General features: G+C 64.7%; 44 protein-coding genes and 2 tRNA genes (2 of these 46 running past the window's edge). 7 read left to right on the top strand and 39 right to left on the bottom strand.

The annotated features are described in order from the left end of the window. Nucleotides 1-43, top strand: partial view of a calcium-binding protein gene (locus AC27L4_RS03965; RefSeq protein WP_487140646.1) — the final stretch only. It extends 2,039 nt beyond the left edge of the window; only the last 43 of its 2,082 coding nucleotides appear in the window; its start codon lies beyond the left edge, outside the window; it ends in the stop codon at nt 41-43. Between the two features lie 48 nt (nt 44-91). On the opposite strand, the gene xylB is transcribed toward AC27L4_RS03965, so the two are convergent. The 5 genes from xylB to AC27L4_RS03990 form a co-directional block, all read right to left on the bottom strand. Further along, a complete protein-coding gene (xylB, locus tag AC27L4_RS03970) occupies nt 92-1,546 on the bottom strand; it encodes a xylulokinase (protein ID WP_487140647.1) in 1,455 nt (484 codons plus the stop codon). A 137-nt stretch (nt 1,547-1,683) separates the two neighbouring features. Continuing rightward, nucleotides 1,684-2,472, bottom strand: a complete 789-nt coding sequence (locus AC27L4_RS03975; protein WP_487140648.1) for an ATP-binding cassette domain-containing protein — start codon at nt 2,470-2,472, stop codon at nt 1,684-1,686. Further along, the gene (locus AC27L4_RS03980; RefSeq protein WP_487140649.1) at nt 2,469-3,575 is read right to left on the bottom strand and encodes an ABC transporter permease; all 1,107 of its coding nucleotides are present in this window, start codon (nt 3,573-3,575) and stop codon (nt 2,469-2,471) included. Before AC27L4_RS03980 ends, AC27L4_RS03975 begins: the two co-directional genes overlap by 4 nt. 176 nt (nt 3,576-3,751) lie before the next feature. Continuing rightward, nucleotides 3,752-4,720 carry a substrate-binding domain-containing protein gene (locus AC27L4_RS03985; RefSeq protein ID WP_487140972.1) on the bottom strand — a complete coding sequence of 323 codons (969 nt, stop codon included), beginning with the start codon at nt 4,718-4,720 and terminating at the stop codon, nt 3,752-3,754. Nucleotides 4,721-4,869: 149 nt separating this feature from the next. Further along, nucleotides 4,870-6,120, bottom strand: a complete 1,251-nt coding sequence (locus tag AC27L4_RS03990) for an ROK family transcriptional regulator (protein ID WP_487140650.1) — start codon at nt 6,118-6,120, stop codon at nt 4,870-4,872. A gap of 226 nt (nt 6,121-6,346) precedes the next feature. On the opposite strand from AC27L4_RS03990, the gene AC27L4_RS03995 reads away from it, so the two are divergent. Further along, on the top strand, nt 6,347-7,051 hold the full coding sequence (locus AC27L4_RS03995) for an SDR family NAD(P)-dependent oxidoreductase (protein ID WP_487140651.1): 705 nt from the start codon (nt 6,347-6,349) through the stop codon (nt 7,049-7,051). A gap of 52 nt (nt 7,052-7,103) precedes the next feature. Next, the gene (locus AC27L4_RS04000; protein ID WP_487140652.1) at nt 7,104-7,652 is read left to right on the top strand and encodes a 2,4'-dihydroxyacetophenone dioxygenase family protein; all 549 of its coding nucleotides are present in this window, start codon (nt 7,104-7,106) and stop codon (nt 7,650-7,652) included. Nucleotides 7,653-8,084: 432 nt separating this feature from the next. On the opposite strand, the gene AC27L4_RS04005 is transcribed toward AC27L4_RS04000, so the two are convergent. Further along, nucleotides 8,085-8,161 (bottom strand) — tRNA-Pro (locus AC27L4_RS04005). Nucleotides 8,162-8,285: 124 nt separating this feature from the next. Here AC27L4_RS04005 and AC27L4_RS04010 point away from each other — a divergent pair. Next, nucleotides 8,286-8,360: transfer RNA gene (locus tag AC27L4_RS04010), tRNA-Gln, on the top strand. 352 nt (nt 8,361-8,712) lie between these two features. Further along, on the top strand, nt 8,713-10,239 hold the full coding sequence (locus tag AC27L4_RS04015; RefSeq protein WP_487140653.1) for a calcium-binding protein: 1,527 nt from the start codon (nt 8,713-8,715) through the stop codon (nt 10,237-10,239). A gap of 49 nt (nt 10,240-10,288) precedes the next feature. On the opposite strand, the gene AC27L4_RS04020 is transcribed toward AC27L4_RS04015, so the two are convergent. The 25 genes from AC27L4_RS04020 to AC27L4_RS04140 form a co-directional block, all read right to left on the bottom strand. Then, nucleotides 10,289-10,648 carry a hypothetical protein gene (locus tag AC27L4_RS04020; RefSeq protein WP_487140654.1) on the bottom strand — a complete coding sequence of 120 codons (360 nt, stop codon included), beginning with the start codon at nt 10,646-10,648 and terminating at the stop codon, nt 10,289-10,291. Nucleotides 10,649-10,669: 21 nt separating this feature from the next. Next, complete coding sequence (locus AC27L4_RS04025; RefSeq protein ID WP_487140655.1) at nt 10,670-10,921, bottom strand: hypothetical protein; 252 nt, start codon at nt 10,919-10,921, stop codon at nt 10,670-10,672. Nucleotides 10,922-10,968: 47 nt separating this feature from the next. Beyond that, nucleotides 10,969-11,613 (bottom strand): glycoside hydrolase family protein, encoded by a 645-nt coding sequence (locus tag AC27L4_RS04030; RefSeq protein ID WP_487140656.1) that lies wholly within the window; start codon nt 11,611-11,613, stop codon nt 10,969-10,971. 70 nt (nt 11,614-11,683) lie between these two features. Continuing rightward, entirely contained in the window at nt 11,684-12,007 is a 324-nt protein-coding gene (locus AC27L4_RS04035) for a hypothetical protein (RefSeq protein WP_487140657.1), read from the bottom strand. 9 nt (nt 12,008-12,016) lie between these two features. After that, the gene (locus AC27L4_RS04040; protein WP_487140658.1) at nt 12,017-13,729 is read right to left on the bottom strand and encodes an FAD-dependent oxidoreductase; all 1,713 of its coding nucleotides are present in this window, start codon (nt 13,727-13,729) and stop codon (nt 12,017-12,019) included. Continuing rightward, on the bottom strand, nt 13,729-16,044 hold the full coding sequence (locus AC27L4_RS04045) for a hypothetical protein (RefSeq protein ID WP_487140659.1): 2,316 nt from the start codon (nt 16,042-16,044) through the stop codon (nt 13,729-13,731). The genes AC27L4_RS04040 and AC27L4_RS04045 overlap by 1 nt, the downstream gene beginning before the upstream one ends. Nucleotides 16,045-16,046: 2 nt before the next feature. After that, nucleotides 16,047-16,397: a hypothetical protein gene (locus AC27L4_RS04050; protein WP_487140660.1), complete on the bottom strand. Its 351-nt coding sequence runs from the start codon at nt 16,395-16,397 to the stop codon at nt 16,047-16,049. Nucleotides 16,398-16,502: 105 nt separating this feature from the next. After that, complete coding sequence (locus AC27L4_RS04055) at nt 16,503-16,871, bottom strand: type II toxin-antitoxin system death-on-curing family toxin (RefSeq protein WP_487140661.1); 369 nt, start codon at nt 16,869-16,871, stop codon at nt 16,503-16,505. A 778-nt stretch (nt 16,872-17,649) separates the two neighbouring features. Further along, complete coding sequence (locus AC27L4_RS04060) at nt 17,650-20,043, bottom strand: DUF4951 domain-containing protein (protein WP_487140662.1); 2,394 nt, start codon at nt 20,041-20,043, stop codon at nt 17,650-17,652. 858 nt (nt 20,044-20,901) lie between these two features. Beyond that, nucleotides 20,902-21,411, bottom strand: a complete 510-nt coding sequence (locus AC27L4_RS04065; RefSeq protein WP_487140663.1) for a hypothetical protein — start codon at nt 21,409-21,411, stop codon at nt 20,902-20,904. A gap of 210 nt (nt 21,412-21,621) precedes the next feature. Then, complete coding sequence (locus AC27L4_RS04070; RefSeq protein ID WP_487140664.1) at nt 21,622-22,077, bottom strand: hypothetical protein; 456 nt, start codon at nt 22,075-22,077, stop codon at nt 21,622-21,624. Nucleotides 22,078-22,113: 36 nt separating this feature from the next. Then, entirely contained in the window at nt 22,114-23,340 is a 1,227-nt protein-coding gene (locus tag AC27L4_RS04075) for an ISL3 family transposase (protein WP_487140974.1), read from the bottom strand. A gap of 691 nt (nt 23,341-24,031) precedes the next feature. Further along, entirely contained in the window at nt 24,032-24,250 is a 219-nt protein-coding gene (locus tag AC27L4_RS04080; protein ID WP_487140665.1) for a hypothetical protein, read from the bottom strand. 285 nt (nt 24,251-24,535) lie between these two features. Further along, nucleotides 24,536-25,762: an ISAzo13 family transposase gene (locus AC27L4_RS04085; RefSeq protein ID WP_487140666.1), complete on the bottom strand. Its 1,227-nt coding sequence runs from the start codon at nt 25,760-25,762 to the stop codon at nt 24,536-24,538. Between the two features lie 87 nt (nt 25,763-25,849). Beyond that, nucleotides 25,850-26,152 (bottom strand): contact-dependent growth inhibition system immunity protein, encoded by a 303-nt coding sequence (locus AC27L4_RS04090; RefSeq protein ID WP_487140667.1) that lies wholly within the window; start codon nt 26,150-26,152, stop codon nt 25,850-25,852. Continuing rightward, nucleotides 26,149-26,355, bottom strand: a complete 207-nt coding sequence (locus tag AC27L4_RS04095; protein ID WP_487140668.1) for an RNase A-like domain-containing protein — start codon at nt 26,353-26,355, stop codon at nt 26,149-26,151. Before AC27L4_RS04095 ends, AC27L4_RS04090 begins: the two co-directional genes overlap by 4 nt. A gap of 237 nt (nt 26,356-26,592) precedes the next feature. Next, nucleotides 26,593-27,042 carry a hypothetical protein gene (locus AC27L4_RS04100; protein WP_487140669.1) on the bottom strand — a complete coding sequence of 150 codons (450 nt, stop codon included), beginning with the start codon at nt 27,040-27,042 and terminating at the stop codon, nt 26,593-26,595. 257 nt (nt 27,043-27,299) lie between these two features. Then, nucleotides 27,300-27,755 (bottom strand): hypothetical protein, encoded by a 456-nt coding sequence (locus tag AC27L4_RS04105; protein ID WP_487140670.1) that lies wholly within the window; start codon nt 27,753-27,755, stop codon nt 27,300-27,302. 86 nt (nt 27,756-27,841) lie between these two features. Further along, nucleotides 27,842-29,431, bottom strand: a complete 1,590-nt coding sequence (locus AC27L4_RS04110) for a restriction endonuclease fold toxin (protein WP_487140671.1) — start codon at nt 29,429-29,431, stop codon at nt 27,842-27,844. Then, the gene (locus tag AC27L4_RS04115) at nt 29,355-30,272 is read right to left on the bottom strand and encodes a hypothetical protein (RefSeq protein WP_487140672.1); all 918 of its coding nucleotides are present in this window, start codon (nt 30,270-30,272) and stop codon (nt 29,355-29,357) included. The genes AC27L4_RS04110 and AC27L4_RS04115 overlap by 77 nt, the downstream gene beginning before the upstream one ends. 780 nt (nt 30,273-31,052) lie before the next feature. After that, nucleotides 31,053-31,505: a hypothetical protein gene (locus AC27L4_RS04120; RefSeq protein WP_487140673.1), complete on the bottom strand. Its 453-nt coding sequence runs from the start codon at nt 31,503-31,505 to the stop codon at nt 31,053-31,055. A 160-nt stretch (nt 31,506-31,665) separates the two neighbouring features. Continuing rightward, entirely contained in the window at nt 31,666-35,115 is a 3,450-nt protein-coding gene (locus AC27L4_RS04125; RefSeq protein WP_487140674.1) for a restriction endonuclease fold toxin, read from the bottom strand. Nucleotides 35,116-35,372: 257 nt separating this feature from the next. Next, nucleotides 35,373-35,825, bottom strand: coding sequence for a hypothetical protein (locus AC27L4_RS04130; RefSeq protein WP_487140675.1), 453 nt, complete (start codon nt 35,823-35,825; stop codon nt 35,373-35,375). A gap of 80 nt (nt 35,826-35,905) precedes the next feature. Continuing rightward, nucleotides 35,906-40,801 (bottom strand): transglycosylase SLT domain-containing protein, encoded by a 4,896-nt coding sequence (locus tag AC27L4_RS04135; protein ID WP_487140676.1) that lies wholly within the window; start codon nt 40,799-40,801, stop codon nt 35,906-35,908. 299 nt (nt 40,802-41,100) lie between these two features. Further along, on the bottom strand, nt 41,101-43,488 hold the full coding sequence (locus tag AC27L4_RS04140; RefSeq protein WP_487140677.1) for a hypothetical protein: 2,388 nt from the start codon (nt 43,486-43,488) through the stop codon (nt 41,101-41,103). A 1,307-nt stretch (nt 43,489-44,795) separates the two neighbouring features. Between AC27L4_RS04140 and AC27L4_RS04145 the strand changes: the two genes are divergently transcribed. Beyond that, nucleotides 44,796-45,485, top strand: a complete 690-nt coding sequence (locus AC27L4_RS04145) for a hypothetical protein (protein WP_487140678.1) — start codon at nt 44,796-44,798, stop codon at nt 45,483-45,485. 239 nt (nt 45,486-45,724) lie between these two features. Here AC27L4_RS04145 and AC27L4_RS04150 read toward each other — a convergent pair whose 3' ends face one another. Both AC27L4_RS04150 and AC27L4_RS04155 read right to left on the bottom strand, forming a co-directional pair. Then, complete coding sequence (locus tag AC27L4_RS04150; RefSeq protein ID WP_487140679.1) at nt 45,725-46,153, bottom strand: hypothetical protein; 429 nt, start codon at nt 46,151-46,153, stop codon at nt 45,725-45,727. Nucleotides 46,154-46,278: 125 nt separating this feature from the next. Continuing rightward, nucleotides 46,279-46,611: a hypothetical protein gene (locus tag AC27L4_RS04155; protein WP_487140680.1), complete on the bottom strand. Its 333-nt coding sequence runs from the start codon at nt 46,609-46,611 to the stop codon at nt 46,279-46,281. Between the two features lie 1,087 nt (nt 46,612-47,698). On the opposite strand from AC27L4_RS04155, the gene AC27L4_RS04160 reads away from it, so the two are divergent. Beyond that, nucleotides 47,699-48,859, top strand: a complete 1,161-nt coding sequence (locus AC27L4_RS04160; RefSeq protein WP_487140976.1) for an ISAs1 family transposase — start codon at nt 47,699-47,701, stop codon at nt 48,857-48,859. A 90-nt stretch (nt 48,860-48,949) separates the two neighbouring features. Here the strand turns inward: AC27L4_RS04160 and AC27L4_RS04165 are convergent, their stop codons facing one another. The 6 genes from AC27L4_RS04165 to AC27L4_RS04190 all read right to left on the bottom strand — a co-directional run. Then, complete coding sequence (locus AC27L4_RS04165; protein WP_487140681.1) at nt 48,950-49,474, bottom strand: hypothetical protein; 525 nt, start codon at nt 49,472-49,474, stop codon at nt 48,950-48,952. Nucleotides 49,475-49,623: 149 nt separating this feature from the next. Beyond that, nucleotides 49,624-51,753, bottom strand: a complete 2,130-nt coding sequence (locus AC27L4_RS04170; protein WP_487140682.1) for a hypothetical protein — start codon at nt 51,751-51,753, stop codon at nt 49,624-49,626. Continuing rightward, the gene (locus AC27L4_RS04175; protein WP_487140683.1) at nt 51,750-54,755 is read right to left on the bottom strand and encodes a hypothetical protein; all 3,006 of its coding nucleotides are present in this window, start codon (nt 54,753-54,755) and stop codon (nt 51,750-51,752) included. Before AC27L4_RS04175 ends, AC27L4_RS04170 begins: the two co-directional genes overlap by 4 nt. Nucleotides 54,756-55,566: 811 nt before the next feature. Then, the gene (locus AC27L4_RS04180) at nt 55,567-56,160 is read right to left on the bottom strand and encodes a hypothetical protein (protein ID WP_487140684.1); all 594 of its coding nucleotides are present in this window, start codon (nt 56,158-56,160) and stop codon (nt 55,567-55,569) included. Beyond that, nucleotides 56,160-56,546: a hypothetical protein gene (locus AC27L4_RS04185; RefSeq protein WP_487140685.1), complete on the bottom strand. Its 387-nt coding sequence runs from the start codon at nt 56,544-56,546 to the stop codon at nt 56,160-56,162. Before AC27L4_RS04185 ends, AC27L4_RS04180 begins: the two co-directional genes overlap by 1 nt. Further along, nucleotides 56,533-57,671, bottom strand: partial view of a phage tail protein gene (locus AC27L4_RS04190; protein ID WP_487140686.1) — the 3' end only. 1,564 nt of this gene lie beyond the right edge of the window; the window shows 1,139 of its 2,703 coding nt (coding positions 1,565-2,703); its start codon lies beyond the right edge, outside the window; it ends in the stop codon at nt 56,533-56,535. The genes AC27L4_RS04185 and AC27L4_RS04190 overlap by 14 nt, the downstream gene beginning before the upstream one ends.

Raw genomic sequence — 57,671 nt, forward strand, 5'->3', positions numbered from 1 at the left:
TCGCCCCACCCTGTCAGCCTCGGATTTCATCATCTCGGGCTGATCCGACATAATGGGAGGTCGTCCGTCCGGAGCGGCCTCCCGGCACTGCCTATTCGACGGCCGCCATGGCCGGATAGAGCTTGCGCCAGGCGTCCAGCGCCTGCGCATAGGCCTGGTGAAGTTCTGCATCCGGCTCGATGGTTTCCACCCGTTGCGGCGGCGTGCAGACGGTCTCCGGAGCCTCGCCCGTAGCCGCGAGGCGTCCGAGCCGGGCCGCGCCGAAAGCGCCTCCGGTCTCGCCTTCGGCAAGGCGATGGAGCGGGATGCCCAGCACATTCGCAAGCACTGCGATCCAGAAGCGCGAGCGCGAACCGCCGCCGATGACGTCCGCCTCGCGGATGGCGGTGCCTGCGGCGGCCAAGGCATCCCGGCAGTCGGCAAAGGCGAAGGCGACACCCTCCAGCACCGCCTGCACCAAAGCGTCGCGTCCGGTCTCATGTCCGAGGCCGGCGAACACGCCCCGAATGGCCGCGTCGTCGTGCGGTGTTCGCTCCCCGGAAAGATAGGGCAGGAAGCGGACGGGGGACGGCGCCCGCGGCCTGTCTCCCAACGGAGCCAGGAGTTCTCCCTCCCTGGCGCCGAGCACGCCTGCCGCCCAGGCCAGGCACGAGGCGGCCGACAGGATCACGCCCATCTGGTGCCAGGTTGCCGGCACGGCGTGGCAGAAGGCGTGCACGGCCCGCTCGGGATTGTGGGCGAAGCGGTCCGTGGTTGCCCAGAGCACGCCCGAAGTGCCGAGCGATACGAAGGCCGATCCAGGACGGATCGCGCCCAGGCCGACCGCGCCGGCGGCGTTGTCGCCGGCGCTGCCGGCCACCACCGGCCTCGTCGCCATGCCCCAGCGCTCTGCCAGATCGGCGCGCAACCGCCCGCCCGGGGCCGATCCTTCGACCAGGCGCGGCATTTGCGTCCGCGTCAGGCCGGTGGCCGCGAGAGCATCCTCCGACCAGTCGCGTCGGGCGACGTCGAGCCAGAGCGTGCCGGCGGCATCCGACATGTCCTCGATCGCCTCGCCCGTCAGCACGAGGCGCACATAGGCCTTGGGCAGCAACACCAGAGAGGTCCGCGCGAAGACCGCCGGTTCATGCCGGGCTACCCAGACCAGCTTCGGCGCGGTGAAGCCCGGCATCGCCTTGTTGCCGGTGACTGCGCGCAACGCCGGCCAACGCTCCTCGAGCAGACGGCATTCGGCGGCTGAGCGACCGTCGTTCCAAAGGATGCAGGGGCGCAGCGGCCTGTGGTCAGCGCCCAGCAGCGTCGCCCCATGCATATGGCCGGAGAGGCCGACGCCGGTCACCGCAGCCAGCTCGCGCGGATGGCTCGCCTTCAGGGCATCGATGGTGGCGAAGGTCGCCGCGACCCAGGCGTCCGGGTCCTGTTCCGAGAAGCCCGGCTGCGGTCGCGACACTTCCAGCGGCGCGCTGTGCGAGGCGACCACCTGCTGCACGTCGTCGACGAGCACCGTCTTGACAGCGGAGGTGCCGATATCGATGCCGAGATACATGGAAGCCTCGAAGAATTGCGTGCTTTGGGTGAAGGCCGCTTGCGGCGGCGCCGGCTTGAAGCGCCGCTGCTGCGAGTCCGCCCGGCGCGAAGGCAGGCATCGCGCCGGAAAGACCGCGGGTCAAGGCCCCGAAGCCCTCAGGCTGCGACGGCCTCCTCGGGCGGCTTCATCGCGCCCGTCATGATCGCCACCGCATCCGACATCGAATAGTCCTTCGGCCGGATGACGCAGGCTCGCCGGCCGAGCCGATGGATGTGGATGCGATCCGCCACTTCGAACACGTGCGGCATGTTGTGGCTGATCAGGACGATCGGCAGGCCCCTGCGCCGGACGTCGAGGATCAGCTCCAGCACCTTGCGCGACTCCTTCACGCCCAGCGCCGCCGTCGGCTCGTCCATGATCACCAGGCTTTTGCCGAAGGCGGCGGCCCGCGCCACGGCGACGCCCTGGCGCTGGCCGCCCGACAGCGTCTCCACCGGCTGGTTGATGTTCTGGATCGTCATCAGCCCGAGCTGGGACAGGGCCTTGCGCGCATCCGCCTGCATGCCGGTGAGATCCAGCCGCCGGAACCAGCGGCCCAGGATGCCGGGCGACCGCCTCTCCCGGCCTAGGAACAGGTTCTCCGCGATGGAGAGGGCCGGGGAGAGCGCCAGATTCTGGAACACCGTTTCGATGCCGGCCGCGCGGGCTTCCATCGGCGAGCGGAATTGGACGACCTTGCCGTCGAGCCGGATCTCGCCTTCGTCCGGCACGACGGCACCGGCGATCGCCTTGATCAGGGTGGACTTACCGGCGCCGTTGTCGCCGATCACCGCCAGGATCTCGCCCGGCATCAGGTCGAAATCGGCGTGGTCCATGGCCGTGACCCGGCCATAGCGCTTCACCAGGCCGCGGCATTGCAGAATGGGTTGCACATTGTTGGTCATGCCGAGGCCCTCCGGATCCACTGGTCGATCGCGACCGCGATGATGATGAGGCAGCCGACGGCGAATTCCTGCCACAGCACGTCGACGCCGTAGAGCGCCAGGCCGTTGCGGAACACGCCGACGATGAGGGCGCCGACCAGCGTGCCGACGATCGATCCGCGACCGCCGAACAGGCTGGTGCCGCCGATCACGACGGCGGTGATGCTGTCGAGATTGGCGGTCTGGCCCGCCTGCGGGCTGATCGAGCCGATGCGGCCGATCAGGGCCCACCCGCCGATGGCGCAGATCAGCCCGGCGAGAGCATAGACGGCAAGGAGCGTGTGGTTCGTGCGGATACCGGCCAGGCGTGCCGCCTCCTCGTCATCGCCGGTGGCATAGATATGCCGGCCGAAGGCGGTGCGGTTGAGCATGTACCAGATGAGGGCTGCGAGCAGCACCATCAGGACCGCACCGTTGGTGATGCGGGCGCCGCCGATGATCGGCCAGCTTCGGTCGAAATCGAAGGCGAGCCAGCCCGTCAGTTGCAGGAACGGCGCCACCGACGCGATGTCCTGCTGTCGGATCGTCTCGCTTTGCGAGTAGGCGAGGTTCAGGGCGCCGAAGATCAGCCAGGTGCCGAGCGTGACGATGAAGGGCGGCAGCTTCACGTAGGAGACGAGCCAGCCGTTGAGGGCGCCGCAAGCGACGCCGCACAGGAGGCCGAGAAGGAAGGTGATTTCATAGGGGACGCCGGAGACGACGGCCATGCGGCCCATCACCACCGATGACAGGACCATGATGGCTCCGACCGAGAGGTCGATGCCGGCCGTGAGCACGATCAGCGTCTGGGCGATGCCGATGATGCCGATGATGGTCACCTGCTGGAGGATCAGCGAGAAGTTGAAGGGCGTGAAGAACCGCCCGCCGACCAGGACGCTGAACAGCAGGACGCCGAGCAGCAGCACGATGAAGGGAATCGTGGTCGGATAGGAATGCAGGAAGTGCTGGAGGCGCTTCAGAGGCGTCTTGCCATGATCCTCGAAGGAGGCGACGGCGGTGGCCGCATCGGCAAGGGGCTTTTCGAAATCTGATGATCCTCGGCTGGTGGCCTCGGTGTTGCTCATGGTGGTCCCCGATCGAAACTGTGAGGGAGTGGTCGGCCGCCGTCACCTTCCGCCCACGCGACCTTGGATAGCCCTGTCGGTCGCGTGGATGACTGGTGTCCGGCCCGGGCCGGGCGATCGAGGACCGCCGCAGCCCGTCGATGATTACCGGTGCGTTGACCTTGCGTCGCTCGATCTCAGCCCCAGCACTTCTTGAGGCCTTCCTCGGTCGAGATCGAGAGAACGCCTTCGACCGGCTTGTCCGTCACCAGCACGGCGCCGGTGTCGAAGAAGTCGAGGCCCGGCGTGTTGGTCGGCTTGGTCTTCTCCTTGGCGAATTTCATGATCGCCTCCAGCCCCATCGAGGCCATCAGCAGGGGATATTGCTGGGAGGTGGCGCCGATGACGCCTTCCTTGACGTTCTTGACGCCGGGGCAGCCGCCATCGATCGAGACGATCAGCACGTCCTTCTCCCGGCCCGCGGCCTTGAGGGCCTCGTAGGCGCCGGCGGCGGCCGGCTCGTTGATGGTGTAGACGACGTTGATTGCGGGATCCTTCTGCAGAAGGTTCTCCATGGCAGTGCGGCCGCCTTCCTCGGCGCCCTTGGTCACGTCATGGCCGGCGATGCGCGGATCATCCTCGTCGCCGATCTTTTTCGGGTTCTTGATGTCGATGCCGAACCCTTTCATGAACCCCTGGTCGCGCAGATAGTCGACGGTCGGCTGGTTCGGCGCGAGGTCGAGGAAAGCGATCCTGGCGTCCTTGGCCTTGTCGCCGAGCGTGCCCTTGGCCCAGGCGCCGATCAGCTCGCCGGCCTTGAAGTTGTCGGTGGCGAAGGTGGCGTCGGCGGCGTCGATCGGGTCGAGCGGCGTATCGAGCACGATCACCAGCAGGCCGGCGTCGCGGGCCTTCTTCACAGTCGGCACGATGGCCGTGGAGTCGCTCGGCACCAGCATGAAGCCCTTGGCGCCGGCCGAGATCAGGCTCTCGATTGCCGCGACCTGCGCGTCGTTGTCGCCGTCATATTTGCCGGCAAAGCTCTGCAGTTCGACGCCGAGTTCCTTGGCCTTGGCCTCGGCGCCTTCCTTCATCTTGACGAAGAAGGGATTGGTGTTGGTCTTGGTGATCAGGCCGACGATATCGGCGGCCTGGGCCGCACCGCCCATCAGCGCAGCAAGCGCCACGCCGGCCAACACTGTCTTCAACGAGAACTTCGACATCTGGTCCTCCCTTGTCGGCGTCGTCGGCGCGACGCGCTTAGTCAACCACCGCCCGGGTTCGGCCCGGGCACCGTGGAGCATCTGGGAACGGTGGATCAGGCCATGCGGGCATGGTCGCGTCCTCCGTTCAGGCCGGATCGGCCTGCATTCGCGGCGCCGCCGGCACGAGGGGCGAAGTGGATGAACAGCGGCAGGCTGGCAGCGCCGAGGGTATGGGCGCTGGATCCGAAAGTGCCGAGGCGCAACCGGGGTGGAGTGAGGGCTTCGGGAACGGCGCGCTCGATCGCCCGCCGTAGCCGTCGCGCGACCTCGTCGAGGATGGCATCGCCGAGATCCCCGTCCAGGATAATGTTGGGCACGTCGAGCAGCGCCTGTGCCGACAGAATGGGACCGACCAGTGCGTCGACGCAGTCCTCCAGCCATTCCTCGAACCCATGGGGGCACGCGTCGATCGCGGCCGGCAGGTCGTCGAGACCGGCGGTCGACTGGCCGCAATGGCGCAGATGCCGCACCAGGGCGACAGCCGAGGCCCGGGTCAGCAGGATCTCGAGCGGCGCGTGCGGCTTCGGTGCCGAGGCCAGGCGCGATGGCGGCACAGGCATGAGAGCGATGTCGCCGGCATTGCCGGTGATGCCGCGCCGATAGTCGCCGGCGAGGATCACGCCGCCGCCGACGGCAGGGCCGATGAAGAAATAGACGAAATCGTCGCTCTCTCGCCCGAAGCCGTGAAAGAGCTCGGCGATGGCCGCGGCCGTACCGTCGTTCTCTTCGTGGACGTCGAGACCGGTCTCGTTCGCCAGAGCCGCGGCGAAGTCGAAATCGTCCCACAGGCCAAGGGAGGCGTCTTTCAGGTCGAGCTTGTCGAGCCAGGCCCCGAGGTTGAACGGACGCGCCAGGCCGATGCCGAGCACGCGGCCATCCGCTGCCTTGACCAGGGCGCCGACGTCGTGGATCACGATCGGCAACGCCTGGGCCGGCGAGGGGAGCGGCGCACGCCGGGAGCGTTTGGCGAGGAGGCGGCCGTCGAGGTCGACCAGCGCCGTCTCGATACGGTTGCGGTCGAGCCTGACGCCGATGCCGTAGGCGCCGCTTGGCTCGAGGCGGAGGATCGTCGCGGGTTGGCCCCGCCCGCCGGTGTGGCTCTTGCCGATCACCGAGACCAGGCCGAGCGCCCGGAGGTCGTTGACGATCTGGCCGACGGCCGTGTTCGTGAGGTCCGCGGCCCGGGCCAGGTCCGCCTTCGAGGCCTCGCCGAGCCGGCGCAGGCGCTGCAGCACGATGCGCTGGTGGTAATGGCGGATCTGGGCAGACGTCAGCCCGCGCCCTGCAAGCGTTGCAGATGCCATGCCGCTCCCACGTTCCCCGGACGGCGTGGAATTCATGTTCCACGCTTATTAATTCAACACCGTTCAATAAAAACGCGATCCCGACAACGTGTCAAGCCGCCCCCGCGCCGCGGTAATCCGGCCTTTCAAGCTCGCGGCGGGGCCGTTATCGTCGTCACCGGCGATGCGCGGCCCCGCCCGGGGCGCGGCGGCGACGCCGCGCAAGGCTGTCGGCGGGAGTTCGGTCATGGCGTTCGAGTTTGCCGGGAAATGCGTCCTGGTTTCCGGCGGGACCAGCGGCATCGGCGCGGCCATCGCGCGGGCGTTCGATGCGGCCGGCGCGCGCGTCGTGGCGGCGGGCCTTCCGGGCGAGGATCTGCCCGCCTCGATCGCCGTGCGCCCCCTCGACGTTCGCGACGCCACGTCCGTCGCGACGCTCGTCGGCGGTCTCGACCGTCTCGACGTTCTGGTCAATGCCGCTGGTGTCATCCGGCGTGGGGCCGAGCATGATCCGTCGGTGTTCGCCGAGGTCGTCGACATCAACCTCAACGGTGCGATGCGCGTCGCCTCGGCTTGCCGGCCGCTGCTCGCCGCCTCGCGCGGGGCGGTGGTCGGCATCGCCTCGATGCTTTCCTTCTTCGGCGGGGGCACCGTGCCTGCCTATAGCGCCAGCAAGGGCGGCATGGCGCAACTGACCAAGTCGCTGGCGATCGCCTGGGCTGCCGAGGGCGTGCGCGTCAATGCCGTGGCGCCAGGCTGGATCGACACGCCGCTGACCCGTCCCCTGATCGAGGACGCCGCGCGCAACGCTGCTATCCTTGCGCGCACGCCGCTCGGTCGCTGGGGCAGGCCGGAAGACGTTGCCGGGCCTGTGCTGTTCCTGTGTTCTCCGGCCGCGGCCTTCGTCACCGGCGTGGTGCTGCCGGTCGACGGCGGCTATCTCGTGACCTGAGAGAGCGGGCCGCCGCGCGATGCGGGCCGGACCGATGCGAGAGGAGACCGTCATGAGCACAGCCCCGGTTGCCGCACCGGATCGCGGCCTGGACCAGAGTCGCATGCCCTATCAGCTGCCGATGCCCAAGGACGCGGCGGTCGAGATCGTCGTGCCGCGCGTCCTGCCGGAGGATGAGCGCGTCTGGGTGCCGCAGATGGAGAATGTCTGGTTCCGGCCTCTTTGCCTGCATGTCGGGCAGGGCTATTGGGTCAACCTCCTGCGGGTGCGGAAGTCGGGCGTGCTGTCGCGCCACCGCCATCCCGCGCCGGTGCACGGTCATGTGCTGAAGGGGCGCTGGCACTATCTCGAACATGGCTGGGTGGCCGATACCGGCTCCTATGTGTTCGAGCCGCCGGGCGAGACCCACACGCTGGTCGTGCCGGACGACTGTCCGGAGATGATCACCCTGTTCCACATCACCGGCGCCATGATCTATGTCGACCCCTGGGGCAAGGTGACCGGTTTCGAGGACGTCTTCTCCAAGATCGACATGTGCCGGGCCCATTACGAGAGCGCCGGCCTCGGCGCCGGCTATGTCGACCAGTTCATACGCGGCTGAGGCGGAGCGCCCGCCTGCCTGTGCTTTCGCGCTGGAAGCTTGACTGTCCCATGATGGGAAGGCGGGGCCGGTCGTCGCTTCGTATCGACGAGGCGATCGGCACCAACGGCGACGCGCGCCGGCGTCGCGGCCACGCGGGACACGGAGCCGGCGTGACGGTTCGCCAGCCTCGACGACGAAGTGACGCCGCATATCCTGCGCCACACCTGCGTGACATGGATCATGCAGCACACCGGCGATGCCTGGGAGGCCGCAGGCTTCGCAGGGATGACCGTAGACATGGTACAGCGTGCCTATGGGCATCACAGCCCCGATCATCTGCGGCGCGCCACGGCGGCCCTTTCCGGCCGTTACAGCACCGGCAGCGACACCGGAAGGAGGTAATGATGATCTCGGGAAATTCACAACCCGTTGTCCGGGCTGTTGAAAGACTGGTCGGAGTGGCAGGATTCGAACCTGCGACCCCCACGTCCCGAACGTGGTGCTCTACCAGGCTGAGCCACACTCCGCCGCCAGTCGTGGCGGGTCTATAGCGGCATCCCGTCCCGGCCGCAAGCGCCGCGGCGGGGAAAATGCAAAAAGGCCCTCCCGTCTTGCAGCCGGTGGCCGAACGGTCTATTCACCCGCCCGCATTGGGGCGTCGCCAAGCGGTAAGGCAGCGGATTTTGATTCCGCCATTCGGAGGTTCGAGTCCTCCCGCCCCAGCCAAAAAGTGTTGATCCGTCAACACTTGACCAATTGGACATCTCCGACAGGCCGGAACGGGCAGTGGACTGCCGACGCACAAGTGCCGGCGCAACTCGGTCCGCGTGCCCCATCGATTCGCGCATCGTGTCAATCGGGCACCCACCGATATCCGGCTTGCTGGCGTGTTCAAGCCCCGATAGCGGCTCGGCCGCCGGATCCGTGAGGCGAAAACAGCAATGCCCCGCCCGCCGGTGAGGGCGGGCGGGGGCATTGTTCGGAGAAGGGAGCCTTCCCTACCGTTTCCCGATTGATTCGGTCAGACAAAACCTCTCTTGTGCGGGAGCGGAGCGGACGAGTCGAAGAGGAAACAACAATGACGACAATACCGGCCAATGTCATGGAGCTGGAATGGGACGCCGCCAGGACGACCGGCTCGGTCGGCGGCGAGATCGAGGATTTCGAGGGGATAGGATGGGTCCGCCTCGATGTGACCGCGGGAACGACCTACCATCTCTATGCCGGCACGAAGGGATTCCTCGGCTCCGAGCCTGTCTTCGCCATTTTTGATTCGGCCGGTGCATTGCTGATGGACGGCACGTCCGACTACACCGCCACGGGCACCTACACGCCGACGGAGACCGGCTCCGTCTATGTCGCCATCGCCAATTTCAGCGGCCTGGCCGGCCCCTACGACCTCTACGTCTCGACCCTTGCCGGGACGGACGTGCTTCTGGATGATTCGGACGACAATTATCTGTCGGTCGGCGACGAGCGGGTGTTCGGATCCGGCGGCAACGATGTCATCACGCTCGGCGATTCGGGTATCGAGGCGATCGGCGGGACGGGCAATGACACCTTGACCGGCAATGATCTGGGCAACCGGCTCGTCGGCGGCCAGGGGGACGATTTCATTCTGGCCGGGGCCGGCAACGACGTCATCTGGGGCAATGCCGGCGTCGACACCATCGTCGATCCGGACGGTGGTGACGATGTGATCTTCGGCGGCGACGGCGCCGACCGCATCCTCGACATGGCGGGCAGCAACATCATCCATGGCGGCAACGGCGCCGATTTCATCACGGTGTACGGCCCTGGCAGCACGCTGTTCGGTGATGCCGGCAATGATGCCCTCTTCGGCGGCGAGGGGAGGGACAAGCTGGTCGGCGGCACCGGCATCGACAAGCTCTATGGCGGGGACGGCAACGACCTCTATTATGTCGATAACGTCGACGACCAGGTGTTCGAGTATGACGGCGAGGGCACGGACACGGTCTATGCCGTGGTCAGCTACGCGCTGCCGGACCGGATCGACGATTGCGGCTGTCCCTCGGGCATGGTCGAGCGCCTGACCCTGATCGGCACCGGAAATATTTCGGGAACCGGCAACGGACTGGACAACATCCTGACCGGCAATGGCGGCGACAACATCCTCGATGGCGCCGACGGCCTGGACGTGCTGAACGGCGGGCTCGGCAATGACCGGCTGATCGGCGGCGCCGGCAATGACAGGCTCAACGGCGGTGACGGCGACGACGCGCTCATCGGCGGCATGGGCGGCGAGAGGCTGAGCGGTGGCGCGGGAGCCGACACGTTCCTCTACACTGCCGTGGCCGAGAGCATCGTTTCCAGCACGAACCGCGACCTGATCCTCGATTTCAACGCGGCGGAGGGCGACAGAATCGACCTGTCGGCGATCGATGCCGATACGCTGACGGCCGGCGACCAGGCCTTCACCTTCATCGGTGCCGCCAGCTTCACGCGCCATGCCGGCGAACTGCGCTATGCGGTCGTCGACGGCTATCTCTATCTCTATGGCGATGTCGACGGTGACGTGCGGGCCGATTTCTCGGTGCGGGTCGATCATGTGACGTCGATGCAGGCGAGCGACTTCATCCTGTAGGGATGGCGTTTGTGGGTGCGTCACCCGAGGGGCGGCGCACCCGGTCGGTCTACCGCGGCCCTCTCGAGGGCGGCGGCGGTGCCGTGTCGAACCGATCCGCCAGCTTGTCCAGCTTGCGCTCGATGCGGTCGGCGCCGGATGCGAAGCCACGCTGCCATTCCTCGATGCGGGCGAGCTGCTTGGCGACGTCGGTGTCGACCTTGTCGGCCTGGTCGAGCCGCACGGCCGTTGCGGCCGCCTTGATCTCCACCGCCTCGACACGGCTTTCGAGCTTGGAGGCCCACCAGACCACGCCGACCGTCTGCATGACGATGGCGATCATCAGGGCGATGGGGACTTTCTTGTCGAGCGACCAGTGCTCCGGGGACGGCATGTCACCGCCGCCCCTGGCGATTGCAGGATCGGCCATGGCGATTGCTCCGGGAACAGGTCATGCGGGCCGGTTGCGCTTGAGATAGGTCCCGACCCATGCGGCCGCGGCGGCGGCGAGCGCAGTGCCGGCAGTCGCCAGCATGCCGAGGGACGGGCCGTCGAGGCAGGACGCCACCCAGGCCGGATCGAGGTGCTGGCTGGCCTGGGTCACGATGGTCGGGGCGGCGGCCGTCGCCAGGAAGGCGATGAGGGCGGCGACATGCGCCTTGGCGGCCGTCTGCGGCACGCCGGGAGAAGGGCTGCTGGTCATGGGGAATCCTTGTCGGAAGGGAGCCGCGGGAGCGCGCGGCGTGGTGGTCAGGCGGCCAGGAACTGCGCCCGCTCGTCCTTGCGGCGGGCGACGAGGCCGGGCAGCACCTTGCCGCCGGCCCTGGTCCAGGACAGGAAGGCGCTTGCGGCGCCGGCGGCGTTGTAGGCATTGAGGCGTTTCACCACCGAGGACCTGGCGAAGGCGCCGGCGCCGATGTTGAAGGCGAGGCTCACCAGCGCGTCGAACTGGTGCTGCGAAAGCTCGACCTCGACGGCGTGGCGCACCGCCGCCTCGAACGTGGCGAGATCGCGCGAGAGGATCGCGTCGCACTCGGCCCGGCTGATCGTGAGATCGGGCCGGACCAGCGGCGGCCCAGCCGCCGAGGTGTGGCCGACGCCGATCGTCCAGACGCCGACGCTGTCCCGGTAGGCCTGGAGCCGCACGCCCTCGCGCCGGGCGATGGCGGCGCGGCCGGCCGCCGAGGTCGTCATCGGCGCCGGGGCAGTTGCCGGCATCGCGGGGAACAGCGCCGCCAGCGTCTTCGGCCCGGCGATGCCGTCGACGACGAGCGCCCGGGCCGCCTGGAACTTGCGGATCGCGGCCTCCGTCTTCGGGCCGGGCTTGCCGTCGAGCGGACCCGGCGAGAAGCCGAGCTCGAGCAGACGGCGCTGGGTGTCCAGCGTGGTGGTCATGGTGCCTCCGTTGATTGCAGGATTCGGCCGGGCGCTATCGACAAGCGCGCTTGATGCGCGCGGGCGAGCGTCAAGCCGGCGCCGCGCGCGCGACGGCGACGAAGACCGCCAGCCGCGTCCGCTCCTCGGAAGACAGCTCGGCCCAGGTCAGCAGCTCCGGCTCGCCGCCGTCGCCGAAGCTGCGGCCGGCGTTCATCAGCACGGTCAGCCGCGCGGCGTGCAGCTGCGGCGCGCCGGCGTCCGGGGCGTCGCGCAGGAACTGCGCCTCGGCCGCGGCGGCGGCGCGCTGGCTTTCGGTCAGCGCGTCCCACGGCACGGTGATGCCCGTGCCGGCGCTGGTGTCGTAGGCGAAGACCGCCTGGTGGCACATTTTGGCGATTTCAGCGGATGTCATGCTGGGTCCTCAGACGGGGATGAAGGGGATGCCGTAGGGGTCGACGACCTGGCCGATGCCAATCAGGCCGGCCAGGTCGATATAGCCGGGCACCGCAGTCCGGCCCGCGCGAAGCCAGCCCATGGCGTTGGGGGCTTCCTTGCAGTAATCCGGCGGGTCGCAGAGCGCGCGCATCGTCACGCCGTCGCTGATGGCGACGTAGGCCGCGTAGGCGAGCGCGTTGCCGGCGTTCATGAAGTGCGGCTCCATGCGGTAGCAGGAGTAGGCGACCGAGGTGGCCGAGATGCCGATGCAGGTGCCGTAGTTCGTGCATTTGCCGGTCTGCGGCAGCAGCGCCCGCAGCGGCACCTGGAAGGGGCGGCCGCGCAGCATCGAGCCGGGCATGCCGCTCGGCAGCAGCTCGGAGATGTTGTTGTCGCGGTAGTAGCCGTAGGGTGCCTCCCACAGCCCGCAGGGGTGGCGGTCGATCGGGTAGGAGGCGGCCGAGACCGTGTCGCGCTGGACGGGAGCCGGCGGCGCCGGCACGCCGACGGCGGTGAACTCCTGCACATGTGCCTGGGTGATGACGAAGTCGCCGACGATGCGGTAGCCCTCGCGCAGGTAGGGATCGCGCGGCCAGCCGCCGGTGTCCCCGAACGTGTCCTTCAGCGGCCCCCATTTGCGGAACAGGGCCCGCGTCACCGCCGGCACGCGCGGATCGTTGGCGAGGAAGTAGTAATAGCCGGCCTGCTCGTCGTAGAGCTTCTGCCAGATCGAGCCGGGCACGGCGCCGTCCGGGCCGCGGCCGCGCTGCGCCCAGGTCGCCGTCGCCCATTCGGTGCCGCTCGACGGGTAGCTGTCGAAGTTGAGTTCGGTGGCGCCGAAACTCGACGGCGTCGGCACGCGCGTGATGGTGATCTTGTCGGGCCAGGGGATCAGCCGGCGGAAGGCGTCCTCGGTTCCGGTCTTGGGCTTGCGCCAGGCCCGGCCGTTGCCGGTGCCGCCGATCTGGTCGATCGGCACGCGGAAGGCCATGCACTGGACGCGGTTGTCGGCGGCGCCGACCGCGAGCGCCGGCATCGCCTCGATGCCGAAGATCAGGTTGCCGTCGACGCGGTTCGGCACCGGGTCCTTCGCCGTGCCGAAGGTCGTCATGTTCTTGCCGAAGCCGGCCAGGCTCTCGCCATACTCGGTGTCCGCCTCGCGGCCGATGCGGATGTTGAGCTTGCCGAGGGCGGCGAGCGCCCGCGCCACCGACATCTCGTATTCGCCCTCGAGCGTGATCTTGGGCGAGATGGTGTAGGTGTTGGTGCCGGTCGAGCGGTCGATCAGCTTGACCGTGGCGATGGCGAGCCCGGCGCCGCCGCCGGACATGGTGACCGGCGTGTCCGGCGCCTCGACCAGCACGACGTCGGTCAGCACCGTGACGTCGTACTCCTCCAGCATGTCCCAGCAGATCTGGGAGTTGAACTGCGGCAGGGCCCGGTAGTTCATCTTGTTGGAGCCGGCCATGGCCGAGAGGCGGCGGAAATACTCGCGCCGGAAGCTCGCGCCGGTGTGGCGGATTTCGTAGCGGCCCATGTCCCAGCTGAGCAGGCCGGCCGCCGGCATGCCGCCGATGTGGCGGGAGTTGTGGGCGGCGACGACCTTGAGGCCGAGCCGGGCGGCCTGCCAGGCCATGGCCACGCCGCCGGGGGTGAGGCCGTTGACGAAGACGTCGCAGGAATAGGGGAAGTTCGCCATCAGCCGATCGCTCCGGAAGCATTGCCGCGCAGGTCGCAGTCCTGGATCACGCAGCCGCGGACCCCGTTGGCGATGCCCTTGACGCCGTATTGTTGCTGGTTGAAGGAGCCCGAGGCACCGGCCAGGGCGATGTTGGCGCCGCCGCCCTTGACGCTGAGGCGGGCCGCCGTGCTGCGCTGCAGCAGCTTGCCGTTGGCGGCGGTGTCGCCCGGGGTCTTCCAGGAGACGTACCACTTGTCGACGCCGTCGCTGGCATAGGTGAAGTTGAGCAACGTGGCGTTGGCCGTGGTGAGCAGCATCGCCATCAGGTTGTTGAGGGTGGCGAGGATGGGCGTGGCCCCGCCGCCGATCAGCACGTCCGTCGGGTTGACCACGGCGTTGACGAAGGTGATCGCCTGCCCGTCGAGGGTGAAGGTGTCGCCGTTGTTGGGGGTGGCGATGATCCGCCCCCAGGCCGTCGCCGGCGTCGTCTCGGTGGAGAGGCCGCTGCGGCAGCGCACCAGCTTGGCGTTCTGCACGCCCGGGTCGGCCGCGTAGCCCGAATAGGTGTTGGCCGCGGCGCTGGAATTGCCGGACATGGCGCAGCCGTCCAGCACCTTCTCGTAGGCCCAGGCGGCGCGGTCGTAGACGCCGTGCTGGACATTGTCGGAGAAGGCGCAGTGCTCGGCCCGCAGGAAGCCCTGCAGCCGGGTGCCGAGCTGCAGGCCGTTGCCCTGGTTCAGCCGCGACTTGACGTGGTCGAGCACCACGTCGCTGCCGAAGCCGACATAGATGCCGTCGGCGGTGGCGCCCTCGACGGTGAGGTCGTTGAAGCGGCAGTTGCGCGGCCGGCTGGCCTCGCTGCCGCCCGGGTCGGCGGCGAAGGTCGCCTGCGTCATCAGCACGCCGTAGCGCCCGCCGGTCATCCGGCCGCCGTCGACGGTGACGCCCGGCTTGCCCGAGGCGCCGACGTTCTGCAGGATGCGCAGGTTGTCGGGCACGCTGGCGCTGATCACCGGCACGGTCGGCGCGTCGAAGTCGGCGCGGAAGCGGATGTTGGTGACCGGGTTGGTCGCGTCCGACGACACCTCCATGTTCCAGTTGCCGGGCTTGCGCAGGGTCAGCCGGCCGAGGTCGATGCCGTCGATCGCCTTGCCGGCTGTTGCTCCTGCGCCGTTGATCCTCACATTGGCGTCGAAGCCCTCGACGGACACGCCCTCGGCGAAATAGATGTCGCGGGCGCCGGGGTTGAACACCAGGCCGTAGACGCCGGAATGGGTCTGGGTCGCCGAGACGATCTTGAGGTAGCCGTCGATCACCCAGCCCGGCGAGCCGAAGATGATGCCGCCATTGCCGTCGGTGACGGAATAGATCGTGGTCGGCCCGTCCTGGCCCTTGGTCTGCTCGAAGATCAGGCGCTTGCGCGACCACTGCGACAGGTCGAGGCTGCCGGTGAAGCGCAGGTTGCGCCGGTCGATCACCAGCTCGTCGTTCTCGGCCAGGGCGCGCTGGATCTGCAGGCGGCCGTCATAGGCGGTGGGGATGTCCATGTAGTCGGACAGCCAGCGCAGCCGCCTGAGATAGTTGAACACCGGCCGGCGCTGCGCCTGGTTGATGCCGCCGAGGCGCGGCGAGACGTCGTCGGGTACCATGCGGCGGTTGGTGTAGGGCCGCTTGGCCGACTTCGGGTCGGCCGGGCCGGACAGGAACGTGCCGGCGTCGACCGTGTCGGCGTCGATGGTGATCTGGACCCAGGTGTTGCCCTTGACGTCCACCTCCAGGTTGGTCTGCACCATCTGCCAGACGGTGCCGTCGACGTCGCTGCCGGGGTTGTTGCCCTCGTCGTCGCCGCCGGTGTTGACGCGTACCCGCAGCGGCGCGAACTGCGCGACGATGCCGGTGAACTGCAGCGGCCTGATCCAGCTCAGCACGTCGGGCTGGTCCGGGTCGGCGGCGATCGCCTGCCAGGCGCCGTTCTTCTTGGTGTCGGCCGAGCCACGGGTGTCGTTGAACAGCACCTTGTCGCCGTCGGCGATCGGCACGCCGTCCATGTCGACAGGGGCCGGATAGGTCAGCAGCGCCTGGTCTGCGGTGTAGTATTTGACCTCGAAGTCGACGGCGATCGAGCCGCCGCCGCCCGGGTCGTTCGGATCGTTGGGGGCGAGCTTGGCCGCCTCGATCAGGTTGACGACCTGCTGCAGGTTGGTGGCGTCGAGCGCCTGCTCGCCGGCCTTGACGTTGATGCCCTTGTGGTTGCGGAAATCGAGGTCCTTCCACAGCCCGAAGACCAGCGGGTCGGGCCCGGTGAGGACGAAGGTGATCTCGGCGTTCTGCATGGTCACTCCGTCACGTCGAGCAGGACTTCGCCGACGCGCTGGGTGCCGGCGGGGGATTCGAGGAAGCATTCGACGCTGAAGCGCCGCGCCGGCTTGTCGGCCCAGAAGGTCTTGGGCAGGACGAGGCGGCAGACGCCGTCGGCGACGACGTCGAGCCGGATGCCGCCGATCGGCGTGCCGCTGGCGATCTGGAACAGCGGCGCGCCGGTCTCCGGGTAGCGGCGCATCAGCAGCCGCACCGTGGCGCCGTCCAGCGCCGCGGCCAGCACGCGCGCTGCCTGCCGGGCCAGGATTGAGATGTTGATTGTCGCGTCCTCGCTGCGGAACAGCGTGATCGAGGCGGGTCCTGCCATGGCGGCTCCAAATGAAAAAAGCCGCCCGGGGAGGGCGGCTTTGGGGGGGGGATGTGGGGTGGAGAAGGCTAGAGGATCAGTCGGATTGTCACCTAGCCAAGAAGATCACGGCTTCGGCGCGACGCCATCCACGAATATTTCAACAAACTCGTCTTCATCCATAGAATGGTTTAGTACCATCTCAAGAGCTTTACCAACCGATGTGTCATCTCCCAACTCTAGTTGGAAGCCATTCAAATCGAGAAACATGAGAGCCGCAGCGTATCCAGTCCTTTTGTTGCCATCCTCAAAACCATGATTTCCGGCAATTGCCACCATTAAATACCCAGCCAGAAGGGCTATATCATCGATCCCGCTATAGGCCAGCTTGTTCTGAGGGTATCCGATGGCCGAATGGAAGAGCCGGCTCTCATCTCTCCTTAAGGCGGAGTCTATGAGGGGGGCGATTAGAGGGCTCGCGAGCAACCATGGCAAAGAGGCGCTCCGTCATCGCATATCTGATGTGCGCGATGGCGGGGTGGTTAGGCGATGATTTTCCTGATTCGATGTATTTAGTTATTTTTATTATTAAGTTTCAACAATATCTTTCTAAGAATTTTGCTGGAACCTGATATGGGCAGTCCAATGAATGTTTCGCTTTCCATCACAATTATCTCATTGTCGATTATAAATTCAACGATTTCTAAATCTTGGGATCCTGAAACGTAATGATTCTTCTTGTGAATCGATGCGTTTAGTTCTTTGAGGGCATGTAGAAGATTTTCTCGGAGATCGTCGTCATACTCCTTTCCCAGAAGCAATGTTTTGGATGAATCGTTGTCCGAATTTGACATCATTCCCTTGGGGGCGATTGGGGGGGGCTGACGGTTTGGCTTGATTTGATTGTCTCATTTGTACTTGGCGCAGATTGTGGTGAAGGGGCTGGACAATTACAGAGTGCTCTCCGAAAAATGAATATCTGGAATTTCTATAAGCGTAGATCGTTGCGGGGATCGCCTATTACTCAAAGGGTTCCATCTTCCTGTCCTCTTGCATGAAGACAATTTCGTCTCCATCCCCTTCCCAGCCGACAGTAAATACTCCGTCTCGTACATAGCAAATTTCCATGCGATCGTGGCTTTCTCCATTGTTCGCTAGTATTGTAATGGTATTCTTGGGCTTTATTCGATACTCCTCGCCGTGCGGTTCTGTGTAAAAAAGCACTTCCTTGTCAGATTCGTTTACAAACGCAATGCTGTGTGATGTGGTCATGTTACTCGCCCCAATGTTCCAGAATTTTTGCCATGAGAGTTGATCGTTCTTTGGCAGTAAGGTTGTTTCTGTTTCTTTTGAAATCGTTTATGTAAACGTTGAGCCAAAATATGGTATCTTCTTTGGTTAATCCTTTTTCCCTCATTTTTCTCACAGATTCCGTGTTGATTTGTGTGGCTCGATTAATTGCTCCTTCTGGTCCGCTCCCCCACTCAACAAGTTTGCGCCCGAAGTCGGCTCGTGTCCAGCCTTGAGGGGTAGGAGGTGGTTTCAACATGGGAATTTCCGGATTGGTTACGCCTCTTCCGTGCTGCTTGAAATTGGAAGGTAACGGTGGTTGCTGGTCGGTGGGCTTTGGGGAAGATTGGGGGCGCTGAGCCGTTTCGTCACCTCCGACATTGCCACTCTGGGCATTGGTGCCGTCGTCTGCCTGGGGAGGCGTGCCGGGTTGGGCGGGACCGCTGAGCGATCCGCCCGTGGGGCTCATGCTCTGTCCCTCTGGCAGTGCCGGGGCCGGACCTGGAGCGGATGCCTGCCGGCCATTCTCCCCATGGGCCTGGAGGCCCTCCTGCAGCCGTGCCTCGCCCTCGGGCGTGAAGGCGCCGTCTTCCGTCAACAGGCCAGCCCGTTCCTCCAGCGGCAATTGCTCGACGAAGGCGCGCGGGAAGCCCGGCTCGGCGACGATGCTGGCGATATCCGGGGCGGTGCCGTCGACGGGGGGCCTGGCCTGCAGCACGTGGTCCAGGGCAGACGCCGCCGCCTTGGCCGCTTCGGTCGGCGCGCCGGGCGTCGGCGGTTCGAGATCCGGTGCCTGGCCTGGCTGCGGGGATTGGCGCGGTGCATCGGGAAGTCGTGCACCGCCCCCCTCCGCGCGATCTCGCGCCTGTTCGAGAGTGGCGATCTCCGCGGCGTACTGCGTTTCGCGAGTTTGATCCCCGGCGCGCCGAGCCTCCTCTTGCAGGATGGTGAGGCGATCGATCTCGACTTGATGATCGCCGGCCGTGAGGGCTGGAGCACCGGCGCCGTCGCCGGCCTTGCTGTCCTGGCCGGCCTGCGGCGACGTGTCGGGGGGAGGGGCTCCGGCCGGATCGGCCGGCGGCTGCTTGTCCGGCGGCAGGGCTTTGAGGCCGGCCTTGAGGGACTGGTCGAGGGCGACGTCTCTCGCCAACTGCTTGAGGTCGGGAGCCGGGGCCCCGGCGGTGTTCCTGGTCGCGGTCTCGGCGGTCTTCTCGGCGGCTTCGGCGGCGGATGGCCTGCTCCCGCCCTTGACGACCGCTTCCTCGCCGTCCTTCACAGCCTGCCGGACCGTTTGGCCGATGGCGCGGCCCAGGAGCCTCCTGCCGATCTGGGCGGCGAGCCGCCCGCCGACGCCGCCGACCAGGGACTCGGGCGAGGCGGAGCCGCCGATGGCCTGGCCGGTGAAGGCCGCGAGATGTTCGGATAGGCCGGTGGCGTCCGGCATATAGGCGTAGCGGACGCGAGCGAGGCCGATGCGGCTGAGGGCGTCCTCCATGTCGGCTCGGACGGCCGCGGGCGTGTTGGGATCGTCCACCTGCCGGCGGGTTATCTCCTCGTCAGCCAGTCCGAGCAGGGTACCGTCGCGCCAGGCATCGCCGGCATTCGCTGTGAAGCGCTGCAGGAGGCCGACCTCGCCGCGGCTCGGGTCCTGCTTGAGGCGGTCGAGATAGCGGTTGCCCGCTGCCGGCTGGTCCTTCGGGGTCTGGCTCGGCGGTGCGGCCTGCGCATGGCCCAGCCTGGAGCGGCCGGAGTTCCAGGCTTCCAGCAGGCTCTCGGCAAAGCCGTAATAGCCCTTGTCCCCCTTCCGGTAGTTCGGATCGTAGGCCTCGTTGAACTCGGCGGCGGACTCGGGATGCGCGATCAGCATCTCGACCACGTCGTCGTCGGGGACCGGGAGAATCCGGGGCATGGCAGCCTCGGCGTCGGCCTTCTCGCGGGCGGCTTCGGCGGCCGAGCGCCGGTTCAGCTCGGCATTGGCGAGAGTCAGGACCAGCACCGCGGCTTGATCGGCCCTGTCGCCCGTCGCCGCCCGGACATTGGTCATGACGTCGGTGGTGGCCTTGGCCTCCTGGCCGGGCAGGGCCTCGAGCAGCGGCGCGGCCAGGGCGTTGGCTTCCTCCCGCGAGAGCGGCTGCTGCAGCTCGGGCGGGATGCCGAGCCGGGCCTGTTCCGCCAGCCGCGCCTCGACCAGCGGCCTGAGGCTCTCGGGGGCGGCGGGGTCGACGGTCTTGGCGGCCGCCTGCACCGCCGGGGCGTCGGCGACGGCGGCCACGGGATCGCCGCGCCGCTGCGCCAGCACCTGAGCGGCCTTGGCCTGGGCCTCGGCCTGGTCCCGCTGCTGCGCGGCGAAGCCCGGCGCGCCGGGGACCGGCCGCATCTGCGCGACGCGGCGGTCGATCTCGGCGGCGGGCAGCTGCGCGAAGTCGCCGGTCTGGGCGTGGAAGCGCCGGGCCCGGGCGCTGTTGGCCTCGAAGGCCCGCTGGGCCGGCAGACCGAAGGCGGCGCAACAAGTGCTCTGGTGCCTTGGCGAGCGCGGCGCCCTTGCCGGGAGGGGGCGGCCGGGTTGGGGCCTAGAAGGTCGGGCCGGATCATTGGATTATCCGGCCGCCGACACCTCGCCTAATGTTTCACGCGTCAGAAGCCGCCGTATTCGCGCCTTTACGGCTCTTCCAGGGACGAGAAGTCCGGATCGGGGAGTGGGCGGCACGACAGTCGCCCGTCCTTCGAGATGAGCGACGCGATCTCGCCGGAGATGTACGTATTTGATGATTCTAATATAGTTTCAGCGGGCCTCACTATCAGAGAATATTCATTTTCTTGTTGATTTTGCGTATTATAATTTGTCTCTTCGTTTCCTAGCAACGCATAGTATAGCCCAAATTTTTCTGCCTCATATGTCGGATATTCTTCGTAATACCCGCTAGTATCTTTCGTAAAATTTAGATCTAAAACGGATCCAAGAATGTCGTCCGTGTGTTTTAGGTCCGTGACAGATATAATTACAACATTTGCAAATACTCTCATTTTCAAATTTCCCTCATATTATGGTGAATGGGTGCTGATGGTTCGTGGCATTGTAAAATATGATATTGGCTATAGCAAGTGTATTTTAACATAAAATTATATGGTCAATTAAAAAATCTGATGATTTTGGGTAAGAGCCTGGTGGTATTTATTTGAATATAAATGTAATATTTGAGTAATTGGCATTCTTTGCCATTTGATAAATCTGGGATTACCGCCTTGCCTTTATTTTATTTTGAATTCTGAGAGGCGTCGGGGTTCTGCCGGCGGATTGCCGCCTCGACGTGGCTGTAGCCCTGCCGTCGTCGAGGCTGGCCGGGGCGCCGAGCGGGCCCTCGCCGCGGTGGAACAGGGCCTTCAGCGGAAGCTGGGCCCAGTCCGGCGCCATGGCGAGCGCGGCGCCCTTGCCGGGGCCGGCCGGATTGGGACCCCAGAAGGCCGGGCTGGGACGGGTGTCGAACCGGATCGCCCGGGCGCCGGGAGGAAGGCCGACGCCCCTGGCGCCGCCGCCGACGGCCGCGATCAGCGCCGCCCTCTGCTGCGGCTTCCAGCGGTCGACGTCGAGGGTGTCGATGGCGGTGGGCTGGGACGTGCCGGCGAGGACCCGGCTCTCCGAGCCCGCCTTGATGCGCAGCTCCGGCGCCACTCCGGCGGCGAGGGCGCTCAGCGCCATGGCGCCGGCGCCGGGCGGCAGGCTGCTGACGTCATCGCCCGGCTTCACCACCAGGGCAGTGGAGTTGGCTGTACCTGTGGCAGTGCTGAGCAGGTTCCTGGGCGGATCAGCTACGCGGAGAGGTCATGGAATTGTCGAGGCTGGTAGCCAACAGATGCGTCTGCGCGATGTCGGCGGACGGTGTTCGGCAGGGCCAAAAGGCGAAGAAGGCCCGGCCATCGCATTCCTGAGGGGGACGATGGCCGAGTCGTCAGGTAATCATTCTTTTGGCTCGACATATTTGGGTAGATACTTAAGAAAAAACGGGTCTATCTCTCGGAAAATTGTCTTTCCGACCATCCTTATGGCGACGACTTCCATTTTCAGGGGAGGTTCATCACCAAACATATAGCAATTTCCGTATGAAGCTGGGTATTTTTTTGCAACAAGACGAAAAAATTCTTCAACTCTCTCGAAAATATCTACAGGAAGGTGGTTTGGCATTATGTTGAGCGAAAACGCTATCTCGCCAAGGTTGTCCGTATAATTAAGATCAGTAAAGAATTTAATGGTATTGTTGTAAATTGCATTAATGTCACTTATAATTATTCCTGTTTTTTCTAAAATATCTCCTGGATTTTCTCTATTATCCAAAGATTCTTCTTCGTCTATTATGTATTCATGGTCAAATTTCTTACCAAAAGTTGACGCAATCCAAATATTGAGGTAGGTCATTGTTTCGTCTCCGGGCTCTTTTGAATTTTGAGTGGGTTATGCTGCATGCGGGTTGATCCGCGTGAAGTCGAGTTTTCTGGCGATCAGGAAGAGAACGGTTCGCCTGGTCGTGAAACGCGTGTAGCCGCGGGCCTTGCGTTTGGCGGCCTGGAAGAGGCCGTTCAGAGCCTTGATGAAGCCGTTGATCTGGCGGGTTTGGGGCCAGGCGACGATGCCGTCGAAGTGCTTGCGGACCATTCGGGCGACGTCCTTCATCGGTTCGACCTTGGAGCGCAGGACATTGGTGCACCACTGCTTGAGCATGGCGGAGACGACGTTGATCTGCTTGCGGTCGAGGATATCGCGAAGATGCTCGCGATGGAGCCAGGCCCGCGCCGTGCGCTTGGTGGCAGCCTGGGCGATCAGGCTGTCGAGATCGGCGCGACCTTCGTCAGAGAGGCGATCGCGGTCCTTGAGCAGCGTCCAGCGCAGCCCTTTGAGGCTTGGGTCGGTGCGCTGTTCGAGACGTCGCATCTGGTCGACGGCGTCGGAGGCATGGGCGACGACGTGGAATTTGTCGAAGGTGATCCGGGCATTGGGCAAATGCTCGTCCACGCCTTTGATGAAGGCCGGCGACATGTCGATGCTCACCGACCGGACCTGCTCGGGCGTTCCTTGGTGCGCAGTCAGGTGTTCGGCGAAGGCGGCTACGGTCTTGGCGTCCTTGCCCTCGGTGGCGAACACCACCTTGCGTTCTTCCATGTCGGCGGCGATGGTCAGGTCATTGTGGCCGCGCCGGCAGGACGTCTCGTCGATCGCCACGGCGGTCACCGCCGAGAGGTCGGCCTCGGCCAGGGCGAGATCGACATGGCGCGAACAGATCGCACGGACGCGATGCCAGGAGCAGCCGACCAGCCTGGCCACGGCGGCGAAGGTCATCTGCTGGGCCATGGCCAGCACCAGCGCCTCGAACAACAGCGTGAACCCCGCAAGCTTGCCGAACCAGTCGGGTTCGACTTGGACGACCCGCCCGTCGGGCAGCTTCACCCGCGGCGTTCTGACTTCCAGGAAGCATTCATGCTGGAAGAAATTGAGATGCCGCAGGCGCTTGATCTGGGTGTCGTGGACCGGATGGACGCCCGCCACACCGGGCGCCGGAAACCGTGTGCCGGCGACGAAATCGACGCCGATCGTCAGCGTCTTCTCGGCCGCATCGAAATCGACGCCATTGACGTACCACGGCTTGGCAATGCCCAAGGCCGCTTCAAAGAGTTGGTTCTGCACGCGCGCACTCGCCTCCCGAGCCCCACCTGCACCCAGGATGGCAAGGCGGCGCTCGGTCATCAAGGACGCTTCGCGCCGCTGCGCGGTGGCCGATGGCCATCCTTGACCGCCGATCACCGTCTTGTCTCGGGGGAGGCAGGTCGGGACGGAGGGATGGTCTCTCCGGTGAAACAAAGGGATGGACGTCGGCTCGTCCTCAGGCCGCCAGATCGGCAGCCTCAACCCACTCGCTTTTCAAAAGAGGCGAAGAAGGATCGTAGCCGGAGCGGTTGGAAGCCAAGTGCGAGCGGATGCGGTCGTTCTCTCGAGTCCTTCCCGGCCGAATGCGCCCAACCCAGACAATCGCCGTGCTCGCCCCGATGTCGAACCGTGCCGCCGCCCGGCACGCGGACATTCCAGACTGGGCCGCCTCAATCACCCTGTTACGCAATCCTGACTGTACGCTCGTGCCATCTTCCCATGCACCGCCGCAGCGGCAAAAACGCATCACCGGCACAACATCTGGGAATTCAACACGTTCTTTGGAATCCCCTTCGATTCTGAGTTTTCTGAAAACGCTCTGATGTAGATTCTGTCAATCAAGTAAGTAGCATGACAGTTGACCGTCCTTTGAAATTATTTATACAATTTCGTCGGTAATATAGTTGTATTTTTACCCGAAGCTTTGATACAAATGGTCGATCATTATATGCTAATAATTCGTCTTTTCCTCTCTGAGGTCATATTTTTGCTCGGGAATTCCAAGTAAAGCGTATCTAAGTCCGTTCTTTTCTGCCGCATAGGCAGGAAACTCCTCGAATTCTCCATCTAGATCTCTTGTGAATTCCAAATCTAACACTGAACCAAGAATGTTCGCAGTGTGTTCTAAGTTTTCGATCGGTACGATACCGACATTAGCAAATGTTCTCATTCATAATATCTCCCTGTATCGTTTCCCGATATAGACAGGCTTGTCTCCTTCGCTTCTTCGAAGGGCAATATCTCGATTGGTGAAACTCTGATTGTGGTTAATTTCTCGGGATTGGCCAATTTGTACTTGGCGCCGATCTTCCCCCCCGGTCAGCAAACGGTTGCGGATGGCACGGACATGGGCTGCCGCGGCCGGATCATTCCGCCCGGACGGCCCATTGGCCTCCCGTATTGGAGAACTTGTCGGTGGGGCGTGGGACGTTGGGCTATCGCATCTTAGGGCCTGTCAGGAAATAACCGCTTCTGGTATTTGGGTTGATGGGTCGATTGTATAATTCCATTCGCCGTGGAAATCGTGGCGGCGGATGTTGATGTTTTGCCAGTCGGCGTCGGAGACGGCGATGCCTTTGGGATATGTGTTGGTGTCGAGTTCACACAGGACCGTCAACCCGGTCTTCGTGGTTGTCGAGGCGATCAGATCGACGATGACGCGATAGCTGACGAGAGGGTGCGCGCGCCAATTTTGGGTGATGAACGAGAACAGGCGGTGCTCGATCTTGTTCCACTTGCTTGTTCCCGGCGGGAGGTGGTGCACTTCGATCGAGAGACCCAGTTCATCGGCGAGGCGCTGCAATTCAAGCTTCCAAAGGCGTCCGCGCGAGGCGTTGCTGCCGCCACCATCGGCGGTGATGACCAGGCGCCTGGCCAGGGGATAGCGACAGCAGCCGACCTCCCGCCACCATCGGCGGATGGTCTGCGCGGCGAAAGCCGCGGTGTCATTGTCCATGCCGACACTCACCCAGCCCGCGTTGGCGGCGAGGTCGTAAACGCCATAGGGAATGGCGCGCCCCAGTTCCTGGATGAGAAAGTCGTGCACGCGCACCGTCTCGGGATCGCCTCGGGGCCGCCATTCCCGGCCGGCGTTCTTGAAGCCGCCGACCAGTTCCTTCTTCTTCGTATCGACCGAGATGACCGGCTGCTGGTCCGCCAAAGCGGTCTTGACCGCGGCGTTGACCATTTGGAACTGAGCGTCGCGGTCGGGATGGTCCGCGCCTTCCAGGGTTTTGCGATTGGCCTGCAAGCTGAACTTTTCCGCCTTCAGCAACTCTCCGACCACCGTGTGGCTGACTTTGTGGCCGAGTTCCCCGAGTTGAGCGGCCAAGCGACGGGTGCTCTTGCAGGTCCAGCGCAGCGGCGACATCGGATCCCCGCGCGCGCCCGGCTCGACCAGCCCCAGCAGATCAAGGAGCAACTGGGGGGCTTTCTCAACCAGTGACTTGCGTCCGCCGCCCGGGCGACGAACGCGACCTTCCGGCAGGGACGCAGGAGCCGCGATGTCCTTCAACCCGCGCCCGATCGTACTCGGCGCGATGCCCGTCACACGCGAAACCGCCGCTATGCCGCCATGACCGGCCGCCTTCGCCTCGCTGGCCGCAAACAACCGCCGTTGCCGTTCGTCAAGGTGCCGCAGAAGCGCAGACTGGCGCTTGCGCAGGGAAACTTCGTCAATCATCCCCTACGATACGACACTCTGCCTCCGACAGGAATCCCACGACATCACCAAAAAGCCCAACCGATTCGCCTATTCCCTTCCGGCCCCTTATCTTACACTCGATGTCATATGTTTCAAGACGCTCGCCAGCCACTCGTGGTAAGTTTGGCCGTTTGAGGATGGATCGAAGAAGCATCCAAGCTTATCAGTTGTAAAGTTACCGAGTTCGGTGTCGCTCATGTTGAGATGGAGGAGGTTTTGTAACTCAATCGATGCTTTTTGAGTCCGTTCTCTCAATTCGAGGTTCACCATCGCTTGGATGGCTTCTGTGTCAGAGCCGAATTCTTCGACAAAATCTTGATGGAGATAGGAGGCGAATAGTTGTCTCAAAGTTTCAAAGTCATTGGTCATGGCTCGATTGGAAACCCTGTTTGAATGCGATAGCCCGTCGACATGGATGGATCGCGTACCAGAATTAGGCGGGTTGAGCGTACGTCAACCGCGCTACCGGCTCCGCGTTTCACCAAAATACCAACATGGTTTTGTCCAACATGCTCGACCATAAGACGCTGGCCCGAACCCGACAACCAATTGGTATTTGCAAATACTCTCATTTTCAAATTTCCCTCATATTATGGTGAATGGGTGCTGATGGTTCGTGGCATTGTAAAATACGATATTGGCCACAGTGAGTGTATTTCAACATAAAATTATATTGTCAATTAAAAAATCTGATTATTTCGGATTTTGGATAAGAGCCTGGTGGTGTTTATTTGAATATAGATGTAATAGTGGAGTAATTGGCGGTTTTTGTTATTTAATAAATCTGGGATTATCGCCTTGCCTTTATTTTATTTTGAATTCTGAGAGGCGTCGGAGTTCTGCCGGCGTAACACCGCCTTGGCGTGGCTGTAGCCGCCGTCGTCGAGGTCGGCCGGGGCGCCGAGCGGGCCTTCGCCGCGGTGGAACAGGGCCTTCAGCGGGAGCCGGGCCCAGTCCGGCGCCATGGCGAGCGCGGCGCCCTTGCCGGGGCCGGCCGGATTGGGGCCCCAGAAGGCCGGGCTGGGGCGGGTGTCGAACCGGATCGTCCGGCCGCCGGGAGGAAGGCCGACGCCCCTGGCGCCGCCGGCGATGGCGGCCGCCATCAACGCCGCCTTCTGCTCAGGCTTCCAGCCGGTGACGTCGACCTCCAGGGTGTCGTGCGGGGTGGACTGGGACGTGCCGGCGAGGACCCGGCTCTCCGAGCCGGCCCTGATGCGCAGCTCCGGCGCCACCCCGGCGGCGAGGGCGCTCCGCACCATGGCGCCGGCGCCGGGCGGCAGGCTGCTGACGTCCTCGCCCGGCCGCACTACAAGGGCGGTGGGGCCGGCCGCGCCGGCATTGCCGAGGGGCGTTTGGGGCGCGTTCGGTTATGCGGGGAGGTTATGGAGCCGCCCGTCGAGGTCGGTACCAATGGATGCGTGTGCGACGTCGGCAGACGGCATTCGGCGGGACCAAGAGGCGAAGAAGGCCCCACCATCGCATTTCCGGAGAGCCGCGATGGCGGGGCGTCGGGCAATCATTCCTCTGGCTCGACGTATTTTGGTAGATATTTAAGAAAGAACGGATCTCGTTTTCTCTGAATTATTTTACCAACCATTTTCACGACAACAATTTCGTCTTCTAACGGCGGTTCATCACCAAACATGTAACAAGTTCCATACGATGCTGGATATTTTTCTGCGACAAAACGAAAAAATGCTTCTGTTCTTTCAAATATATCTCTTGGTAGATGGTTTAATATTACGTTAAGTGAAAATGTTACTTCATCAAGATTATCATTATAGTCAAATTTATCGGAGATGGGGATATTTTTATTGTAAATTTCTTTTATATCATTTATCATATTGCTAACATGTTTGGATGGAGGGGCAGGGTACTCGACATCTTCCAAATGTTCATCCTCATCAGACATATACTCATGTCCGAATTTTCTGCCGAATGTTGTTGTAAGCCAAAGATTGTAGTGAGGCATTGCGTCGTCTCCCGTGAAGATTGCGGGGTGTTTGTAAAATTTCGATGAATATAATTATCTTATCATTTCTGTCGATTTGTCAATGTCTAATTGGGTGGAAATGGTGTGTCATCAAGAACTACATTGATTCCGTATCTCATCTCATATTCTCTTATTTTCGCTCTTGTTTTTGAGGAAAATCCAGTTTCGCTATGAAAATACGGCGTTCGGCCTGTCGCGATGGCTATTTCTATAGTCTTTTTAATCTGTGTTCTTAGGCTTTTCTTTTTGTTGAATGACCATTTTGTCTGGCAAACATACATGTAAGTAATGCTGTCAAGTTCAACGATGCCGAGATCGTGGCGAATGTTTGCGAATCCATGATTTGCTTGACCGCCAGTTCGTGCGGCTAGCCTGTTGTCGCTAATTGCGTCGGTGCCAGTAGAAACTGGAACTATAGGGCCAGGATTTATGAATGCGGGTATCGGAAGAATACGCTCACCGGGAGCAAGTTTCTCAATTGTCTCATAGGCTGCCATACTGAAGGCGGCCTTTCGGGAATGGCCCGCCTGCTCGAATTTCCTGATAGTCTCATAGGTTGGATGGAGCCGCGCCCCGGGGGCGAATTGCGGGTAGAGCTTGGCATCCTCGAAGTCGGGAGCCAGGGGCGAGCCGGGGTTTTGTCGCGCCTCCTCCAGCACTTTTTCGATCTGTGGGAGGAGTTGATCAGCTCGTTTGTTATCCTTGTTGTTCAGAGCGGCCTGCCGCTCGGCGTTGAGGCGGTCGATCTCTCCTTGATAGTCGACGGCCGCCGGGGGCTGGGCATTGGTGCCGCCGGCTGCCGGGGAAGGCGTGCCGGGTTGGGCGAGATCGCTGGGCGGTCCACCCGCAGGCCCCACGGCCGGTCCAACTGGCGGCTCCGGGGCCGGAGTTGGAGTGTGTGCCGGCCAGCCATTCTCCCCGTGGGCCTGGAGGCCCTCCCGCAGCTGCGCCTCGCCCTCGGGCGTGAAGGCGCCGTCTTCCGTCAGCAGGCCGGAGCGTTCCTCTGGCGGCAACTGCTCGACGAAGGCGCGGGGAAAGCCCGGCTCGGCGACGATGCTGGCGATATCCGGCGCGGCGCCGTCGACAGGCGGCCTGGCCTGCAACACGCGGTCCAGGGCGGACGCCACCGTCTTGGCCGCTTCGGTCGGCGCGCCGGACGGGGGCGGTGCGAGATCCGGCGTCTGGCCTGGCGGCGGGGATTGGCGCGACGGATCGCGAGGCTGTGAACCGCCGCCGTCCCTCTCCCACTCGAGGTTGGCGATCTCCGTGCTGTATTGATTGGCGCGATTCTGGTCGCCGGTACGCAGAGCCTCTTGCCGGAGGTTGTTGAGGCGACTGATTTCCCAGTCATAGTCGATGGCGGTGAGGGCTGGAGCGCCGGCGCCGCCGGTTGTTTCGCGGGCCTTGCTGCCCGGACCGGCCGGCGGTGATGTTTCAGGCGGAGGGGCGCGGTTCTGCCGTGGATCGTCGACGCGGATTGCTGGCTGTGTCCCCTCTTGTCCGGGAGGCAGCGGTGGTATGGCCCCCGGAGGCGGATTCGGTGGGCGAGGGGCTCCGGCCGGATTGACTGCCGGCTGTTCATCGGCAGGTCGGGCGGGCTCCGCCACCGGCGGGGTGACGGTGGGTTCGTCGGCACCCTTCGTGAATGGTGCCAACAGCGTGCCCTGGAGCCCGTCGTCCTGTCGAGAGCCGGTCTCGACCTGTTGTGCGTCCAGGAGGGCCCCGGCGGCTTGGCCGACCGCAGCGGCTCTCGCCGGCCCCCCGAGGCCGGGAGCCGGGACCTCCTTGGCGGCCTCGGCGGTGGATGGCCCTGCCCCAGCCGCTCCTGACGAAGGCTTCCGTGCCGATCTTGACGGCGGCCTTCCTGAAACCGCCCCTGACGAGGCCCGCCGGTCCGAGGCTGCCGATGACCTGGCCGAGGCCGGCGGCCGCAATCTCGAGCGGGCCATGGGCCGGCGGCATCCGATCATAGCGAACGCCGGCGATAGCGGCCCGCTTGAGCTCCTCTTCGTGCAAGGCCCGCAACACCGGCGGCATGTCGGGGTCGTCCGCCGCCCTGCGGGCACCCCACAGCGCCAGCGACCCGAGGGGCGAGTTCTCGTCCCAGGCGTAGCCGAGGTTCGTCTTCGCGCGATCCCAGGGGCTGACCTCGCCGAGGCTCGGGTTCTTCAGGAGGCGATCGCGGTAGCGGTTGCCCGAGGCCGGTGCGGCCTGGGCGGTGGCCTCCGTCTGATCCCGCGTCTGCGGATCCGGTGGTTGCGGCCCGTTCGGCGGGGGATCGACCGGCGGCTGGGTCAGCCTGGAGCGGCCGGAGGCCTCGGCCCTGAGGAATTGCTGCGCCAGGCCGTCATAGTCCTTGTCCTGGTCGTGTGTCTCGTAGTCCGGGTCATAGGCCTCGTTGAACTCGGCGGCGGACTCCGGATGCGCGATCAGCATGGCGATCGAACCGCTGTCGAGCATCGGCTTGGCCGGAGGGCGCGGCTCGAAGCCGGCCATGATCTGCTTGCGTTGGGCCGGGGTCGGGAAGCAGCCGACGGGGCATGACTGTCCGGCGCGGCGGTGGCGGCCGGCTGCGGCGCGGTGCTTGCCGCATCCGGCGTGGCGGCGCCGGCCGCGGCAACGGCGGGCTGCTCGGGCGGCGCCCGGCGGCTGCCGACTCGCGCCAGCACATGCGCGGCCGCGTCCCGCGTTTCCGGGTCGGCGCCGGCGGCTTCGAGGACGGTGTCGAGCGCGCGCGGCGCATATTCGCCGAACGCGGTGTCGAGGGTGCGCAGCGTGGTGACGAAGTCGTTCGTGCCGTCGGGCGATGGCCCCCGCAGCAGCGGGCCGACGAACGCCTTCGCCTCGTCGATCGTGATCGGCGATTGCAGCTCGGGCGGGATGCCGAGCCGGGCCTGCAGCGCCGCCTTCTGCTGCGGCTTCCAGCCGTCGACGTCGAGGGTGTCGATGGCGGCGGGCTGGGACGTGCCGGCGAAGGTCCGGGTCTCGAAGCCGATCCTGAGGTGCAGTTCCGGCGCCCCCCAGCGACGAGGACGCCCTGTGCCATGGCGCGCAGGCCCGGCCGCACCACAAGGGAGGTGGGGTTGGCTGTGCCTGTGGCAGTGCTGAGCGACTTCCCGTGCGGATCAGCTACGCGGAGAGGTCATGGAATTGTCTGTCGAGGCTGGTCAGCAACAGATGCGTCTGCGATCTCGGTGGGATGGTATTTAGGAAGACCAGGAGACAGGGATGGCCCCATCATCGCATTCCTGGAGAAGGCGATGATGGGGCTGGCACTTATTCCTCTGGCTCGACATATTTTGGTAGATGTTCAAGAAAAAACGGATCTTTGTCGCAAGAAATTATCTTTCCAACCGCCTTAACAACAACAATCTCTCTCTCAAGAGGAGGGTCGTCGCCGAATAGATGGCATGTACCATAGCTAGACGGATAATTTTCCGCCACAGTACGGAAGAATAGAGATATCTTATCGAGAATATCTTCTGGATTTTTGTTATATATTTTACTTACAAATAGTGTGACATAGTGAAAATTTTCCGTCACATTGAGAGAGGTATTAAATTTAAGAATTTTATTGAAAATTAGATCAATTTCATCAATCATAACCTTCTTTGCGAGGTTTGGATTTGGATATATTTTTGCTAAAAGATCTTCATCTTCACTTGATTCATACTCATGTCCAAATTTATTCCCAAATGTTGATGTGATCCAAATGTTAATGTAAAACATTGCTCCAACTCCTGTGGTGTATGGGGGATGGTCTGCAATATGTATAAATAGATAATGTTAACGTGGCATAAATGTCAACAGAAATCTTCATTGTCATTATAATTGAATAATGTAATATAAGTTAACGTTACTGTCGGATGTTCGGTCGGGTTATTCAAAATTAAAGTGGTGGAAGCGGATTGTCATCCAGAATTGCCTTTATGCCATATTGAGATTCGTACCTTCTAATATCACGCACTATGTTGGCAGGAAATCCATTATCGCAATGAAAATATGGTATCCTGTTGGTCGTGAGGGCTGCTTCAAATGTAGCCTTTATTTGAGTTCTTAGTTCTTGTGAGCTTGCGAACGAAGTCTTCGTTTGTGCAATATATTTGTCGCTAATTGCATCATATTCTCTGACGCCTTTTTCGTGGATAATATTGGAGAAACCATAGTTTGCTATACCACCGATCCGTTTAGCCAGTCGCTGATCAAAGGCCGTTGGGGAGCCACTGTTGACCGGCACAAGAGGGCCTGGGTTAATGAATGCCTGCGGTGAGAGAAGTTGAGGCTCTCCAGAGCGAACATAGTTGACTCTCTCATAGATCGCTAGATGCAAGGCAGCCTTTCGAGGATGACCCGCCTGCTCAAACTTTTGGATAGCCTCGTCTGTTGGACGCAGAGGCGAGCCCGGTGCAAATTGCGGATAGAGCTTGGCATTCTCGAAGTCGGGAGCCAGGGGCGAGCCGGGGTTTTGTCGCGCCTCCTCCAGCACTTTTTCGATCTGCGGGAGGAGTTGATCAGCCTGTTTGTTATCCTTGTTGTTCAGAGCTGTCTGCCGCTCGGCGTTGAGGCGGTCGATCTCCGCTTGATAGTCGACGGCTGCCGGGGGCTGGGCATTGGTGCCGCCGGCTGCCTGGGGAGGCGTGCCGGGGTGGGCGGGACCGCTGAGCGATCCGCCCGTGGGGCTCATGCTCTGCCCCTCTGGCAGTGCCGGGGCCGGACCTGGAGCGGATGCCGGCCGGCCATTCTCCCCATGGGCCTGGAGGCCCTCCTGCAGCCGTGCCTCGCCCTCGGGCGTGAAGGCGCCGTCTTCCGTCAACAGGCCAGCCCGTTCCTTCGGCGGCAATTGCTCGACGAACGCGCGGGGAAAGCCGGGCTCGGCGACGATGCTGCGGATATCGGGCGCGGCGCCGTCGACGGGCGGCCTGGCCTGCAGCACGTGGTCCAGGGCAGACGCAGCCGCCTTGGCCGCTTCGGTCGGCGCGCCGGGCGTCGGCGGTTCGAGAGCCGGTGCCTGGCCTGGCTGCGGGGATTGGCGCGGTGCTTCGGGAAGTCGTGCACCGCCCCCCTCCGCGCGATCTCGCGCCTGTTCGAGAGTGGCGATCTCCGCGGCGTACTGCGTTTCGCGAGTTTGATCCCCGGCGCGCCGAGCCTCCTCCTGCAGGATGGTGAGGCGATTGATCTCGACTTGATGATCGCCGGCCGTGAGGGCTGGAGCGCCGGCGCTGTCGGCAGCCTCGCCGGCCTTGCTGTCCTGGCCGGCCTGCGGCGACGTGTCGGGGGGAGGGGCTCCGGCCGGATCGGCCGGCGGCTGCTTGTCCGGCGGCAGGGCTTTGAGGCCGGCCTTGAGGGACTGGTCGAGGGCGACGTCTCTCGCCAACTGCTTGAGGTCGGGAGCCGGGGCCCCAGCGGTGTTCCTGGTCGCGGTCTCGGCGGTCTTCTCGGCGGCTTCGGCGGCGGATGGCCTGCTCCCGCCCTTGATGACCGCTTCCTCGCCGTCCTTCACAGCCTGCCGGACCGTTTGGCCGATGGCGCGGCCCAGGAGCCTCCTGCCGATCTGGGCGGCGAGCCGCCCGCCGACGCCGCCGACGCCGCCGACCAGGGATTCGGGCGAGGCGGAGCCGCCGATGGCCTGGCCGGTGAAGGCCGCTAGATGTTCGGATAGGCCGGTGGCGTCCGGCATATAGGCGTAGCGGACGCGAGCGAGAGCGATACGACTGAGGTAGTCCTCCAAGCCAGCCCGGGTCGCCGCGGGGGTGGCGGGATCGTCCGCCCTCCAGCGGGCTTCCTTCTCGTTCGCCTGCCCGAGCAGGGTGCCGTCGCGCCAGGCATCGCCGGCATTCGCTGTGAAGCGCTGCAGGAGGCCGACCTCGCCGCGGCTCGGGTCCTGCTTGAGGCGGTCGAGATAGCGGTTGCCCGCTGCCGGCTGGTCCTTCGGGGTCTGGCTCGGCGGTGCGGCCTGCGCATGGCCCAGCCTGGAGCGGCCGGAGTTCCAGGCTTCCAGCAGGCTCTCGGCAAAGCCGTAATAGCTCTTGTCCCCCTTCCGGTAGTTCGGATCGTAGGCCTCGTTGAACTCGGCGGCGGACTCGGGATGCGCGATCAGCATCTCGACCACGTCGTCGTCGGGGACCGGGAGAATCCGGGGCATGGCAGCCTCGGCGTCGGCCTTCTCGCGGGCGGCTTCGGCGGCCGAGCGCCGGTTCAGCTCGGCATTGGCGAGGGTCAGGACCAGCACCGCGGCTTGATCGGCCTTGTCGCCCGTCGCCGCCCGGACATTGGTCACGACGTCGGTGGTGGCCTTGGCCTCCTGGCCGGGCAGGGCCTCGAGCAGCGGCGCGGCCAGGGCGTTGGCTTCCTCCCGCGAGAGCGGCTGCTGCAACTCGGGCGGGATGCCGAGCCGGGCCTGTTCCGCCAGCCGCGCCTCGACCAGCGGCCTGAGGCTCTCGGGGGCGGCGGGGTCGACGGCCTTGGCGGCTGCCTGCACCGCCGGGGCGTCGGCGACAGCGGCCACGGGATCGTCGCGCCGCTGCGCCAGCACCTGCGCGGCCTTCGCCTGGGCCTCGGCCTGGTCCCGCTGCTGCGCGGCGAAGCCCGGCGCGCCGGGGACCGGCCGCATCTGCGCGACGCGGCGTTCGATCTCGGCGGCGGGCAGCTGCGCGAAGTCGCCGGTCTGGGCGTGGAAGCGCCGGGCCCGGACCCGGTCGTCCGCATAGGCCTGCCCGGCCTCCGGGCCGAGCGTCGCGGCGACCGCGTCCGCCGTCGGGCCGCCGGTCTCCTCCCCGGTGTCGCGCAGCGCCCGGAGAGTGGTCCCGATCCCGCGGCCGATGGCGGCCCGCTTCTCCGCCATGGCCTGCAGGTTGCGGCGCTGCTGCAGCACCGTGTTGGTCGCCATCTCCCGGATGACCGGGGGCGAGGCGTCGGGGTTCTGCCGGCGCAACACCGCCTCGGCGTGGCTGTAGCCGCCGTCGTCGAGGTTGGCCGGGGCGCCGAGCGGGCCCTCGCCGCGGTGGAACAGGGCCTTCAGCGGGAGCCGGGCCCAGTCCGGCGCCATGGCGAGCGCGGCGCCCTTGCCCGGGCCGGCCGGATTGGGGCCCCAGAAGGCCGGGCTGGGGCGGGTGTCGAACCGGATCGTCCGGCCGCCGGGAGGAAGGCCGACGCCCCTGGCGCCGCCGGCGATGGCGGCCGCCATCAACGCCGCCTTCTGCTCAGGCTTCCAGCCGGTGACGTCGACCTCCAGGGTGTCGAGCGGGGTGGACTGGGACGTGCCGGCGAGGACCCGGCTCTCCGAGCCGGCCCTGATGCGCAGCTCCGGCGCCACCCCGGCGGCGAGAGCGCTCCGCACCATGGCGCCGGCGCCGGGCGGCAGGCTGGTGACGTCCTCGCCCGGCCGCACCACAAGGGCGGTGGGGTTGGCTATGCCTGTGGCAGTGCTGAGCGATTTCCCGTGCGGATCAGCTATGCGGAGAGGTTATGGAATTGTCTGTCGAGGCTGGCCACCAACAGAGGCGTCTGCGATGTCGGTGTGGTGGCATTTAGGGAGACCAAGAGGCAAGGACGGCCCCATCACCGCATTCCCGGAGGAGGCGATGATAGGGCGGCCACTTATTTCTCTGGCTCGACATATTTGGGTAGGTATTTAAGAAAAAATGGATCCCGTTCTCTCTGAATTATTTTTCCAACCATTTTTATGGTAGAAATTTCCATCTCCAATGGGGGGTCATCGCCGAATAAATGACATGATCCATAAGAGGCTGGATATTTAGCTGCTACATTCTGGAAGAACGATTCCAATTTTTCGAATATATTCCTTGGTACTTTGTCGTACCATTTACTAATAGATAGGGTCACGGTGTCAAAATCATCGATCCTATGGAATCTCGCGTCTAATCCGACGGCCTTTTCGAAGATACCGATAATATTATTTACCATTTCCTCCTTGGTGGCACTCGGATTTGGATATTTATTGTATAATTCCATTTCATCTTCATAGGATTCAAATTCGTGGTCGAATTTTTCACCAAATGTCGATGTAATCCAAAGATTTATGTAGAACATGTGCCCATCTCCAATAATATAATTGTTTGAGTTCTGTTGGATTTCCAGAATTATAATTTTATTGTTTACGTATCCTTTTGTCAAGGAGTTGTTGATGATAAAGGTACAGTATCTAGTACTGCTTTGATTCCGTATTGAATTTCGTATCTTCTTATATCTCCAAGTATGTTATCAGGAAAGGCTATGTCGCACTGAAAATAGGGCGTTCTATTGGTTGCAAGGGCTGCCTCAAATGTTCTTCTAATCTGCTTTCTGAGGCGCTTGTAGGTTCTGAAGGAAATTTTGGTTTGTGCTACGTATAGAGGGCTTATTGCATCGAACTCAACCGGTTCTGATGTGTCTTCATTGTGAGGAATATTGGCGAAGCCATGATTTGGAACTCCCCCAATTCTCCTTGCCAACTCAATATCATCTGGCGCTGCTGAACCCGAGGAGACTGGAATCATAGGGCCTGGATTCATGAATGCGGATATCGGAAGCTTACGATTAGCTGGAGTAAGGTTCTCGATTGTTTCGTAGGCGGCCATACTGAAGGCAGCTTTTCGGGAATGGCCCGCCTGCTCGAATTTCCTGATAACCTCATCCGTTGGGCGGAGCCGCGCCCCAGGGGAGAATTGCGGGTAGCGCTTGGTGTCCTCGAAGTTGGGAGCTAGGGGCGAGCTGGGATCTTGTCGTGCATCCTCCAGCATTTTTTTGATCTGCTGGAAGAGTTGATGGGCCCGTCTGTTATCCTTGTTGTGCAGGGCGGTTTGCCGCTCGATACTGAGGCGGTCGATCTCTCCTTGATAGTTGACGGTTGCCGGGGGCTGGGCATTGGTGTCGCTGGCTGCCTGGGGAGGCGTGCCGGGTTGGGCGGGACCGCTGAGCGATCCGCCCGTGGGGCTCATGCTCTGTCCCTCTGGCAGTGCCGGGGCCGGACCTGGAGCGGATGCCTGCCGGCCATTCTCCCCGTGGGCCTGGAGGCCCTCCCGCAGCCGCGCCTCGCCCTCGGGCGTGAAGGCGCCGTCTTCCGTCAACAGGCCAGCCCGTTCCTTCGGCGGCAATTGCTCGACGAACGCGCGGGGAAAGCCGGGCTCGGCGACGATGCTGCGGATATCGGGCGCGGCGCCGTCGACGGGCGGCCTGGCCTGCAGCACGTGGTCCAGGGCAGACGCAGCCGCCTTGGCCGCTTCGGTCGGCGCGCCTGGCGTCGGCGGTTCGAGATCCGGTGACTGGCCTGACCCCGAGGATTGGCGCGGTGCTTCGGGAAGTCGTGCACCGCCCCCCTCCGCGCGATCTCGCGCCTGTTCGAGAGTGGCGATCTCCGCGGCGTACTGCGTTTCGCGAGTTTGATCCCCGGCGCGCCGAGCCTCCTCCTGCAGGATGGTGAGGCGATCGATCTCGACTTGATGATCGCCGGCCGTGAGGGCTGGAGCGCCGGCGCCGTCGGCAGCCTCGCCGGCCTTGCTGTCCTGGCCGGCCTGCGGCGACGTGTCGGGGGGAGGGGCTCCGGCCGGATCGGCCGGCGGCTGCTTGTCCGGCGGCAGGGCTTTGAGGCCGGCCTTGAGGGACTGGTCGAGGGCGACGTCTCTCGCCAACTGCTTGAGGTCGGGAGCCGGGGCCCCGGCGGTGTTCCTGGTCGCGGTCTCGGCGGTCTTCTCGGCGGCTTCGGCGGCGGATGGCCTGCTCCCACCCTTGACGACCGCTTCCTCGCCCTCCTTCACAGCCTGCCGGACCGTCTGGCCGATGGCGCGGCCCAGGAGCCTCCTGCCGATCTGGGCGGCGAGCCGCCCGCCGACGCCGCCGACCAGGGATTCGGGCGAGGCGGAGCCGCCGATGGCCTGGCCGGTGAAGGCCGCTAGATGTTCGGATAGGCCGGTGGCGTCCGGCATATAGGCGTAGCGGACGCGAGCGAGAGCGATACGACTGAGGTAGTCCTCCAAGCCAGCCCGGGTCGCCGCGGGGGTGGCGGGATCGTCCGCCCTCCAGCGGGCTTCCTTCTCGTTCGCCTGCCCGAGCAGGGTGCCGTCGCGCCAGGCATCGCCGGCATTCGCTGTGAAGCGCTGCAGGAGGCCGACCTCGCCGCGGCTCGGGTCCTGCTTGAGGCGGTCGAGATAGCGGTTGCCCGCTGCCGGCTGGTCCTTCGGGGTCTGGCTCGGCGGTGCGGCCTGCGCATGGCCCAGCCTGGAGCGGCCGGAGTTCCAGGCTTCCAGCAGGCTCTCGGCAAAGCCGTAATAGCTCTTGTCCCCCTTCCGGTAGTTCGGATCGTAGGCCTCGTTGAACTCGGCGGCGGACTCGGGATGCGCGATCAGCATCTCGACCACGTCGTCGTCGGGGACCGGGAGAATCCGGGGCATGGCAGCCTCGGCGTCGGCCTTCTCGCGGGCGGCTTCGGCGGCCGAGCGCCGGTTCAGCTCGGCATTGGCGAGGGTCAGGACCAGCACCGCGGCTTGATCGGCCTTGTCGCCCGTCGCCGCCCGGACATTGGTCACGACGTCGGTGGTGGCCTTGGCCTCCTGGCCGGGCAGGGCCTCGAGCAGCGGCGCGGCCAGGGCGTTGGCTTCCTCCCGCGAGAGCGGCTGCTGCAACTCGGGCGGGATGCCGAGCCGGGCCTGTTCCGCCAGCCGCGCCTCGACCAGCGGCCTGAGGCTCTCGGGGGCGGCGGGGTCGACGGCCTTGGCGGCTGCCTGCACCGCCGGGGCGTCGGCGACAGCGGCCACGGGATCGTCGCGCCGCTGCGCCAGCACCTGCGCGGCCTTCGCCTGGGCCTCGGCCTGGTCCCGCTGCTGCGCGGCGAAGCCCGGCGCGCCGGGGACCGGCCGCATCTGCGCGACGCGGCGTTCGATCTCGGCGGCGGGCAGCTGCGCGAAGTCGCCGGTCTGGGCGTGGAAGCGCCGGGCCCGGACCCGGTCGTCCGCATAGGCCTGCCCGGCCTCCGGGCCGAGCGTCGCGGCGACCGCGTCCGCCGTCGGGCCGCCGGTCTCCTCCCCGGTGTCGCGCAGCGCCCGGAGAGTGGTCCCGATCCCGCGGCCGATGGCGGCCCGCTTCTCCGCCATGGCCTGCAGGTTGCGGCGCTGCTGCAGCACCGTGTTGGTCGCCATCTCCCGGATGACCGGGGGCGAGGCGTCGGGGTTCTGCCGGCGCAACACCGCCTCGGCGTGGCTGTAGCCGCCGTCGTCGAGGTTGGCCGGGGCGCCGAGCGGGCCCTCGCCGCGGTGGAACAGGGCCTTCAGCGGGAGCCGGGCCCAGTCCGGCGCCATGGCGAGCGCGGCGCCCTTGCCCGGGCCGGCCGGATTGGGGCCCCAGAAGGCCGGGCTGGGGCGGGTGTCGAACCGGATCGTCCGGCCGCCGGGAGGAAGGCCGACGCCCCTGGCGCCGCCGGCGATGGCGGCCGCCATCAACGCCGCCTTCTGCTCAGGCTTCCAGCCGGTGACGTCGACCTCCAGGGTGTCGAGCGGGGTGGACTGGGACGTGCCGGCGAGGACCCGGCCCTCCGAGCCGGCCCTGATGCGCAGCTCCGGCGCCACCCCGGCGGCGAGAGCGCTCCGCACCATGGCGCCGGCGCCGGGCGGCAGGCTGGTGACGTCCTCGCCCGGCCGCACTACAAGGGCGGTGGGGCCGGCCGCGCCCGCGGCAGGGCCGAGGGGCGTTTGGGGCGGTTCGTCCTGCGCCCCTGCCGCGGGGACGGAGCCGACATCCTGTCCGATCTCGAGGCGCGCATCCGGGCCGGGGCCGGGGCCGATCGGGCCGCCGAGCACGGCGTTGCGATAGGCCAGCGTTTCCCGGGGCAGCGCCGTGTCGTCGCGGCCCTGGCGCCGCCAGGCCTCGGCGCGGCCCGGTCCGGCATTGTAGGCGATGACGGCCGCCTCGACGTCGCCGCCGAACCGGCGCAACATCTTGCGGAAATAGCCGTGGCCGAGCGCGAGATTGGCCTTCTCGCCGGCGGGCGAGGCGAAATAGCCCGCCATCTGCCGGTCGTCGAGATGCGCCACGCCCGGCAGCTTCATCTCGCGCGCCATCTCGCGCGCGGTCTCGGGCATGATCTGCGACAGGCCGAGAGCGCCCTTGGGCGAGACCGCGGCCGGATTGCCGGACGCGTTCTCGACGCCGAGCATGCGCTGATAGACGCCCTCCGTCCCGACCGGGTTGAAGAACTGGTCGAGGGCCTCGGGGTCGCCGATGATCGCCTTGCCCCTGGCGAGCGCGGCCCGGTCCGCCAGCCTGGCCAGGAGCTGGGCCCGGGTTTCGGGCGAAAGGTCCGGGTTGGACCGGATGGTGGTGGCGGCCTGCAGGAGGAGCTGGCTCTGCTGCTGCGGGTTGTGCGGGATCCGCTCGACCTGGGCCGCCAGCCGCTCGACGATCCGCTCCTGGCGTGCGGTGGCGTGGCGATCGCGCGCCTCGCTTTCGGCTGCCTTCGCCGCGGCGGCGAGCTGGCGGCCATGGGCCGCGAGATAGGTCGTCACCTGCGGGCGTGCATAGGCCGGGACGGACGCCATATGGGCGCGCGCGCCCGTGTCGAAGCGCTGCGACACCCCGTCGGCGAAGCCGGCGCCGTCGCCCCGGATCTGCGGAATGTCCTGGTCGAGGAGCGCGCGCTGGTCGGTGACGTATCGGTTGGCATCGTCGAACAGGGCGAAGGTCCGGCGTTGGCCCTCGGGGCTCAGCTGCCAGGCTCGGGACTCGGTCAGCGGCTGCGCCGGCGCGGCCGGCTGCGGCGCGACGGGCTTCGGGGCGAGGCGCGCCGGTGCGGGAGCCGTCGCCGGCGCCGGGGCCGCAGCCTTCTCCGGCGCCTTTTCCTGCTCCGCCGCCCGGCGCGCCGCGTCGGCCTTGGCGATGTCGCCGATCAGGAGGGAGGTCTTGTCGGCCGTCCCGACGATGCTGGCGCCGAGGCCGCGCACGGCCGGGCCGACAAGGTCGTCCGGGCCCGGCGCGACGGTCCGGCCCGTGCGGAAGGGCGGCTGATCGGGCAGGGCGGTGTAATCGGGAATACGGGGCATGGAGCATCCTCGGTGCGAGACCGGCGGGGCCGCCCGGTGCGGGCAGGCACGGGGCGCGGCACAGGGAGGCGCGCGCCGGCGCGGCGGGCCTCGGCGCCTGCGGCGGCCGGTTCGGGGGAAGACAGGGGCGACGGCCGCCGCGCGGCCGGCTATCGACGGCGGAGCGGTTGGCGAGTCAGGCCGGATTGGCTGGGGTTGGCGTCAGCTTGACGGATCCTGGGGTAATCCGGATGGCGGCGCGTTGCCCCTGTCGCTCAAGTCGGTGGATCCGGCGGATACTGTCCGTATCGGCCTTTCAGTCAGGCTCTCTTTCGATAAGCAGGAGCCGCTGCCTCGCGGAGGGTGGCAAGGAACAGCACGTCCAGCGCGGGGCGGACATAGGCGAGATTAATGAAGGGCGTATCGTCCAGGATCGCGCCAAGCCGTGCTCCCGTTCGTGTGTCGCCGGCGTGAGCGGCTCGGAACAGAGCGGCTAGGCTTTCCGGGGACACAGCGTTGTCAACAGCGGGATTGTCGAAGCGGCAGGCCTGAGCCGCCAGGTGGTCGGCGTAGAGGCCGGCGCCTCCTCCCGATATCAGGGCGCGCCGCACTTGCCCGATCGCTGCAGCCGGATGGCCGGGGACTTGCAGTGCGGCGCCGGCGAGGGCGCCTCTCATCAGGCCTGATATGCAGGCCGCGACGGTGAGGCCGGCGATCAGCGCTCCGAGATGCGGCTGGCCGTGCATTCGCCGTCTGGCGCGGTAGGCGCTGTTGCCTTGTGCGGCTGCCGACGGCAGTGGGCTGGAGAAGGTCGAGGGAAAGGCGGGGAATCCGGCAACGAAGCGAGCGGCTTCCCCACCAAGGGTCACGAACCGACGCCTCTCGGCCGCGGAACGCCCGCCTGTCGGTGTCGCCAATGGGCCGGCATTCCCGGCGATGAAACCTCGCAGGGCTGCTGCGAGGGAGCGCCGTGCTGCCTTCGCATCGCCAAGATGGGCGACGGCTGCGTCCGGCAAGCGCAGCACCCTGTCCGGTGTGACATAGGCATGGCCGTTGCTGGCTCGGAACAGCGCCTGGCGGATCGCCTGCCAGTGTCCGTCTTCGAGACCGTTGTCGCCCAACGCCTGCCGAAAGTCCGGCGGCAGGGCCGGGAACTCGGACCGGGCCCGCAGGCCGAGTTCGGCGGCCATGGTGCGGGCAGCGACGGCGCGGGTGACGTCTTCCCACCAGATCCGTTTGTTCCAGCGGAAGGACGTGAGGGCCAGGCCGGACGTCGCGCCAAGGGGCGCGTCCTGCGCATCGCCGTGCTGGGACAGGACATGGCCGATGAGACCTTCAAACCCTTCGGCAAGAAGATGGACGATTGTTCTTTGTTCGTCAGGCGGCCGCGTCGCCAGGATGGCATCGATTTGCCGGATCTGCCCATGGATCGAGCCATCGGGCTGGAACAGGGCGGCGGCCGCGGCCGTGATCGTGTCGGTGGGCATAGCGTCCAGCATGGCATTGCCCAGTGCGGCCATGGTCGCGGAGGAACGAATGCCGCGGTCGATCGACGCCGCCCCCGAGCCTGCCGGCGAGGCGGCAAGGCCGGAGGCAAGATCAAGCGATGCCTGCAAGTCCTCGAGGTCGAGGTCTGCGCCCGAAACGATATCGGCGCCGGCATCCGCCGGAAGGCGCGAGCGCAGGACTGACTCGGGATTGGCTCCGAGGCAGTCTTGCGCGGCGGCCACGCGAGCCGCTCGCCTCTGGTGGGCGATGAACCCGGACACCGCATCGCCGAGGCCGAACGTTGTCTGGTAGGCGAGGGCGGCATCGGCGTCCTTGAAGACCAGAAGACCGGGTGTGGCGAGCGCTGCAACAGGGGCAGTCGGAGCGACCGATCCGGCCGGCGCTCCGACTGCCCCGATGGTCAGGGCATCATAGAGGCGCGAGAGCACCGAAGCCGCGGCTTCCGGCGTCGCGGCCTCTGGGAAGCTGCGCCCGAGGTCGAGCAGTGGCAGGATCGTTGCGATCCAGGTATCCCGGCCGGCGGCAAGCAGCTTCCTGTCGTCATGCATCGGTGCTCCCGGCCAACCGTCCAGCGAGCTGATGGCGCAGCCTCGGCGGTTGAGGTCCGCCCGGCTGATCTGCGCAAAGGTGGCGAAGACCCTGGCGAGATAGCGGGCATCGTCATTGCCCGTGAGGCCGGGCCTGCCGCCCTGGCGCAATTCTGCCATCTCAGTGACGAGATCGGCGTTGAGCCGCTCGTCGGCGATGATGTCGGCCAGATAGGGCCGCTCCCGGGCAATCTCGGCAAACAGGGCGCCGATATGGCGATTCTCGAAGGCGAGACGCACCGCGGCAAGGGAGACGCGACCTGCCTGCGCGGCCTGCGGCGTGCCCTCCAGCAACGCCAGGAGGGTCTGGCATGGTGACAGGCTGCCCGCCCGGTCGGCACCGATAACCCGGTCGAGCCGGTCGCGGGCGAGGAGGTCGAGGCTGGCCCGTCGCCGCAGCACGGCGGTGGCGAGTCTGGCCCGTTCGATTTCCTGCTCCACCGCCGCGCGCACGCGCTCGTCCAGGCCGTCGATCTTCCCCTCAGCCAGCAACCGGTCGCGTATGGCACGGACATGGGCTGCCGCGGCCAGCTCATTCCGGCCGGGCGGCGCATTGGCCTCCCGGATCGGGGCGCTCATGGGAGGGGAGTGGAGCGTCGGGCTGTCGAGCATGTCGATCTCCGATCCTGCAATCAAGACGCGTGAGCTGCGCCGGCTTCGTCATCCTGGCGCAAGCGGTTCGTCCAGAGGCGTGCGCCGCCAGCGAATGGAGGCGATGTCATGGGAGTCCTGGATTTTGGAACTGACCGTCGAGGGGGAACCTACCCTGAAGACCGCGGGATTGGTGCCCGGGATGGCGCTATGGGGCGCGTGTGGAGAGGTGGCCGATACCCCGTCTCTCGGCCAAACCCCCGCAGCTCCATCCCGGCTAGAGGGAACGATTGCCGATCTGGGGCCTTTGGCCGGTGGCGCGAGGCCGAAGTTGCGGGATTTGAAGTCCGAGAATATCAAGGATATTAGCAAGGTGCGGCGACGCACCAGGCGGCGGAAAGACCCGATGAGCCGACCCGGTCGACTTTTAGGTCAGGCTCTAAGATTCGAGGTCTCTTCTGATTGACAGGACGATGGATTGTTAAGTTGTTATGTGTGGTGTTGGCATGAGTTCTTTGTCGTCATGATTTTGACAGGCATAGTGAAATAGAAATATAGCCTGGGAAACACCGTGAATATCTATTTGGCCAATTAGAGAATGTGCACTAAAGTTGCTATAAATTACCCTGACGGCATAAATTTTTTCAGGATCGTTGGGGTTTTGTTGATCTGTAAATACTTATATGCTATAATAAAATGCATCATCATTTTCGGATTTGAATTCAACACGATACAATCCCTTTTTAACGTAGGATATGCTACGCATAAAGCCGATTTTATTCTTTGGGATGGGATGGGTGATATTCATTGCCAGATTGTCTCCGCGATATATTTTTCTACCAATTCTGAATTTACCACATACGAGGCGCCGACGCCCGTGTATAAAACCATATAGGTGTTTGGATATTCGAGAGTCGGCTGTATAACTACCATGTGTCCCTGCAGGCCTGGAGCTCGTAATGTGGCGCCGATGCGTTGTTTGTTCAGTATTTTAATCAGAGCAGAGATGCTAGATATTACCCCAGCTCTCCATTGACCGCCGCTCACATTCATGGAATTGAAGGCTTCGGCTAGTGTGAATGCATTCCTCGGGTGTCCAAGTGTTACTATGAGATAGCCTTCCTTTATCAGGTTGTCGCTCAGTATCTATCCTGCTGCTGCAACGCAGGATTCGTCTACAGACTGAAGGAAGGTGCCACATTTTCTGTATTTTGTCACGTCGGATAACCAAGGTGCCCCCGCACGATAGATGCGACGTAATTACCCACGTGGTGTTTGTGGGCGATATTGGGCTTGCGGCGCAGGGTGATCGCTGATTCAAAGTTGGAATGAGATGCGACGAGCTTGAACGGCTTTCCCGTGACGAGTTGATCGACCTGGTGCTGAAGCTTCAGCATCCGCCGAAGACGTCGCGAATATCGTCCTTTCCTCCTTCTTCCGACGACAAGAGCCAATGGGAGCCGCCGCCGAGCAAAGAGGAGCGGCGCGCGAAGTCCCGGCCTGGTGGCGCCAAGCCCGGGCACAAGGGACATGACCGGGACCTGTGCCCCGATCCCGACGAGGTCGTCGATCACGTCCCGGAGCACTGCCCGCATTGTCTTGCGCTGTTCGGGGCCGAAGCCGAGCGCCTGCTGGTCAGCGAGCATGACGCGATCGAGATCCCGCCCCTCACGCCCCATGTGCGCCGGCATCGCCGTTTCGCTCTGCGTTGCGACCATTGTCGGCTGCTGAGCGAGGCGGACCTGCCCGCGGAGGCCAAAGGCACGCCCTTCGGCCCGCGCATCCATGGCCTGGCGATCTATCTGAAGGCGCAGCACGCCTTTTCCTATGAGCGCCTGGCTCGCGCCTTTGCCGATTTGTTCGGACTTTCGGTCAGCGAGGGGGCGCTGATGACCATGTTCAAGCGGGCTTCGTGCCGCTTCGAGGCCAAACGGGAGGAGGCCAAGGCGTTGCTGCGCCGGGCCGAGATCGGTAAGAGGGGCAAAACCCCGGGCAGGTGGCGGCGAAACAGGTATTGAGAAGGCAGTACGGCCAAAAAAACTCTGTGTTTTCAACGGCACGATTTTCGTTGTGACCCGATGCCTTGAGTGTGTGCCCGGGGTTTTGCCCCTCTTACCGAGATCGTGGCCAGCGACGAGACGGGCCTGCGCAGCGAAGGGGGCGGTGGCTAACCTTCGAATCGACGTCGTTGATGCGTGCCGCGATGACCAGACGGCGGCGCGGTCGGCGCCACGCTATAGCCCCAATTGAGGAGGCTTCAGCGATCAAACCGCTCTATCAATGCGTTCTCCGTTCCTAATTTCCGAAGCACATCGAGCGCGCGCTCCGATACGACGAGACGCCCATCAGATGCCGTCCCAAAATCATCTTGACCGGCCTCGCCCCTGGGCTTCAGCCAAGAAAACAGAGGAAGGCGGCAGTCCGAATATAGCTCTTTGAAATTGTCGCTCGTCGTTATTTCCGCATCGGCGAAGTCTATGCCCGTGAAAGCTGATTCCAGAAGCTGCTGCTTCGCCTCCTCCGTTACGATGAACACTGGAAAACCTTCCAGAATCACATCTCCATCCCAGCCCTCCATCTCATAATGGAGTTGACTGACGATCGGCGGATGAACACTCGGATCCAAGATAGTGCGATCTCCGAGTCCACCGGCCACCTCGGGCTCAATGTAAAAATATTGCATCATCATCACCTCGTTGGAGGATTGAACTGAGTGCCATACTTGGCGTCAATATCAGCAGACTTGTTAAGAAGTTGTTGCTTTGTCGAATTGTTATTCAGTCGATAGAATTGATTCCACTCGCGCCTAATTTATCTGAGATGCAGGTTCGAATTTCCGCTCTTCGGAATGCCCCGGAGGTTCTCAAGAGAGTGTATCTCTGGCACACTTACGACGCCAGGGTACAGCTTCAAAACCCGCTGTTCAACGGCGTGGTGAACGACAACCTTGCCTTTCAGATCGGGATTGGCAGCAAAGAAAGTCGCACGATAGTCGTTCGATATCGCGAGGCCAAACCGTGTCCCCGGACCTTCTGCGGCGGGAACCAAGTCTCCCTGGTCGGCGAATATCGGAGGCTTCAACTCGCGGTCGAAGCCGCTGCCTCCCGAGCCGGCATCGCCAGCCCGGTATGCGCTGGTTTGCATGAAGACGGAGCTCTCGGTCGGAGGCCGAAAGTGGCCGTTCTGGTCCTCCGCAATCTGTGCAGTCGACGGCTTGGTATTGAGCCGGCCGGACTCCAACGGGTCGTTGATCGAGGTCGATGGTGAACCGCTGGTGCCCTCTACCGCTTCCGCTAGGGGCAACTGTCTCCACGCCGCTGGAGCCGCGGGTTCCAGATTGGTTGGTGCCTGGGCATGAGAGCGGAGGGCCTCTTCCCACGCCCTGCTCGCCTCGGCCGCCCTCTCGGCTTCGTCGAGGACAGCCCGATCTTGCGGTGCCCATTGCTTCTCCGCATTGAGCCGTTGCAGTGCGCGCTCTTCGCCATGCGTGCCGGCGGCTGCCCGGCGGCGATGTCGATGCCGTGATCGGTGGCGAGCGCCTTCAGGTCCTCGGGCTTGCCGATGCGGGCGGCCGCTTCGGCGATCGCAGGGTTGGGGAGTACGGGGCGAAGCGGCGAGGGATCGAAGGCAAGAGCGCTTGGTGCTGTGCGGCCGGGGCGGGGCAACGAGGCGTCGAAGGCGGTTCGGGCCGGTGGTTCGGGCGCATTGCCCGGATGGATGGCGGCGTCGGGTTTGGCGCGGGGCGCGGGCTCGGCTGCTCTGCTGGCGCCCGGATGGTCTTTTGGTGCGACCCGGCCGGGTTCGACATCCCGGATCGGCGCGGCGTCGTCCAAGACCCTGGCGGGGGCTGGGGCAGGGCTCTCGCCATTCGGGCGGTTCAGGCCGCTTTCGGCTTCGCGGGAGGCGACCTGAAGACGCGGGGCCTCGCCCCGGCGGGCGGCGGCCTCTATCGCGAGAGCTGGCTTTGTCGCGAGAGCCGGGTAGGGCGGTGGAGCGGCGTCCCCCGCGATGCCGCCGGCTGCTTGCTGGTGAGCCGGACGTTGACCGGCTTCCTGCGGGCGGCCGCCGGCCGGCTCGACCTCGCCGCCAAGACTGGTCGGCCGCGCCGGGAACACCGGCGCGGACGGGGCATCCCCGCCTTTCGCGATGTCGCCGGGCACGCTCGGGCCGATCTCGCTGGGTCCGGCGCCCTCAGGGCTGCCCCTAGGGGAATCGCATTTGAGTACACTTGGTGTTGCGCGACGCATCGGAATGGATTTTGGAGAGGGTTGCTCTTTGGAGGGACCGTCCGATGCAGACCTTGGTGACGATCCTGCGTGCGGTGCACGATCCGCGGGATAGCAATGCGCGCCATGATCTTGCCGAGGTGCTGTTCACGGCGCTGATTGCCACGCTGTGTGGGGCGAAGACCTGCGTCGAGATTGCCGAGTTTGCCGAGGCCCATGAGGAGCACCTGCGCGACTGGCTGGTGCTGGAGCATGGGGTGGCCTCGCACGACACGTTCTCGCGGCTGTTTCGCCTGCTCGACCCGGTCGAGCTGGCCAAGGCGTTCGATGCCTTCATGGCAGGGCTGCGGCGCGCCCTGGGGCTGGCGCCGGGCCGGGTGATCGCGGTGGACGGCAAGGCGCTGCGGCGCGGCTACGAAGCCGGCCGCTCCTGCCTGCCGCCGCTGCTGGTGAGCGTGTGGGATGTCGAGACGCGCGCGACGATCGCCCAGGCCCGGGCGCCCGGCGGCAACGAGGTGGCCGCAACCCTGGGCCTGCTCAAGGGCCTGACCCTGAAGGGCAGCGTGGTGACGGCGGATGCGCTGCATTGCCATCCCGCTATGGCCGAGGCGGTGCTGGCGACCAAGGCGCATTATGCGCTCGGGCTGAAGAGCAACCATGGGCCGCTCCATGCCGCCGCCCAGGCCGGCTTTGCCACCCACGGCGCGACCTTGCCGTTCAGCGAGCGCAACGAGGAGGGCCATGGCCGTCGGGAGCGCCGGCGGGTCGACGTGCTGCGGGCGCACCTTCTGCCCAAGCCGGTCCGCTTCCCGGGCCTGAAGGCGATCGGACGCATCCAGGCCGAGCGCACCCTCGCCTCCGGCAAGACGCAGGCGGACACCCGCTACGTCGCGCTGTCGAAAATCCTGACCCCACCCCAGCTCGCCGAGACCATCCGCGCGCATTGGAGCATCGAGAATCATCTCCACTGGACCCTCGACGTGATCTTTCGCGAGGACGAAGCCCGCACCCGCAAGGATCACGGCCCCGAGAACTTGGCCGTGATCCGCAGGCTCGCGCAAAACATCTTGCGGGCTCATCCGCTGCAAAAGCCCATGGCCCACAAAATGCGCCGGGCCCTGTGGAGCAAAGATTTCCTCATCGAGCTCTTTACTCATATGCGATAGCCCTGTATTCAGGAGAGGGAGGCTTGGCAAAAAAATCCAGAGAGTCGAGGGAGTATTGTATGCATTTTATTGGATGTAGTTGTAATTATATTAAGTGTTATTCAGCAAAAAATACGCCGCTGCGAAATGATTGGAGAGTTCGTTAACGGCTTCTATATCTTTGTCCGAGATATTTTTGCTGGGCCAAGGAATAATAATCATAAGAGGGCGTTCGGTTATTGAAATTATTTCCTTGAATGGCTCAGATGAGTTGGTAAAATTTTCAACAATGTCAATTTTTCTGAGAGAATTAACAAACATAGCGAGGACATGTCGCTCGATTTCTTCTGATATACCCTTGGCGAGAGCCATCGACAGTACAGGGTATTCCTGGATAAAAAAAGTAACTATTGCAGAGTTGTGCTGTGAAGTTATTCTTGTGGAAATATGAGATAATTGACCGCCCCATGAATCTTTGGATGCTGGCAGGTGGCTGCTTATGAATAATTTGCAAACATTTATCCATTTAGAGGAGAAGTTTTCAAATTCTACGAAATTGGTTTCGAGATGCTCCCCGTCAATATCAAACAGTGCGATGTAGAATCCCTTGTTGTCTTGCGGTTGAGTTTCGGTCATGGCTCATTCCTGGTCGAATTTAGGTACAAGTCGATGCTCCCTTCCTGGGACGATTTGGGCGGCCCGAGTGCGCCATAGTGCGCCGATTCGCTGCTGATCGGGGTCGCGAAATCCGACAAACTCATAAATATATCCACCAGCAATAGAGTCTAGTGCATGTGCTGCGTCAAGTTTTTTATTTTGAGTCGGTGTGGTTTTCCGATACATTTTCCTGGATTTGCAATTAATGACTTCACATTTTTGTAATTTTCTAAATTAAGCTTTAAATCTTCTGGAAATAATAATGATAGTCTATTCAATGTAGATTCTTGTTCTGAAAGATGAAATTTGATGAAATCTTGTTGATTTGCTGTTAGATTGGAAAATTTGAACTCAATTTCGACTGGTTTTAAGATTATTCTATTTCCGTGTGGAATTGTGTCGAATTCATGTGAGTTTTTTGTTGGTGATAAGGATATATTTTGTAAATGATTGTTTTCTTTTGTGGGAAGGGTGGTCGATGGGTTTTTATGAATAGTTGGGGAATTTGGGTTTGTGTTACTTATTGTTTGCGTTTGAATGCGTAGGGCTTCGCTCCAGGCGGTTGCCGCTCCGATTGTTCGCTCCATTTCGTCGAGGACGGCCCGGTCCTGCGGCGTCCACCGCCCGTCGACACCCAGTTGCTGCAGCGCGCGCTCCTCGCCATGCGTGCCGGTGGCGATGTCGATGCCGTGATCGGCCGCGAGCGCCTTCAGATCCTCGGGCTTGCCGATGCGGGCGGCCGCTTCGGCGATTGTGGGGTTGGGGAGTACGGGGCGAGGCGGCGACGGATCGAAGGCACGAGGGCTTGGCGCGGCGCGGCCAGGGTGCTGCAACGCGGCGTCGAAGATGGCTCCGGCCAATGGTTCGGGCGCGTGGCCTGGATGGAGGCTGGCATCAGCTTTGTCCCGGGTCGCGGGCTCGGTTGCTCCGCCGTTGCCCGGACGGTCTTTGGCGGTGACCCGGCCGGGTTCAGCATCCCGGATCGACGCGGGACTCTCCAGGGGGCTGACGGGGGCTTGAGCACGGTCCGCGCCGCTCGGGCGGTTCAGGCCGCTTTCGGCTTCGAGCGAGGTGCCCTGGAGACGCGGGGCCTCGCGCGGACGCTCGATGGCCTCCTTTCCGGAGGCAGGGGAGGGCGGCGGACCCGCATCCCCCGCGATATCGGCGGCTGTCTGCGGGCGAGACGGGGCGGGATCGGCTCCCCAGGAGCGGCCGCCGGCCGGCTCGATGTCGCCGCCGAGTCCTGCCATTTGCCCCGGCAACGCCGGCACTGGCGGGGCATCCCCGCTCTTCGCGGCGTTGCCGGGTGCGCTCGCGCTGATCGCGCCGAGTCCGGTCCCCTCGGGGCTGCCCTCGAGGCGCGCGGCTTCGTCGCGAAACCTGGCCGCTTCTGCGATGGCAGCCGGCGAGAGCTGGACGCCCCCGCCCGTGAGGGTTCCGTCGATCCCCTCGTTCAGGACGGCACGGGCCTTGGCGACGTTTTCCAGCGCGTTGAGCTTGCGGCTGGTGCGCCACGTGCCGATGCCATGCGCCGCCGCGCCGAATACACTGCCGAACGCCGCGGCCATGGCTGACTGGGACAGGATGTCCTGCCAGGACGCGTCGTCGCCCATGGCCTTCCGGGCCGGGGCGGTGACCGTGCCGGCGATGGCGGTGTTCAGCGCCGCATCGGCGGCGCCCACGGCAGCGGCGCCACCCCAGCCCCAGCGGGCAAGAGCCGCTGCGCGGACCTCGGGGCCGAGCACCGGGATGTAGTTGATCGGGTCCAGCGCCCCGCCGAGGACCTCGCCGGCAAACGCCACGGCCCGGTTGCCCCGCGCCAGAGCCAGTTCCCGGTAGACCTTGGCATCGTGCCAGTCCGCCAGCGCCGCTTGGCGCTCCGGCGTCATGCCGGCTTGCACGCCGATCTCGGGCCGGAAGTGGACGGAGGCCTTCTGGGCCTCGTCATCCATGACGTTGTAGGCCTTGTCGATGCCGGCCTGCGCCCGGTCACGGCCTGCACGGAGCGCGGCGGCCTGATCCTCGGGCAGCCCCATCACGGCGATGTAAGCGTCATCGGCCAGCCGTGGTGCCCGCTGCGGGATCTGGGACTCGCGGATCACGGTGCCGAGGCCGAACGATCCCAGCGCGCCGTGGATGGCACTTTCGCCGAACTGGCGCGCCATCGAGAAGGGCTGCGACGTGGCCGCCTGCGAGAAGTCCTGCTCCGACATGACGGGACCGGTCGGGTCCGCCCGAAGCGCGAAGATGTTGCTCATTCGGGGATGTCCGGGGCTGGATTGCGCTGCATCCTGCGGATGTTCTGGCGCAGGGTCTGGCCGTCGGCCTTGACCCACTCGCCGAACGACGGTCCGGGCGGCCTTGGCGGCGGCGGATTGGCCGGGGCTTGGTCCCATGCCGGTGGCTGCACCGGGATCGCCGCGGTGTCGCGCTGCAACTGTTCCAGCGCCGATCTGCGCCGCCGCCTGACCTGGTACTCCGCTGGCGACAGCTGCGGTGTCGGCCGATCATCCGCTGGGGCAACCGGCACATTGACGGCGTCGGCGGCCGCTTTCGGTGGCTGCACCGCTTCAGTCGCCGCGGCAACCGCCTCGTCCTGCGTCACGACGAATGGCTTGCCGTCCTTGCCGCCGATGAACTTGCCCTGCTCCGGGATCCAGAATCCGAAGCCGCCGCCGACATTGCGCCACTGGCCGCTGTCGAGGATGGCGTCGGCATAGCGTCTCTTGTCTCGGTTGCCGAAGTCGCGCTGCTGCCGATCTGACGCCATATCGCCGTCGATGTGCGGGTCGAACTGAAGGATCTGCTCGCGGACCGCGCCCTTCTTCAGGCCGAGCCCGTCGATGATCTGGCTCGGGTCTGCGTCGGCCGGCACCGCGGCCTTGACCTGTCCGGAGAGGACCGGGATGAGGTCGCCGTAGAGGTCCTGCGCGGCACGCCGCACCGCATCCTTCAGCGTGAAGTTCTGGGTCAGGTAGAGCTTCACGCCGTTCTTGAGCAGCGGCGCGTCGTTCGCGGCATGCCGGAGGTTGTCGCGGTTGCCGGCCTTCAGCCCGTAGAGCAGGTCGCCGACCTCGCCGTCAGCCATGACGCCGTCCTCGATGGCCTGGTCGATCGCCTCATCGGTGTGAGGAAGCTTGCCCGGCAGGTCGCCGGCCTTGAGGTTCGCCGCCGCGAAGAGGCGACCGGCGGCATCATTCCGGCCGGCCGCCGCAGCCTCCAGGACGCCGTCCATGGGGCCTGGCAAGCCGGCATCCGCCAATTGCTTGACGATGGCCTGCCGCTGGCCGCGATCCGACGTCGCCATGATCAGGGCCTTGAGCGCGCCCAGGCGCTCGGCTGGCGTCCTCGTCTCGTCTTTCGCCGCGGCGACGACATTCGCCGCGCTCTCCTTCGGCACCGGCCTTTGCCTGTCCGGCGCGATACCGAGCTGAGTCTGGGCAGCGGCGCTGGCGCGCAGGGCTGCTGCGAATTTCTCCGGCGACTGGGATGCTTCTTGCCAGGCCTGCCTGACGATGGGGAAGGCTTGCACGACCGCTCCGGCCGGGTCTTCGCGCCGCAGCTTGAACTGCGAATCCGCTGCAGCGGCGAGAGCGGCATATTTGGCGGCGGCGATGGCGGCTCCATCCCCCGTCTGGGGCGGCCTTGCGTCGGCCACGCGCGCCCGAATCTCGGAGTCGCTCAGCCTTGGGAAGTCGTAAGCGGCCTTGCCGGCCTCGATGCCGGCCTGGAAGGCATCGGATCGGCGCTTGCCCTCGCTGTCACCATAGGCCGTCCGGAAGTCCTCCGGTGTCGGCATGTAGCCCGTATAGGTACCGGTGCTTTGCAGCGCGGCATCGGCATCCTCGACCGCCCGCTCGATCTTGAGACGGTCCTCTACGGCGAAGGTCGCCTTCTGGACGACGGCGTCCTGCGCCAACTGGCTGACCCGGACGGGGTCAAGTTTGGGAAACTTGGTCTGGAAGAACTGATAGGCCTTCGTGTAGTCGTCGGGTGTCCGCTCGGCCGATGCTTCGTCCTTGATTGCGGCAGGGGTGGCCGTGCCGTCGACCCTGCCGATCTGCATGTTGGTGAAGTCGCGGGCCGGCATATCCTGCCGGCCATCGTTCTGGATGACGGCCTTCGTGCCGATGAGGGAGGCTGCCGTGGCGTCCGGACTGGCCAGCAGCTTGGCGGCACCGGTCGGCCCTCGCTGTTGCGCCAGTTGGAGTTCGGCTGCGGTCGGGCCGCGGCCAAGGGCCAGGCGCAGGGCCTGCTTGTTTGCCGCGGTGTCGCGTGCCGCGCCTTCGACCGGCACCACCGGGCCTCCGCTCTCGATCTCGGCGGAGCGAGACGGGGCGCCGACAGGCGCGCCTTGCTGCTGGTCACGGGTAGGGAGGAGCGGCGACAGGTTGTTCCGGGGCGGTAGCGGGAAGGATGGGGCATCCGCCGCAGCCTGTGGGGCAGCAGGCGATGGCGCCGCCGGGCCTTCGCTCTCGTCCCGGGCGGCGCGAGAGAAGGGGGCTGCAGGCACGCCTTGCTGTTGGTCACGGGCCAGGAGAACCGGCGACAGGTCGTTCTGCGGTGACAGCGGGAAGGACGGTGCGTCCGCCGCGGTCTGTTGCGGGGTGGTGGGCTGTTGCGGAAGCTTGCCATGGATGGGGTTGTCCGCCCGCCGGCTGTTCATGCGTTTGCCGCGTGCGAAGGCGCCCACCTGCAGGTAGGTTTCCCGCCGGCTTCGGGCGAGATCCGGGCTGTAGATCCCGGCCTTTTCGCCCTGGTCAATCGCGGCGCCGAGCGAGGCGTAGGCCTGGGCCCAGTTCTCCTCCGATGCCGCGGGATCGGCGATGATGCCGCCATAGGCGCCGAGCGTGGTGTCGAGCTGGGTGATCCTGCTCTGTTGCTGGCCGGCATCGGCTCGCCGGGTTACGGTGACGCGCTCCTTGCCGGTGCGGTGCCGCGCGTTGGCGACCCACAGGACACGGATGTTCGGATCGGTAATGGTCGCGGCGTGTTTTGCAATCAGGGCGTTCGACCCGGCATCGAAGCGCGCGCCATGCGTGCCGTGATCGCCGTCGTCCAGGGATCGCGTGAGGTCGCCGAGGCCCTTGGAGAAGGCGGCGTCGGCCGAAGAGCCTTGCAGGATGGCGGTTGCGCGGCGATCCTTCTGGGCCTGTTCCTGCTCCGCCGCCCGGCGCGCCGTGTCGGCCTTGGCCATGTCGCCGATCAGGAGGGAGGTCTTGTCGGCCGTCCCGACGATGCTGGCGCCGAGGCCGCGCACGGCCGGGCCGACAAGGTCGTCCGGGCCCGGCGCGACGGTCCGGCCCGTGCGGAAGGGCGGCCGATCGGGCAGGGCGGTGTAATCGGGAATACGGGGCATGGAGCATCCTCGGTGCGAGACCGGCGGGGCCGCCCGGTGCGGGCAGGCACGGGGCGCGGCACAGGGAGGCGCGCGCCGGCGCGGCGGGCCTCGGCGCCTGCGGCGGCCGGTTCGGGGGAAGACAGGGGCGATGGCCGCCGCGCGGCCGGCTATCGACGGCGGAGCGGTTGGCGAGTCAGGCCGGATTGGCTAGGGTCGGCCGAAATGGGGAGGGGACGATGCGTGCGACGCTGGTGATGGCTTCGGTCGTCGTGGTTTTGAGCGGCTGTGCGACGGCGCCACAAACCGCTATATTCCCATTTAAGGTAGGGGCGTCAGATCAACGAACATCAGCAGATTTCGATGCTTGCAAGATCGCCTCGTTTAAGGAGATTCCGCAAACTATTGCGACAGATATTCGTGGCGGATATAGCTCGCCTGGCTCCATAAATTGTTGGACAGTGGGTTCTTCGACGCAATGCTCGACCGTTGGTGGGTATAGCGTTCCTGCGACATCTGTGTCGTATGATGTAAATACAAGCCTTAGAGATCGATATATCGGAAGATGTCTTCGGGCAAAAGGCTATGATATCGTACAGAGGCCTATATGTGCGACGCCTGCAGAGCGTGAGGAGGCGAGAAATAAGCGCATACGCGGCCTCTATGCCTCAGTTTCAGAGATAAAATGTGTTGCTGGTGATCGGTTGGATTGAGTATCGACATGTGGGGCGAGTTATCTTTTCCATGGGTTAGGTAGTTCTGGCGGTCTGCCGGCGTCCGGCTGCGCCGGAGAATTTAGCCTTGGCATCGCCTGCCCGTACGCCTTGTACGCCGCCTCGGGCGCCGCGATCAGCGATGAGGCGGCGTTCATTACGCCGGCGATGCGGGCGTTCTTGGCGTTGACCCGCTGGACCGCGGCCGCGTCCTCGAAGCCGCGGGCGCGGTTCTCGCCGGCGCCGATCGCGGTCTGGCGGTCGGCATAGCCTTGCGCCGCCGTGTCGCCCATCAGGTCAAGGATGGTCGGGTCGCCGGCCCCGCCGCCGGATGCGGCGGCGAGGGCCTGCTGGCGCGACAGGACCTCGTCCTGCTTCCTCTGCCGCTCGGCCGCCTCGCGCGAGGCGGCGGCGCGCTCCTCCTTGGCTTTCATGTCGAGCTGCTGGGCCTGGAACTTCGCGGCCTGGGCCTGCTGGTTGCCGGACATGATCGAACCGCCGGCCGAGACCAGGCTGCCGGCGGCGCTGAGCGCCGCCATCAGGGTGCCGGGTTCGTGGACGACGCCCATGCCCGAAAGGGACCAGGGCGTCTCATAGCCTGTCAATCTCCGCATCACAGCCTCTTCACATGCACGGGTTTGCCGTTGGGCGCGACCTCGTCCGTCGCCTCGAAGCCGAGCCGCGCCATCCACTCCGCCGCCCGCGGCACCTCGTCGCTCACGGTGGCGTACACCGCCGTGAAGCCGTTGCGCTTCAGCCCGGCGAAGAACCGCAGCGCCTTGCGATGCAGCCCCTTGCCGAGCGCGCCGGCATAGTCCGGCGCGCGCAGCACGTAGCCCCAGGCCCGGCGGTCGTCCGACGTCACCGCCACGCCGCCCATGCCGACGCAGCGCCGGCCGGCCCAGGCGGTGAGGCCGTGGAAGCGGGCCTCGCAGGTCGGCCGGTAGTCCCAGCGCAGGATGTCGTCCTGGCGGGTCAGGCGGAATTCAACGGCTGTCATGGGTCGCCATCGAGATGATCGCCGCCTTGACCGTGCAGGGCCAGGGCGCGCGGGCCTGCAGCACGAAGCGGGAATCGGTGTCCCAGCGGCCGTTGAAGGACGCGGCGACGTCGTCGATCTCGGCCTCGACGACGGCGGGATCGACCTCGAGCCCCTGCACCATGGCCGGCAGCGGGTCGAAATGGCCGCTGTCCGCGCCGAAGCGCACGCCGATGCGCGCCGTCGAGTCCAGCAGCAGAGCGAGGTGATCGACCCGCTTCTTCTGCATCAGCGCCGAGCCGGCGTCCGTGGCATAGGCGAGCTTGGTCGACCTGAACTCGGCCGTGTAGGGCAGGCCGTACCAGACCGATGCCGCCGCCACCGGCAGTTCGAAGACGCCTGATGTGACCGTGAGGCCCTCGTAGCCCTTGCCGTCGGCCCAGGCGACGATGGCCTTGCCCTCGAAGTCGTCGGCGCCGGCGAAAGTCTTCGTCGGGGTGGGCGATATCGCCAGCCGGCCGCAGTCGGCCAGGCGCGTCACCGCGCCGCCGCGGGTGTCGCGCTCATAGCTCTGCCGCTCCAGGCAGCGCCGCGGCGTGCCGTTCAGCGTGCGCCGCACCACGCGATAGACGTCGTCCTCCACCAGGTTCGGCAGCACGGCCACATCCTCGACGACGCCGTCGGTGTCGAGCGTCGTCCAGCACAGCACGTTCTCCTCGCGGTTGTAGGTCATCACCGCCATGGTGCCGTCGGCCAGCACCAGGTGGATGCGCGGATCGGGCCGGCGCTGCACGGCGAGGCGCACGATGCCGGCGGCGGCGATCTCCGGCGCCAGGCGCATCAGCGTCTGCACGGCAAAGTCGCTGCCCTGGCCGGGCGCCACCTCGAACAGGTCGACGCCGCTGCGCCCGACATAGACGCCGCGCGGGCCGATTGCCGCCGGCGCCACGTCGGCGCCGCCGAGCTGGTCGAGCTCGCGGGCCGAGAACTGCGTCGGCGTGATCGGCTCGTCCAGGGCCGAGGAGCGCACCACGTTCACCGCCACGGCGCTGCCGACCAGCAGGTTGAACAGCCGCAGGATCCACAGATTGCCGTCGGCCGGGCCGGTGGCGATCGAGCGGATCACCGGGCCGGCGTCGCCCTCGG

It is taken from the genome of Labrys sp. Lb11, assembly GCF_057554225.1.

Bases quoted from the DNA above. Each gene is read 5' to 3' on its own strand.
- AC27L4_RS03990 (WP_487140650.1), bottom strand. From the start codon at position 6,120: ATGGCATCTGCAACGCTTGCAGGGCGCGGGCTGACGTCTGCCCAGATC.
- AC27L4_RS04120 (WP_487140673.1), bottom strand. From the start codon at position 31,505: ATGTTTTACATTAACATTTGGATCACATCAACATTTGGGAATAAATTT.
- AC27L4_RS03975 (WP_487140648.1), bottom strand. From the start codon at position 2,472: ATGACCAACAATGTGCAACCCATTCTGCAATGCCGCGGCCTGGTGAAG.
- AC27L4_RS04105 (WP_487140670.1), bottom strand. From the start codon at position 27,755: ATGCCTCACTACAATCTTTGGCTTACAACAACATTCGGCAGAAAATTC.
- AC27L4_RS04130 (WP_487140675.1), bottom strand. From the start codon at position 35,825: ATGTTCTACATAAATCTTTGGATTACATCGACATTTGGTGAAAAATTC.
- AC27L4_RS04080 (WP_487140665.1), bottom strand. From the start codon at position 24,250: ATGAGAACATTTGCTAATGTCGGTATCGTACCGATCGAAAACTTAGAA.
- AC27L4_RS04040 (WP_487140658.1), bottom strand. From the start codon at position 13,729: ATGGCGAACTTCCCCTATTCCTGCGACGTCTTCGTCAACGGCCTCACC.
- AC27L4_RS04115 (WP_487140672.1), bottom strand. From the start codon at position 30,272: ATGGCCGGCTTCGAGCCGCGCCCTCCGGCCAAGCCGATGCTCGACAGC.
- AC27L4_RS04045 (WP_487140659.1), bottom strand. From the start codon at position 16,044: ATGCAGAACGCCGAGATCACCTTCGTCCTCACCGGGCCCGACCCGCTG.
- AC27L4_RS04135 (WP_487140676.1), bottom strand. From the start codon at position 40,801: ATGCCCCGTATTCCCGATTACACCGCCCTGCCCGATCAGCCGCCCTTC.
- AC27L4_RS04165 (WP_487140681.1), bottom strand. From the start codon at position 49,474: ATGACCGAAACTCAACCGCAAGACAACAAGGGATTCTACATCGCACTG.
- AC27L4_RS04030 (WP_487140656.1), bottom strand. From the start codon at position 11,613: ATGACCACCACGCTGGACACCCAGCGCCGTCTGCTCGAGCTCGGCTTC.
- AC27L4_RS04150 (WP_487140679.1), bottom strand. From the start codon at position 46,153: ATGATGCAATATTTTTACATTGAGCCCGAGGTGGCCGGTGGACTCGGA.
- AC27L4_RS04070 (WP_487140664.1), bottom strand. From the start codon at position 22,077: ATGACCTACCTCAATATTTGGATTGCGTCAACTTTTGGTAAGAAATTT.
- AC27L4_RS04140 (WP_487140677.1), bottom strand. From the start codon at position 43,488: ATGCTCGACAGCCCGACGCTCCACTCCCCTCCCATGAGCGCCCCGATC.
- AC27L4_RS04170 (WP_487140682.1), bottom strand. From the start codon at position 51,753: ATGAGCAACATCTTCGCGCTTCGGGCGGACCCGACCGGTCCCGTCATG.
- AC27L4_RS04155 (WP_487140680.1), bottom strand. From the start codon at position 46,611: ATGCAAACCAGCGCATACCGGGCTGGCGATGCCGGCTCGGGAGGCAGC.
- AC27L4_RS04015 (WP_487140653.1), top strand. From the start codon at position 8,713: ATGACGACAATACCGGCCAATGTCATGGAGCTGGAATGGGACGCCGCC.
- AC27L4_RS04060 (WP_487140662.1), bottom strand. From the start codon at position 20,043: ATGCGGCCGGTCCCCGGCGCGCCGGGCTTCGCCGCGCAGCAGCGGGAC.
- AC27L4_RS04025 (WP_487140655.1), bottom strand. From the start codon at position 10,921: ATGACCAGCAGCCCTTCTCCCGGCGTGCCGCAGACGGCCGCCAAGGCG.
- AC27L4_RS04050 (WP_487140660.1), bottom strand. From the start codon at position 16,397: ATGGCAGGACCCGCCTCGATCACGCTGTTCCGCAGCGAGGACGCGACA.
- xylB (WP_487140647.1), bottom strand. From the start codon at position 1,546: ATGTATCTCGGCATCGATATCGGCACCTCCGCTGTCAAGACGGTGCTC.
- AC27L4_RS04100 (WP_487140669.1), bottom strand. From the start codon at position 27,042: ATGGTGCGGAGCGCCCTCGCCGCCGGGGTGGCGCCGGAGCTGCGCATC.
- AC27L4_RS03980 (WP_487140649.1), bottom strand. From the start codon at position 3,575: ATGAGCAACACCGAGGCCACCAGCCGAGGATCATCAGATTTCGAAAAG.
- AC27L4_RS04095 (WP_487140668.1), bottom strand. From the start codon at position 26,355: ATGAGAGTATTTGCAAATACCAATTGGTTGTCGGGTTCGGGCCAGCGT.
- AC27L4_RS04145 (WP_487140678.1), top strand. From the start codon at position 44,796: ATGAGATGCGACGAGCTTGAACGGCTTTCCCGTGACGAGTTGATCGAC.
- AC27L4_RS04000 (WP_487140652.1), top strand. From the start codon at position 7,104: ATGAGCACAGCCCCGGTTGCCGCACCGGATCGCGGCCTGGACCAGAGT.
- AC27L4_RS04125 (WP_487140674.1), bottom strand. From the start codon at position 35,115: ATGGTGCGGAGCGCTCTCGCCGCCGGGGTGGCGCCGGAGCTGCGCATC.
- AC27L4_RS04020 (WP_487140654.1), bottom strand. From the start codon at position 10,648: ATGGCCGATCCTGCAATCGCCAGGGGCGGCGGTGACATGCCGTCCCCG.
- AC27L4_RS04035 (WP_487140657.1), bottom strand. From the start codon at position 12,007: ATGACATCCGCTGAAATCGCCAAAATGTGCCACCAGGCGGTCTTCGCC.
- AC27L4_RS03985 (WP_487140972.1), bottom strand. From the start codon at position 4,720: ATGGGCGGTGCGGCCCAGGCCGCCGATATCGTCGGCCTGATCACCAAG.
- AC27L4_RS03995 (WP_487140651.1), top strand. From the start codon at position 6,347: ATGGCGTTCGAGTTTGCCGGGAAATGCGTCCTGGTTTCCGGCGGGACC.
- AC27L4_RS04085 (WP_487140666.1), bottom strand. From the start codon at position 25,762: ATGATTGACGAAGTTTCCCTGCGCAAGCGCCAGTCTGCGCTTCTGCGG.
- AC27L4_RS04090 (WP_487140667.1), bottom strand. From the start codon at position 26,152: ATGACCAATGACTTTGAAACTTTGAGACAACTATTCGCCTCCTATCTC.
- AC27L4_RS04185 (WP_487140685.1), bottom strand. From the start codon at position 56,546: ATGACAGCCGTTGAATTCCGCCTGACCCGCCAGGACGACATCCTGCGC.
- AC27L4_RS04180 (WP_487140684.1), bottom strand. From the start codon at position 56,160: ATGCGGAGATTGACAGGCTATGAGACGCCCTGGTCCCTTTCGGGCATG.